Source organism: Aquimarina sp. KJ22-3, assembly GCF_055808215.1.
This window is the reverse complement of sequence record NZ_CM147859.1, coordinates 230686-288356: the sequence shown is the minus strand read 5'-3', so window position 1 is coordinate 288356 and position 57671 is coordinate 230686. Positions and strand designations below refer to the sequence as shown.

Below are 57671 nucleotides of genomic sequence, written 5' to 3'. Positions count from 1 at the left end.
GCTTGCTAGCTTGGATAACCGCATTTACCAAACGCTCCATAAAAGGATTAAGCATGTTATCTTTCTTGGATTGCTTAAAGCTTATTTTTATCTGACTGATAATTTCAAAATCTCCTAGGATTTGACTATCCAAACCTGTTCCTACCTTAAAAAGGTGGGAAACCGCCATGCTGTTTTTATGTACATAAGCTACCTTTTCAAACTCTTCGACGGTACCTTCGGTATGTTCACATAATAATTTAATCAATTGGAAAGGATGTTCTGCAAAACCGTAAAGCTCAGTTCGGTTGCAGGTAGAAATGACTACAAGAGAAGGTATCCCTTCTTCCTTAGCCTGAAGGAGGATGGTATTCTTGGCTTCGTCATTAATGCTAAAATGTCCTCTTACTTCTGCATCAGCTTTTTTATAACTGAGTCCAATAGCATAAAAATGTTTTCCTTTAGCGCTCAAATGGGGCTCCATGTACTGTCTTTTCCTTTTACCGCACAAAAATATTCTACAAACGGGTTATAAAATAACGCTAGAGGAACAATAAGTAACGAAATGCGGTATTATCGTTAGTTTTTAGGTCAATACTCGGCGGAAACCACTATTTTTGTAGGGAAAGTCAAGAATCTTTTTGCGACAGTTTAGACTCTTTCTAAATAAAATACGTTTCAAGGTATGAAAATTGAACTAAAAAATAACGCTCCAGGAATTTTGGAAGAAACCCAAATAGAGGATGGTTTTCGCATTCTCGCTTTCCAAAATGAAATCGATGATAATCAGAATGTTATCCGCGAAATCGACAGTAGTCTTATTCAATTTCACTTTTGTATCAAAGGCTCAGTCAAGTTCAATTTTAACAACGGAAGTTACTCCATTAACCTAGCTGAAGAAAATTCTTTGTTGCTCTATAACCCGCAACGTGACTTACCGATGAATATCGATATGGAAAAAGATTCCTGGTTGATTACCATATTGATTTCAATAAAAAAATTCCACTCCTTATTTTCAAAAGAAGCAGATTACATTCCGTTTTTGGGAGAAGGTAACAGAGATAAAAAATATTATACTGATGCGATTATCACACCATCAATGGCAGTGGTTCTCAATCAGATCATGAATTATGGACTACATCCTTCTATAAAACAATTGTATTATAAAGGAAAAGCTTATGAGCTGCTAAGTCTTTATTTTAATCGACCCGAAGATGCCAATATCGAACAGTGTCCTTTTTTGGTGGATGAAGAAAATGTTTTAAAGATCAGAAAAGCCAAAGAAATCATCATCGCTCGCATGGCAGAACCTCCCACGCTGCAAGAACTTTCTAAAGAAATTGGACTACCCCTAAAAAAGTTGAAAGACGGTTTCAAGCAGATCTATGGGGAACCGGTATATGCGTTCTTGTTTGATTACAAAATGGAAGTTGCCAGACAATTACTGGCTTCAGGAAGTCATAATGTAAATGAAGTAGGATTAAAAGTGGGCTACAGTACAGCTAGCCACTTTATTGCAGCATTTAAAAAGAAGTTTGGGACCACTCCCAAAAAATATGTAATGAGCCTGAATTAAAGGCAAACTAATCTAGAGATTCTACTCGTGGAATTCCCACACCCTTTTGCAGAGAAACAATTGAGTCATACATCCCTTGATCTTCTTCGGTTGGATCTGCCAAAACAGATACGAAGTCAAATTGCTCTAATAGTTCCAGGACAAAAGGTAGCTTATCTTTTTCGACATCTACGATAATACGTTTCATGTGTTCTAATAATGTTTGTTAACGTTCACATGCAACCTAGCACAATCAAATACTATTTTTGACCATACAAGGTTCATCTTTGCTTTTTCACTATTTAAAAATACTAAAATAAAACTACTCAACTTTCAGTTTGTCAGAATTTAACGTATTTCTAAGTTATGTTTTATTTATAACTATTTAATAATCTCTTTTTCAGTTCATTTTTTCAAATCTCGCTATCAAAAAGTCTTATGGTTTTTGTTAATGCAAACCGATATTTAGTTCGTATTTTTGCTTTGCAAAAAGAAAAATTATGAGCAAAGGCGTTCTTCTGGTAAATCTAGGATCTCCTGATAGTACCGATCCAAAAGATGTAAAAAAATATCTTGGTGAGTTTTTAATGGACCCACGTGTTATTGATCTCCCGCTGTGGGCAAGAACATTATTGGTTAAAGGAATTATTTTAAATACACGTCCAAAAAAATCTGCAGCTGCTTATCAAAAGATATGGTGGGAAGAAGGATCACCGCTAATCGTTATTTCAGAACGGTTACAAAATAAGGTTGCCGAAAAAACCAATATCCCCATTGGTCTGGCGATGCGATATGGTTCTATGACGATCAAAAAAGGGTTACAGGAACTACACGATCAAGGAGTTGATGAAGTGATGATCGTACCTTTGTATCCGCAATTTGCAATGGCTACTACCGAAACTATTTTGGTATTGGCAGAAGAACTACGAGCAGAACATTTTCCTGATATGAAAATTACCGATGTTCCTGCCTTTTACAACAAACCCGAATACATCGAAGTACTCTCGAATAGCATTGCAGAACATCTGGAAGGTGTGGATTATGAACATATTCTTTTCAGTTATCACGGCGTACCCGAAAGGCATATCCGAAAAAGTGATATCAGTAAAGGAAATTGTAAAATGGATGGGAAATGTTGTTTCAAAAAAGGATCTGTACAACACGAGTTCTGCTATCGTCATCAGTGCGAAATGACCACAGTACAAGTGGCCAAAAAGCTAGGGCTTAAGAATGGTACTTACTCTACTTCTTATCAATCCAGATTAGGTTTTGATCCATGGTTACAGCCCTATACAGATCGTACTATAGAGCGCATGGGAAAAGAAGGTACCAAAAAAATGGCTATCGTAACGCCGGCCTTTGTATCAGACTGTCTCGAAACCCTTGAAGAAATTGCCATGGAAGGAGAAGAAATATTCCACGAAGTTGGTGGTAAAGAATTTACTACCATTCCTTGTCTTAACGATAGAGATGATTGGGCTCAGGTATTGGCCAATTGGATCAATGAATGGTCTGCCGTTAAAACCGAAATGGTATAATGGCAAAAGTAAGCTCTGAAGCCCTTGGTATTGAGCCCATAGGTAAGTTATTGATAAAACAGGCAGTCCCCGCTTCGATAGGGATTCTTGTGATGTCTCTCAATATTCTTATCGACTCTATTTTTGTTGGTAATTGGATCGGTTCTATTGCTATTGCTGCAATCAATGTAGTATTACCGGTTTCTTTTTTTATTGCTGCTTTAGGGATGGCCATTGGCATTGGTGGTTCTAGCATCATATCAAGAGCGTTGGGCGCAGATAATAAGCAAAGGGCTTTACACACTTTTGGGAATCAGATCACCCTTACTTTACTTTGTACCGTTTCTTTAGTCATTCTTGGATTGGCTTTTGTTGATGATATTATCCCACGATTTGGTGGTAAAGGCGATATTTTTGACCCTGCCAAGATATATTATGTAATTGTACTGTATGGAGTTCCTATCCTTGGATTTGCGATGATGGGAAATACGGTGATTCGTGCCGAAGGGAAACCAAAGTTTGCCATGACCGCCATGATTATTCCTACGGTAGGAAACTTAGTAATGGATTACATTTTTATTAATGTGCTGGACATGGGTATGCACGGTGCCGCCTGGGCTACTACAGGATCCTATTTGGCATGCTTTTTATATATCTTTTGGTTTTTTACCTCAAAAAACTCTGAACTCAAAATTCGTTTTAAGCATCTCGTATTACAAAAGGATATCGTAACAGAAATAGGTTCTTTGGGGGGAGTAACATTGGCAAGACAAGCCGTTGTAAGTATCACCTATTTACTAATGAATAACATCCTATTTGATTTGGGTCAGGAAGGATTAGTAGCAGTCTATGCAATTATTGGTCGAATGTTGATGTTTGCATTGTTTCCAGTTTTTGGAGTCACACAAGGTTTTTTACCTATTGCGGGATACAATTATGGCGCAAAACAATACGATCGTGTTAGAGAATCGATAAATACAGCTATCAAATACGCGGCTATAGTTGCGTCTTTAGTATTTATTGGGTTAATGATTTTCCCTGCAGAAATTGCTTCTCTGTTTTTGAGTGATAATCCTGATATTCCTGCAAAAGAATTAGCCGTAAATCAATTTGTACTTTCTCATGCTACAGAACCGATGCGATGGGTATTTGCAGCTACTCCTATCATAGCATTGCAGCTTATAGGAGCAGCTTATTTTCAGGCTGTTGGCAAGGCTATCCCTGCTCTACTGCTTACCCTATCTCGACAAGGATTTTTCTTTATTCCTCTTGTTTTGATCTTGCCTAAATTTTATGGAGAGCTTGGTGTTTGGATATCGTTTCCTATCTCCGATGTATTGGCAACCATTGTTACTGGTTACTTTTTGAATCGGGAAGTACGAACACAACTCCTTGCTCCCAAAACTACTTAGTTCGTGTAGCCGCTTTACTGATGATCTGCCATGTTCCTTTTATTCTTTTCAGCAAAAAGAGATCAATGTATCTCGTCTCTTTTCCTTCGGAAAGTATCTCAACTTTGGCCGTAGCGATATCATTTTCCTGATCGATTGAAAGCACATTTCCTATTCTACCATTAAACTTTCCTTTCTCCTTTTTTTCAAACCAGGAAGCATACTCTGCTATGGGCACAATCCATAGTTCTTTTTCTTTATGAGAAAGGAACAAATTGGCTTCTTTATAAAACGCCTCTTTGATAACTTCAGGTTGGTTGTACGATGTTCCTTTGATATAGGTTTGTAAGGTAGATTTGATTTGATCCTCTTCAGACTGTGCAAATGTTACATTGAATGCAATGAATACTGCAATTGATAAAAAATAAGTTTTCATGTGTTTCTAGATTGTTTTGTTTTTGATTCTTACAATTTTTCCGTTGGGCTCGTCGGTAAGCATATATAATTTTCCTTCTGGGCTTTGCACAACTTTTCGAGATCGAACTCTATCATTCACAAAAAGTTCTTCAGCACTTTGTATGGTATCATTTGCTATCCGAAATCGCCAAAGACTCCCTCTCGACAACCCTGGAACCAACAAATCTCCTTTCCACTCGGGAAATTCATCTCCCGTGTAAAACATCAATCCAGTAGGCGCAACAGTATGTTGCCAGTACCATTTGGGATCGGTAAGCGTAGCTCCTTCTATTGTTGGGGGTACATAGTCTCTACTTCGATATCCTCCAGTGGTAATCACAGGCCATCCATAGTTTGCCCCGGCTTTTAATAAATTAACCTCATCCCCTTGTCGGGTACCGTGTTCACTAAACCATATATTACCACTTTTGGGATCCATCGCAATGCCTTGTGCCGCCCTAATACCAATTGCATAAATACCAGGCTGTGCATCAGGACCTAAATCTGGATTATCATCCGGGATACTACCATCGGGGTTTAATCGATAAATCTTCCCTCGTTTGTCCGTTAAGTCCTGTGCAATAGGCATTTCGGGCTCATCTATTTCTCTGAATAATCGTTCCCCAATGGTTATATATAATTTCTTGTCCGGCCCAAAAGTCATCCCTCCACCATAGTGATAGTACCCTCGTGTATATGGCCCGGCTTCGAGTATGGTTTTGATATCTTTCAAAGAGTCTTTTTCTAGCCTTGCTCGTATGACTTTTGTCGTCTTCCCCTCTCCTATTTTCTTGGCGGCATACGAAACATAAATAAATCTGTTATTCTGAAATTCGGGATGTAAACGCACTTCGAAAGTTCCAGAATTATCTCCTCGGTATACTACTCGGATACTATCGGTTAAATCTCTCGGAAAGCCTTTGATGATCGTTTTCTTTTTGGACTGCAAGTTGACTCGCAACAGGTCTCCATCTTTTTCTGAAACCAGCGCTTCTTCTTCAGATATAAATGCGATACTCCACGGATGCTTGAGACTATCAATTACTGCCTCCTTCACAGGTGTGGTTTGGGTGGGTTTTGCAATGGGTTGTTCTACTTGGGCACATCCCATAGCGATAAGAATCATCAATACAAATGTTTTTTTCATTACTGCAATTTTTGGTGTGATTTGGATTGCAAAATGAAAAGGTTTGTGTCAAAACCCTTTAAAAAACATGATTTTTAAAACGAAAAAAGAGGTTTACGTCAAGCCACTTTGTACTGATTTCGATATTGAGAGGGTGTAATTTGAGTTTCAGATTTAAAAGCCAGGTTAAATGAAGTAACATTACCAAACCCACAATCATAGGCAATGGTTGCTATTTTCTCATTTGCATATTGCACATCGGTCAACAAGGATTTGGCTTTTTTAATGCGATAGTGATTTATAAATTCTGAAAAATTTTTGTGTTCGTTCTCATTAATCACTTGTGATAATGCTCTTGGTGTGATTTCAAGTAGTTTGGCCACACTTTGTAATGAGGTTTCACTTTTTAAGAAGAGTTCTTCTTCTTCAAGCATATGTTTAAGTCGCTCCAAGGTATTTCTTGAAGTAGCTCTGTCCATTGTTGAGCTGCTATACTTTTCTAATGCAAAGACATGCTTTTTCAGCAACAAAAAAGTGAATAAATACATTAAAAATGAAAACGAAATTGCTCCCAAAATGTAAAAAGGAATCCACCGTAACAAAATACCAACATACAACGCCCAGGTAACACTCACTCCAATGGTAATGTTACGATACCATTTCAGGAGTTTTACCTCTGTTTCTTCCTTTATTTCAGAAATATATTTCCAACAGACCCCTAGATAAACCCCTAAATGCACAAAAACAAGGGAATATGCTATATAAGAAGCCACGTCTCCTCTATTGGGAATAATTGGGCTAAACACCAAAAACAGACCAAACGGAAGTAAGTGCCAATAGTGTTTTTTTGAAATAGGTTGTTTTTCAAAAAGTGCTTTTCCGTAGAACCATAGAAAAGGACCCACAGCCAAAATAGCTGCAATAGCCATGTTTCTTATTCTTGGATCAACCTCGATATAATTATGAAAAATTGATTTCCCTATCCGAATGGTTAATCCTAACAAAACAAAAGCCAGAAACTGATTCGCTTTTCTGTTTCCCTTTTTACGGTAAACAAATAAAAGCATAAAAACATTGCCTGGATTACCCCCAGACAACTTAATACCAATACTACTCCTTCTAATATCATGGTGTCAAAGTTAAAAAGGATCTTATTGTATACAAGGTTAAAATTACGTGAAAATCTTTCGCAACAATTTTTATTTATAGACTTTAGTAGGCCATCAATTCTATCGTTTGACCTTTACCTATTCTATTTTGGTCTTTACAACACAAAACTCAACATCCATGTACTCAAGATTTATCAAAGTAATTTCTATTCTTTTTGTTTTTATTATCAATCTCCCGCTTCAATCACAAACCTATGATCCAGCCTTATATGATGCGCTAGAATATCGACTAATTGGTCCTTTTCGAGGAGGACGTAGCGCAGCAGTAACCGGTGTACCCGGAAAGCCTAATTTATTTTATTTTGGAGCTACCGGAGGAGGTGTCTGGAAAACTGTGGATGGAGGAAGAACCTGGGAAAATATCTCTGATGGTTTTTTTGGAGGTTCTGTAGGTGCTATTTCAGTATCCAAAAGTGATCCTAATGTGATATATGTAGGAGGAGGTGAAAAAACACTACGAGGTAATGTATCTTCGGGATATGGTGTTTGGAAAAGTGTAGATGCTGGTAAAACATGGATCCAATCCGGTTTACCTAAGAGTAGACATATCCCGAGAATTGCCATTCACCCTACCAATCCCGACATTGTGTATGCGGGAGTACTAGGAAATATTTACAAATCAACACAAGATCGTGGGGTTTATAAAAGTACCGATGGAGGTAAAACCTGGAACAAAGTACTTTTTGCCAATGCAGATGCTGGAGCCGTAGATCTTACTCTGGATCCTAATAATCCCAGAATTATATATGCTTCTACCTGGAATGCCAGGAGAACTCCTTACAGTCTAAGTTCTGGTGGTAAAGGATCTGCAATTTGGAAAAGTACCGATAGTGGAAAAAGTTGGAAAGAAATTTCTACCAATAAAGGATTCCCAAAGGACACACTAGGAATAATAGGAGCTACCGTATCTCCAGTAGATAGCGAACGTGTTTGGGCTATAGTAGAAAATAAAGAAAAAGGAGGTGTTTACCGAAGTGATGATGGTGGCGAAACCTGGACTCTTCTAAATAGTGAAAGAAGTCTTCGACAAAGAGCTTGGTATTATACGCGTATTTATGCGGATACTAAAGATAAAGATGTAGTGTATGTGGTAAACGTATCCTACCATAAAAGCAAAGATGGAGGTAAAAACTTTACCAGTGCCAGAGCTCCTCATGGAGATCATCATGATCTATGGATCGCTCCCGAAAATCCAAAACGCATGATTATGGGAGATGACGGGGGTGCACAAATCACCTATGATGGTGGAGAAACCTGGAGTACCTACCATAACCAACCCACCTCACAGTTTTATAGAGTTACTACCGATAATCATTTCCCTTATCGCATCTATGTAGCGCAACAGGATAATTCTACGATTCGTATCAGTCATAGAAGTTCTGGAAGTTCCATATCCGAAGATGATTGGGAAAGAACTGCTGGTGGAGAATCTGCGCACATTGCTGTAGATCCAAAAAATAATGATATTGTTTATGGCGGAAGCTACGATGGTTTCTTAACCAGAGTGAATCACAAAACAGAAACCATTAGATCGATAAGTGTATGGCCTGATAACCCAATGGGACATGGTGCAGAAGATATGAAATACCGTTTTCAGTGGAATTTCCCTATTATATTTTCTAAGCATAATCCAAATCGACTGTACACCTTTTCTAACCATGTTCATGTCACCGAAAACGAAGGACAAAGTTGGGAGGTGATCAGTCCCGATCTTACCAGAAACGACCCTGAAAAGTTGAAATCATCAGGAGGTCCTATCACTCAGGATAATACGTCTGTAGAATATTATTGTACCATTTTTGCCGCTGCCGAAAGTCCTCTAAAAGAAGGCCTTTTGTGGGTGGGTAGTGATGATGGATTGGTGCATGTAAGTCAAGATGGAGGTGCTACCTGGAACAATGTTACTCCAAAAGGAATGCCGGAATGGATGATGATCAACAGCATAGAACCTAGTGCTTTTGATGCAGGTACCTGTTATATCGCTGGTACCAAATACAAATCTGGAGATTTTGCTCCTTATTTGTATAAAACTACTGATTATGGAAAGTCCTGGACAAAAATTACTACCGGTATCCCCTCAGAACATTTTACCAGAGTCCTTCGTGAAGATCCTAAAAGAAAAGGGCTTCTGTATGCGGGAACCGAAACTGGGATGTACGTTTCTTTTGATGATGGTAAAAGCTGGCAGTCTTTTCAACTTAATCTGCCTATTGTTCCTATCACTGATCTGACTATCAAAAACAACAACCTTATCGTAGCTACGCAAGGAAGAAGTCTTTGGATCATTGATGATCTTACCGTATTGCACCAGCTTAATAGCAGTCTAAAATCACAAAATTATATTTTGTACAAACCCAAAGATGCATATCGCATGCCAGGGACCCAGGCAAAAGATTCAAAAACAGAGGGTAAAAATCATCCGGCTGGAGTATCCACCTATTTTTACCTCAAAAATTTTGACAAGGAAAAAGATACGGTACAACTCACCTATTTCAATCAGAAAAACGATACCATCAAATCCTTCAGTACTGGGGCCAAAGAAAAAAAGGATCAATTAAAAGATCTAAAAGCCGGAGGAAATCAGTTTAATTGGAACTTGAGAGGCGATGGTGCCGAAAAACTAAAAGGTATGATCTTATGGTGGGCAAATCTGGATGGTCCTAAAGCTGTTCCTGGTTCGTATCAGGTAAGCTTGAACGTTAATGGAACTGATGTTGGTAAACAGTCCTTTACTATTGTTGCCGATCCAAGAGCTGAATCCACCCAACAGGATATGCAACAGCAATTTGATTTTATTACCGATGTGAATGCGATTGTAGACAGAGCACATCAATCGATTAAAAAGATTCGAAAAATCAATAAGCAACTCAAAGGTTTTGAAACTCAGTATAAAGACAATGAAAAAACCAAAGAGCTTGTACAAAAAGCAAAAGATTTACAAGAAAAGTTTAGCGATATAGAAAAAGCGCTCTATCAAACCAAAAATAAGAGTAATCAGGATCCTCTTAATTTCCCAATCAAACTTACCAATAAACTAGGGCACTTGAACTCTTTGGTAGGTATGGGAGATTTTGGACCAACAGCTCAAGATATTGCTGTAAAAAATGAATTGACCAAAAAGATCGAACAACAATTGAATACTTTTGATCAATTAATTTCTCAAGAAATTAAGGGCTTTAATACCGAATTCAATACCTTGCAGCTTAATTATCTTTTTGTCGAAGACTAATCTAATGCTAGAATATTATAATTACATAAAATCCCTGCATCTCATCTTTGTAATCACATGGTTTGCAGGGTTATTTTATATCCCCAGATTATTTGTCTATCAAATCGAAGCCAGCCAAAAACCTTCTCCCGAAAAAGAAATTTTGGGCGCACAATTAAAGCTTATGGCCAAGCGTCTTTGGTTTATCATTTCCTGGCCTTCGGCTATATTGGCCACCTTATTTGCGATATGGTTGCTTATCCTAATGCCTGGATGGTTAGAACAATCCTGGATGCATGTCAAACTCGGATTTGTAGTATTGTTATTTATGTATCACTTGAAATGCCACCAAATTTATAAGCAACTACAACAAGACATCGTCAAATGGTCATCAAACCAGATGAGAATGTGGAACGAAGGCTCTACGCTCATTTTATTTGCTGTTATATTTTTGGTCATCGTAAGAGATGCTGTAAATTGGATTTATGGAGTCATAGGGATTGTCTCCTTATCTGTGGCATTGATGTTCGGAATCAAATTATACAAGAGAATTAGAGATAAAAATCCTAATGCCTAAATTCATTGCATTTTTTACCAAAAACATATCAAACCAAATCCGATTATGGAGTAATCATTAGGGAAGCACATCCTGACGATGCCAAACAATTGCTTGAACTCAAGCTACAATATCTAAAAAATACGAATACCATTCCGTTGTTTGATTATGAGTACTCTAATAATATTACCGAAGAAAATCAACTCATCAAACGCTATCAAAAAGAAAACAATAGTCTCCTTTTAGTAGCCGAACATGACGGAAAGCTTATAGGCAACATTGATCTCACCGGAAGTTCGAGAGAAAAAATGGTTCATACGGCTATGATTGGGATGGGGATACATACAAGTTGGCAAAATCAAGGAGTAGGTACTTTTCTTATTCAAAATGTATTGGATTGGTCGAGAAAAAATAAGACACTAAAAATAATCTGGTTAGAAGTTTATGCAAGTAATAAAGCGGGTATCGCACTATATCGAAAAATGAATTTTCAAGAGTGTGGACGCATTAATAGTTTTTTCCTTGAAGACAAAAAGTACATTGATAAAATAACTATGTCCATTAATCTTAGAGAACACTCCCTCAAATAGTTTTATAGCAAAAAAAGACTGCCCAACATTTGTGAGCAGCCTCTATTATTTTAGATTGCTTGATCAGCTTTTATCTACCGCATAACCTATTATTTCTATCACTATACATACGTCTTACCGCTCTTGCATCATTTCTAGAAACTCTTCTCGCATTAAATACTACACCTGGATTTGATCCGGAAGTCATAATTGAATTTGGATCACTACCAACTGGTGTCCCAGGAACTGCTGTTCCCAAAAATTCTTGTTCAACATGAAGGAACCCTATATTATGTCCAATTTCATGGGCCAATATATTACCCCATTCTCTAGGCGTTACCGGGTCTCCATCAATACTAGATTCATTAAGGTTCAATATAATTAACCCCCTTCTACTCCATTAGTAGGAAATTCTCCTAGGCCCCAACCTCCAATTTCTCCAGGGGCAGCCAAACGAACTAGAATATCAGGATTAGAATTAACCTCAACTAATTGAAGGGTCGTACGATTTACCCTATTCCATAAATCGATCCCTCTTTGAAATCCATTTCCTGCAGCATTATTACCCAAGGCATTTTGAATACGAATATTTCCTGCCCTGTCACAATCGACAATACCAAAAAAAGCTTGTTTCTGAAAGTTATCTGCTTTAAGTGTTTCTTGAGTGATAAAAATATCACCATCTACAATATATCCTCCTTTAGAGGGGATAACTGATGTTTTATCCATGTCAAACCCCATCTGTTGTAATTTAGAAAGGATTTCGGAAGAAACATCTTGTTGAGTAATTGTTGACTCCTGTTGAATATCATTTTCAACATCGTTGGAACATCTTACCATGCCGATTGCTATAACAATCAGCATACCTAATTTGAAAGTTTTCATAATAAATATATGTTTTGAATTTGTGTATTGTAAATATAATAATTTACTGATTTTCAATACTGTTAGATAAGCAACATTTTAATAACCCTATTTTTATTTTTTAATGAAAAAAGAGAACTTATATAAACAAAATTATGATGACAATTGATGTTTCCTGATATCTAGTCATTTCAACTTTATACTTTTCCGTATCTTCGTGCCACTTATTAAATTGACTCTATGATCAAATCCATGACCGGCTTTGGGAAGTCTGTATTACAACTACCTACAAAAAAAGTCACTATCGAGGTAAAATCGCTCAATAGCAAGAACTTAGACATCAACGCTAGAATTCCATCTCAATACAGAGAAAAAGAGTTACCCATGCGAAATACCATTGCAAAATCATTGGTACGAGGAAAGGTAGATTTTGGGTTGTATGTTGAAATCACTGCAGAAGAGACTTCGACCAAAATCAACGACGCTGTGGTTAAGGATTATATGAAACAATTACAGGGCATACACAACAGCGGAGAAATTGGAGAATATCTGAAAATGGCAGTTCGTATGCCGGATGCTTTAAAAACAGTGAGAGAAGAAATTGATGAAGAAGAATTTAAAGCTATTAATGAGGGACTACGCAACGCTTTGAATGCTATTGATACCTATAGAGTGGATGAAGGAAAAGCACTGGAGAAAGACTTTGTTATTCGCATACAAAATATAGGAAAATTGCTAGCCGATGTGATCGAAATGGATCCAGAACGTATCGAAGGGGTTCGCGAGCGACTACAAAAGGCAGTATCAGATATTAAAGAAGAAGTGGATCAAAATCGATTTGAACAAGAGCTTATCTATTATCTGGAAAAATTCGATATCACTGAAGAAAAAGTTCGTCTTTCTAATCACCTTGAGTACTTTACCACTACACTCAACACTCCAGAATCTAACGGAAAGAAGCTTGGATTCATTACTCAGGAAATTGGTCGAGAAATCAACACTATAGGAAGCAAATCTAACTATGCTCCAATGCAAAAGTTAGTGGTGCAAATGAAAGATGAGCTTGAAAAAATAAAAGAGCAATTGCTAAACGTATTGTAAATGAAGCAAGGAAAGTTAATTGTACTTTCTGCCCCATCGGGTAGTGGAAAAACTACATTGGTAAAATATTTATTAGATCTCCAAGAACTCAATCTTGGTTTTTCTATTTCTGCAGCATCTCGAGAACCTAGAGGTGCCGAAGTACATGGTAAAGATTATTACTTTTTATCCTTACGCGAGTTTAAGGACAAAATCAAAAACGACGAGTTTTTGGAGTGGGAAGAAGTGTATAGAGATAATTTCTATGGTACTTTAAAAACCGAAGTACAACGTCTATGGGATAATGGAAAACACGTTATTTTTGATATTGATGTGGTAGGCGGGTTGGATATTAAACGAATTTACCCTGATCGTACCCTTGCGATCTTTGTAAAACCACCTAGTATAGAAGAGCTAAAGATTCGACTTAAAAAACGCAAAACCGAGTCTGAAGATAAAATCAATATGCGTGTCGCCAAAGCATCGACCGAAATGGCAACAGCCCCACAATTTGATGCTATAGTTACCAATGATGACCTGGAAAAGGCAAAAGCCCAGGTTTATCAACTAGTAAAGAAGTTTCTTTTAGGATAGTACAATGAAAAAAATTGGATTATACTTCGGGACATTTAATCCTATTCATGTTGGCCATTTGGCAATTGCCAATCATATGGCTGAGTTTTCTGATCTTGATGAAATATGGATGGTAGTCACCCCTCATAATCCTTTTAAAAAGAAAAGCTCGCTATTAGACAATCATCATCGTTATGAAATGGTCTACCGAGCCACAGAATCGTATCCTAAGCTGAAGCCCAGCGATATCGAATTCAAACTACCACAACCGAATTATACGGTACATACGTTAGCACACTTACAAGAACACTATCCCGAGCATCAATTTAATTTGATTATGGGAGAGGACAACTTGAAAAGCTTTCATAAATGGAAAAACTATGAAGTGATTCTCGAAAATCACCATATCTATGTGTACCCACGTATTTCTGAGGGGAATATAGAACATCAGTTTAAGGATCATCCAAAAATTAAACAGGTTAGCGCACCGATTATGGAGATCTCTTCAACCTTTATTCGAAATACTATTAATGAAGGCAAAAATGTACGCCCTTTACTCTCTCAAGAAGTATGGGAATATATCGATCAAATGAATTTTTATCGATAAAAGAATTAGTATTCATTATAACTATTCTCAGGTTGAAAAGCTTCTTTCACCCTTTTTATTAGCCTGTGCATACGATCACTTCCTCCTGCAATAATACCAGCGGTAAGGATAATATCTATCGATTGAATAATGGTAGATTGTATCTCGGATAGGTTATCACTGGTTTCATTAAACAGTATACCAGACATCAATCTAAAACCCGAAAAAGATAAAATAAGTCCAATAATAAAGGCAATTACAATGGTTCGCTGTTTACGTTTCATACCTTCTTTGGTTAGGGTATTTTCCAACCTTCTTTTCTCCTTCATCATATTGGCCACTTCTGGAACCGAAACTTCTTCGGTTTCTGGTGCAACTTCCTCCTCAATTGGGCTATTCATACTCTCTAACTTGCGATTAATCTCGTCTATACGCTCTTTACATTCCTTCTTAAGTCTCTGATTGTAATCATGAACAAAAATTTCTATAAACTGCTCTACCACAAACATAATTACAGAGGTATATCCCAATACAGCCACTACATTTCCCGGAGTAAGGTGTGAAAGATTTATAGCTGGCAATTGCCCTTCTAGCAATACAAAACCCACCACCGCAAAAACAATGAGAATAATGGCTATAGGGTTTTTGTACAGAGCTTTCATGAAGTAAGGAATAAGAGTGTTTAGTAAAAATACAAAACTATTATGGATTACTCCTATTCTTGAGATAAGAAGCAAATAAAAATCCCAAAAGCTATTGGCCCTTGGGATCTTCTATCTGTATATACTTATTTTATTTTCCAGGGAAATCTGCCTTGCGTTTTTCTAAAAACGCAGTAGTTCCTTCTTTAAAATCTTCGGTACCGAAACAATTACCAAATTGTTCTATTTCTACCTTAAATCCGTTTACTCCATCTTCAAAAGCAGCATTAACAGATTTTATAGCTGCTGCGATTGCTACAGAAGAGTTTCTCATGATCTTTCCTGCCAATTTTTCGGCCAATGGTAATAGTTCCTCTTGTGTAGTCACATGATTTACCAAGCCATATTGCATCGCCTGATTAGCGTCTATCATTCCTGCAGTCATAATCATTTCCATGGCTCTTCCTTTTCCTACCAATTGTGGCAAACGTTGAGTCCCTCCATATCCGGGAATCACTCCTAGAGATACCTCAGGTAGTCCCATTTTGGCATTATCGCTGGCGATTCTAAAATGAGCTGCCATTGCCAATTCTAGTCCTCCTCCTAAGGCAAAACCGTTTACAGCAGCAATTACTGGAGTTGATAGATTCGCAACAAAATCAAAAAGCAGTTCTTGACCTTTTTCAGCTAGTTTTCCTCCTTCAGAAACTGAAAAATCAGCAAACTCGCTAATGTCTGCTCCTGCTACAAAAGCTTTCTCTCCACTACCGGTAACAATAATTGCTTTGGTTGCAGCATCCAAATCCGCTACTCTAAAAGCCGCATGAAGTTCTTGAATCGTCTCTTTATTGAGTGCATTTAATTTTGAAGGACGATTGATCGTTATTTTGGTTATTCCACCTTCTTGAGATGTAAGAATGTTATTATACATTATGTTGGTATTATTTTATGTGAGCTATTAATTTTTATCTCTTTCAAAATATAAATAGAAGTACATTCCCAGTCCAAAATCTTCAACATCTGTAGAAACCAAACGCCAGCCTTCACTAGAGTATTCATCTAATTTAGCTTGAATGTCTTTGGAAGAAGATTTTAAGATATGTTCTTTGTCCAACGTTAGTTTGGAGTAATAGACCAGAGATTCTAGTTTGTATTCTTTCATCTGTTTTTACATTAAGTACTTTTCAACTGTCGGATTGTATTCACCAATAATCATGGCTCATTTCACGCAGTAGTTTCTATTTTTGATTCTCTGGGAAAAGAAACTTTAAAGATGGTTCCTTTTCCTTCTTGCGAGGTAAAGGTAATACTTCCTTTATAGGTTTCCACTATATTTTTTACCATTCCTAAACCAAGCCCCATTCCACTCGACTTAGTAGTAAATTTAGGTTCAAAAATCTTCTTTTTATTTTCTTCAGTAATACCTATACCATTATCTGCAACTGTAATGACTACGTTTCCATCCTCGGTAAATACATTTACAATCACTTTTGGAGTACGATCTGTTGGGATAGCCTGTATTGCATTTTTGACCAGATTGGTAACCACCCGTATCAACTGTGTTCTATCAAACTTGGCAATAATCTCTCCTTTTTCTGAAGGGGAAATAATGTAGTCTTCGTTAAAAATATCCAACGCCAATCCTACAATTTTCACCACATCCAAAGTTTCACTTTTTTGTGCTGGCATTTGTGCAAAATTTGAAAATGCAGAAGCGATCGAACTCATGGTATCGATTTGTTGGATAAGAGTATTACTGTACTCCTGTACTTTTTGTTGAATTTTAGGATCTTCGGGATCAAACTTTCTTTGAAAACTTTGTACCGTAAGTCGCATAGGTGTCAAAGGATTTTTGATCTCGTGCGCTACCTGTTTTGCCATTTCTCGCCAAGCGGCTTCCCGTTCACTTTTGGCAAGCATAGCAGCACTTTCTTCAAGCTCGTCGATCATACTGTTATACGCACTCACTAACGAATATATCTCTTCACTCGCATCAATAATACCTATTCGCTTATTACGCTTGTCCAGTCGGGTTTGATCAATGGTTTCTGAAATCGTTTTTAAAGATCGTGTAATGTACTTGGATAAAAAATACGCCAAGGCAATAGCAATCAGCAACATTAACAAATACACTTGCCCCAATCGCTGTAAAAATTCAAACAACTCTCTGGTAATCAAATCATCGTCCTCCAGATATGGTAAATTTAAAATTCCCAGAGGTTTGGACTTAAAATCAGTAATAAACGTATAAGATGACAGAATACGAATTCCATTTTTTTCGGATTTCACCAAATACTTCTTGTCATACAAAGAAGCCAGGGTATCCAATATTTTAGGGCTTAGCTGTTTGTCGGTTGTATCTTTGGCAAAAATTCCTTCAGACTTGATTAATAGTTCTCCAGACAATCCATAGATGTTAATAGGCAAAGAATGTTCTTCAGAAATTTGATAGATCTTTTGCTTATACCCAAAGATTTTGGAGAGGTGTTCCTCATCTACCGGATAGGTTGTGCTGCGCAATGCATTATTGATCGCAATCTGGATTCGAGTTTCTTTTCGCTCTAAACGCTCTCTGTGATAATCTTCGGCTTCCTCTTTATATTGATATATAGTAACTGCTGCGATTAAAATCGAAGCCAATAACACCAAAACGGTCATCGAAATAAAAATCCGTGTACGGAGAGAGAGTTTGTGTAGCTTCATATCCTATTTTGATAGGTAAATATAACAAATATCGCACCAAAAAATAGTGCTAAAAACAAATCCCAAGGCACAGACCATTCCCTAATTTTATTTAGCTTTACAAAATGAGTCAAGAAATTTTACTTTCTGTACAAGACCTTTGTGTTTCCTTCTTTTCAAAAAAAGAAGAAAATAAGGTACTTCATAACATTTCGTTCGACATCTATAGCAATGAGATATTAGGTGTTGTTGGGGAATCCGGAAGTGGAAAATCGGTTGCTTCGCTAGCCATACTAGGACTCTTGCCTCAAAAAATTGCCAGAATATCTCAAGGGAATATTCTTTACAACGGCACTTCTCTATCGTCACTTTCTGAAAAAGCATACCGTAAGATTCGTGGAAACGAGATTGCAATGATCTTTCAGGAACCTATGAGCTCTCTTAATCCCTCTATGAAGTGTGGAAAACAAGTCGCAGAAATATTAGCACTTCATACCTCGCTTTCAAATAATGAAATTAAAACCGAAGTACTTTCCCTTTTTGAAAAAGTTAAGTTACCCGATCCAGAAAGAGCCTATACATCCTATCCACATCAATTGAGTGGTGGGCAAAAACAACGTATTATGATTGCCATGGCAATTGCTTGTAAACCCAAACTTTTGATTGCCGACGAGCCCACAACGGCTTTGGATGTTACTGTACAAAAAGAGATCATCAGCCTATTAAAAGCACTGCAACAAGAATACAAAATGAGTGTGTTGTTCATTTCTCATGACCTATCTCTTGTTTCGGAAATCGCAGATCATGTGCTAGTGATGTATCAGGGACGAATGATTGAATATGGAGAAACCAATGCCATTTTTAATAATCCTCAAGAAGATTACACCAAAGCACTCATCAATGCAAGACCAACGCTAGATGTACGATTCAAGACTTTACCTACCATATCAGATTATTTGAAAGACACCCATGGCGATCGAGAAGTGATTACAACAGCACAACGTGAGCAACAGCATAAGGAGTTATATAGCAAGCCCCCATTGCTAGAAGTTGTAAACGTCGAGAAAACGTACTTCTCTAATGTCGGTTGGTTTGGGAAAACTGAATTTAAAGCGGTAAATGATGTGAGTTTTCAATTATTTGAAGGAGAGACTCTAGGGTTGGTAGGAGAATCAGGATGTGGTAAATCGACCTTGGGAAACACCATTCTTAGACTTGATCAAGCCAGCAAAGGACAGATTTTATACAAAGGGCAAGATTTGACCCAATTATCTGATACTGAAATCAGGTCGCTTCGAAAAGAGATACAGCTTATTTTCCAAGATCCTTTTGCTTCGTTAAATCCACGCCTAACTGTAGGCAAAGCGATTATGGAGCCAATGAAGGTACACCGGTTGTACACATCAGATACAGAGCGCAAAGAAAAGGTGATCGAATTATTAGAACGTGTAGGCTTAGAAGCCAGTCATTTTGATCGGTACCCTCACGAATTTAGTGGTGGTCAACGCCAACGTATTGGGATTGCCAGAACCATCGCACTACAACCTAAGTTGATTATTTGTGATGAATCGGTAAGCGCCCTTGATATTTCTGTACAAGCACAAGTATTAAATCTTCTGAATGAGCTTAAAGAGAATTTTGGATTTACTTATATTTTCATATCACATGATCTAGCGGTAGTAAAGTACATGTCTGATCAATTGCTAGTAATGAATGAAGGTAAAATTGAAGAAAGCGGAGATGCAGACCAGATTTATAACCATCCTGAAAAAGCATATACCAAAAAACTGATCCAGGCTATACCAAAAGGAATCTAACACACTCTTATTTTAAATTAGGAATCTTTACTGAGAATATTGTTTCCTATCCGTATAAAGCAATAAAAAAACCTGTTAAGCTTAGTAGATTAACAGGTTTAATTCATCGCGACTTGGGGAGGTTGCGATTGATTAACAACAAAAAATCACATCAACAAAAATACTTTTTTCGCTAAATACACACAGTTAGAAAGTAATTCCATAGTTGGTTTAACTGACTTCTGTAAGCGATTTATACGTTTTTTCATAATAGGGACAATATGTGTGGGTTAATACTTTGTTTAATCTTAAAAAATAATGTGTAAAGGGGACACGATTTTCTAAGGGGACACTAATATGCAAAATATTTTCAATAATTACGTTTAAATGCCTAATAAATCGACAAAAAACACAAAACTTTAACATTTAACTTTTGAAAGCTTGTTTTTACAGGTTAAAGCAAAGGTTTAAGACAATAAAAATTCTGAAGAAATTGTAGTATTTTTCTTTCAAAATTGAGTTTGCGAGATGTATATCACTATAACGATGCACTTTTAAAATTATTATTCGTAGTACCTCAATTATTATTCGTAAACCTGTATAAAGAATTAGTCAAGTATCATTTCGGGGATTTCTCCCTCAACGATCAAATTTCCTTCGGTTGCTTTCTGGATATCTTCAATGCTTACCCCAGGAGCTCTTTCTAATAACTTAAAACCTCCGTCTACAACTTCCATGAGTGCAAGGTTAGTAACGATCTTCTTTACGCAATTCACTCCAGTAAGCGGTAAGCTGCAAGCCTTCAGTAATTTGGACTTCCCTGCCTTATTGGTATGCATCATTGCCACAATAATATTTTCTGCGCTAGCCACTAGATCCATAGCTCCACCCATTCCTTTGACCATTCTTCCTGGTATTTTCCAATTGGCGATATCTCCATTTTCCGAAACTTCCATAGCCCCTAGTATGGTTAAATCTACATGTTGCCCTCTAATCATCCCGAAACTCATTGCAGAATCAAAAAAAGACGCTCCAGGCATCGTTGTTATGGTTTGTTTCCCTGCATTGATAATATCAGCATCTTCTTCTCCTTCAAAAGGAAATGGACCCATACCCAAAACTCCATTCTCACTTTGGAACTCTACTTCTATTCCCTGAGGGATATAATTAGCCACCAAGGTGGGTATTCCTATCCCAAGATTTACAAAATACCCGTCCTGTAGTTCTTTGGCAATGCGCCTTGCTATTCCGTTTTTATCTAGCATATATTAACTTCTTAATTCAAATTTGGTTGTGGTGTAGTTCTTAAATATGGTTTAATCACTTTATGTCCCTTTGGAAACAAGTTTGGAATTTCTTCTGTAGCTACAGACGGCACCACTACGCAATCGTCTCCTTGGTTCCAGTTAGCAGGTGTAGCAACTTTGTGATATGCCGTTAACTGAAGTGAGTCAATTACACGTATCAACTCATCAAAATTTCTTCCTGTAGAAGCTGGATACGTTATGGTTAATTTTATTTTCTTATCAGGACCAATAACAAAAACAGAACGAACCGTAAGTTGGCTATCTGCATTAGGATGAATCATATCATATAACTCTGATACCTTTCTGTCCTCGTCTGCTATAATAGGAAAGTTTACTGTAGTTTCCTGGGTTTCATTAATATCTTTGATCCAACCATGATGAGATTCTAATCCATCTACACTCAACGCAGCTACTTTTACATTTCGTGAATTAAATGCATCGGTATATTTTGCTACAGTTCCTAATTCTGTAGTACATACAGGGGTGTAATCTGCAGGGTGCGAAAAAAGTACTCCCCAGCTATCCCCTAGCCAATCATGAAAATTTATTTCTCCTTCTGTAGTTTGCGCTGTAAAGTTTGGTGCTTCGTCTCCTAATCGTAATGCTGACATGATTTATGTGTTTTTAAGGTATTAAAAGTATCTTTTTATGCTTTTTGGCGTACAGTTCGTTGTTCTATTCGTTTTTCATATTTTTCTCCCTGAAAAATACGCTGTACAAATATTCCAGGAATATGAATCTGATTCGGATCCAAGGTACCTGCAGGAACTAGTTCTTCTACTTCGGCAACGGTAATTTTTGCTGCTCCGCACATACAAGGATTAAAATTTCTTGCAGTTCCTTTGAAAATCAGATTTCCAGCTTCATCTCCTTTCCAGGCTTTTACAAAAGCAAAATCCGCTTGAAACGCATGTTCTAACACATACATTTTACCATTAAATTCTCTTGTTTCTTTTCCTTCGGCTACTTCGGTACCGTAACCTGCTGGAGTATAAAAAGCAGGAAAACCACCCTGAGCAGCTCTACAACGCTCTGCAAGGGTTCCTTGAGGAATCAATTCGACATCCAATTCGCCACTCAACATCTGGCGTTCGAACTCATCATTTTCTCCCACATATGAGGAGATCATTTTTTTGATTTGTTTCTTCTGAAGTAAAAGCCCTAATCCAAAGTCGTCAACTCCGGCATTGTTAGAAATACAGGTTACATCGGTAACGTTTAATTTAACCAGTTCGGCAATTGCATTTTCGGGAATACCGCACAATCCAAATCCTCCAAGCATAAAGGTCATTCCGTCCTTTACACCCGATAAAGCTTCGGCAACATTGGGTACCGTTTTACGAATCATATTGTTCAAATTTTAGCGAACTAAAAGTACTAAAAAAATAGTACTAAATCGTTTGAACAATGAGAGTTTTATGAATAATTTAAAGGTCTGAAAATACAGTTACAGGGAGAATTCGTCGTCGATATTTTCCTCTGGAGTAATGCTCTTTTTAAATTCTTCGCAATCCACCTCGATCGTAAGTCCTTCGGGTTTTGGAAATGCATCTTTTGACACATTCAAATCCTTGTCTTCGTAACATTTTCTCATATACAGTGCCCATATTGGCAAAGCCATAGTAGCACCCTGCCCAAAGGTCGTAGTTTCGAAGTGTGTAGCACGATCGTCTGCACCTACCCAAACCCCTGTACAAAGATTAGGGACAATCCCCATAAACCAACCATCACTTTGGTTCTGTGTAGTTCCTGTTTTTCCTGCAATTGGGTTATTAAACTCGTATGGATGCCCTGTTACTACATTCTTAATGTCGTATCTCGTAGAAGGTCCCGTTCTAAGTCGAACCCCGGATCCGGATTGGGTTACCCCTTCCATCAAATTGATGGTAACATAAGCTGCTTCTTTACTGATCACATCTCTGGTTTCTGGCACAAATTGATAGAGTAGCGTTCCGTTTTTATCTTCGATACTGGTAATCATTACAGGCTTGGTATAGATTCCCTGATTAGCAAAAGTACTGTAAGCTCCTACCATTTCAGACAATTTTAAATCTACAGATCCTAAACATATAGATGCTACCGGAAGTATTTCTGATTTAACTCCTGTATTTTGAGCAAGACGAACAATAGGGTCTGGGCCAATTCTATCCATCAAACGTGCAGAAATGGTATTTACCGACTTTGCTAACGCATCTTTTAGACTCAGATAGCCACTATATTCTCCGTCACTATTTTTAGGAGTCCAGTCTTTATCTACTACTCCATGAGAATCCACCGGAATAGTAATTTGCGATCTTGGCAAAGTATCACAAGGTGATAGTTTTAATTGATCAATTGCCGTAGCATACACAAAGGGCTTAAACGTTGATCCTACCTGTCGCGCTCCCTGATCTACATGATCGTATTGAAAATGTTTATAGTTGATACCTCCCACCCAGGCTTTTACATGACCTGTTTGTGGTTCCATAGACATCAAACCAGAGCGCAAGAACTTCTTATAATACAAGATGGAATCTTTGGGAGTCATAATGGTATCTATTTCTCCCTTCCAGCTGAAGATCTTCATCTCTGTTTTTTCCTCAAACGACTTACGAATTTCCTTATCGCTTTTTCCATTAGCTGCCATGGATTTCCATCGGGCAGAACTTTTCATCGCTCTATTAATGATACCTTGTGTTTCAGCCTTGGTAATATCTCTAAATGGAGTGGTTTTATTCTTTGTTTCTTGTTTATCAAATTCTTTTTGAAGATTTGCCATGTGCTCACGAGTAGCTTCTTCGGCATATTTTTGCATTCTAGAATCGATAGTTACATTAATCTTTAGACCATCTCTATAGATATTAAAATATACTTCCTCTCCTTCTTCGTTTATCCCTTTTGGATTTTTCTTTACCCAATCACCCATCCAACTTCTTACATATTCTCTAAAATAAGTAGCCGTTCCATCAGAGTGACCCTCTGGTGCATAATCTAACTTAAGCGGTAATTGTTGTAAGCTATCTTTTTGTGTAGTGCTGATGTATCCGTACTTCGCCATCTGGCTCAAAACCGTATTTCTTCTGTTTTGAACTAATTCTAATCGTCGTAATGGATTGTATAAAGAAGAGTTTTTAAGCATCCCCACCAAAACCGCTGCCTCTTCGATCTTGAGATCTTTTGGAGTATCTCTGTTAAAATAAATTCTGGACGCAGAACTAATCCCAATCGCCTGATTCAAGAAATCATATTTGTTGAGATACATGGTCATGATTTCATCCTTGGTATATTGTCTTTCTAATCTGGTAGCAATCACCCATTCTTTAATTTTCTGTTGGATTCGCTCCCATATATTTTTAGACCCACCGGTAAATAACTGCTTAGCTAACTGTTGCGAAATGGTACTTGCTCCACCTTTACTACCAAAAAACATGAATGCACGTATGGTACCTCTGGCGTCAATCCCCGAATGATCGTAATATCTGGCGTCTTCGGTAGCAATCAATGCATCGACTAGATGCTGTGGCAAATTATCATAACTCACCGGAGTACGATTTTCCTTGAAAAATGTACCGATCTGCGCACCGTCCGACGAAATGATTTGCGTAGCAAGATCGTTTTGCGGGTTTTCTAACTCCTCAAAAGTGGGCATTTCTCCAAATGCGCCCCAACTTGCTAATAAGAATAATAATACCACCAAAAGGATCCCGGTTCCAAATGCGATCCAGAACGCTTTGATAAACTTTAGTGTACTAGTTCCTGCCTTTTTTTTGGTGTTCTTTTTTTGATTTGGGTGTTGCCTTTGCCATTTATTTAAGGTTTTGAGCGTCTTCTATTCTAAATCCAATATCGGTAATTCCTTCCAAAGCGTAAATACCGTTTACAGTTCCATTTTTACGCATTGCATGCTGTAAGGTAATCTCATACGTCCCATCTTCAATGAACTTTACTTTCTCTTTATACCAAAGTTTATTCTCCTTTACATCCGAAAAACCAGTTCCCAACCACTCTCCATTGGGTGCTGCCATATCATATTCTAAGGTATCGGTAACCACTTTCCCGTTAGGAAATCTCATTTCGCTGATCAAGAACAAATTGCTGTACTTATAATCGTTAGTATTACGCACATTGATAAACAAATTGTATTCTTTTTCGGGATCAAGTGAAGGCAGTGAAAAGTTTACTTTTTCATCCTGCTCCCATGATTCTGCCACCGTTTGGTATTGATCAAATATTTGTTGATCATCACATGAAAACAACAGCAGCATCACGCAAATCCAACCTATACCTTTAAGATTTATCATTGTTTTTATTACGCGAACGATGTCTTTTGTTACGTTGGTTCTTTGACTTATTGGTGTTTTTCTTTTCAGGGTTCCCTCCTTTTGATGCATTCGATGTAGCCACTTGCTTTTGCGAAGAAGCGTTTCCAGCGTTTTTCTTTCTATTTCGATTTTTTCTCCTTCTCTTGCTTCGTTTTGGCTGATCGAATCTGGTTAAACTATCTTGTCCTACAACGTTTTCAAAATCGGTTTTAGTGTTTTCCATCAATTCTGAAGCGAACTCTTCTAGGCTAGCTACCTTTTCATCGTTGTTATTTGCTGCAATAATTTCTCTCGCATCTTCAGCAGATATTTTATGCCAGTTCATCCATTCACCTTCATACGCATACCACAATAGTCCTTTAAAAATATCTATTTTTTGGCATACTGCAGTTCCCTTTTCTGTTTTCAGTTTTGTTTCTGGTTTTGGGAAACTGTTTAACGCTTCGATATAAGCATCTAACTCATAATTCAAACAGCACTTCAACTTACCACATTGCCCCGCAAGTTTTTGAGGATTTAATGACAATTGCTGATATCTAGCCGCACTGGTATTTACCGATCTAAAATCCGTAAGCCAGGTAGAACAACACAATTCTCTACCACAAGACCCTACTCCTCCTAATCGAGCGGCCTCCTGTCTAAAACCAACCTGACGCATTTCGATACGGGTGTTGAATTCGTGTGCAAATTCTTTGATCAACTGTCTGAAATCCACACGTTCTTCTGCGGTGTAGTAAAAAGTAGCTTTAGATCCGTCTCCCTGAAATTCGATATCCGAAATTTTCATTTGTAACTCCAATCGTATCGCAATTTCCCGAGCTCTCACCTTCATTTTTTCCTCGCGATCCCGAGACTTTTGCCAGATATCTATATCTTTCTGAGAGGCTTTACGGTATACTTTTTTGATATCATCCCCTTCTTCTTCTACCTTCTTCTTTTTCATTTGGATACGCACCAATTCTCCTGTTAGGGAGACCATACCCACATCATGACCAGGAGAAGCTTCGGTAGCAACAATATCTCCGATACTTAAGGAAAGATTTTCTGTATTTTTGAAATAGCCTTTTCTACCGTTTTTGAATCGTATTTCGGCAAAAGGAAATTGTGCTGCTCCGTTGGGAAGCGACATATTTGACAACCAGTCAAAAACTGTTAATTTATTACATCCATCGGCACCGCAGGTACCATTATTCTTACATCCTTTCGGTTGTCCGTCTTTTCCGGAAGAACAACTACTACACCCCATATGTTCCTACTATATTGAAATTTGTACATGATGATTTACATCACTACAAATATGGTTCTTACTAAAGCCAGAAAACACTGGATTTCCGGCATCTCAATCGTTAAAGATACTATGAAAAAAATTATCAACCATAGTATCTTTTGTATTTTAGCATTACTTCTTGTAAATCAGCGCTTCAGAACGACCTTTTTTGAAGATTTGGTTACTATTCCCTTTTCCTCTTCTCAAAGCTTTTTGTTCTTCGTATGGCAAACGATTTACCTCTTTACAAGCATCAGAGCAACAGTTTTCCATAGCTGCCGCACAATCCTCGCACTGGATAAACAACAAATGACACGCTTCATTTGCACAGTTTATATGGGTATCACAAGGTTTACCACATTGATGACAATTGGCAATAACATCGTCTGAAATACGTTCTGCTCGACGGTGATCAAAAACAAAGTTTTTACCCAAAAACTTGTTTTCTAATCCTTTTTCTTCGACTTGTCGGGCATATTCGATAATACCACCTTCTAACTGATATACATTTTTGAATCCTTTGTGTTTGTAATAAGCACTTGCTTTTTCGCAACGAATCCCACCCGTACAATACATCACAAGATTTTTATCTTCTTTATGCTCTTTCAGATCTTCTTCGATAATATCCAAAGAATCTCTAAACGTATCCACATCTGGTGTCACGGCACCTTTGAAATGACCGATTTCACTTTCATAATGGTTACGCATGTCTACCAACACCGTATCCGGGTTTTCGATGAGCTCATTAAATTGCTGGGCATCAACATGCACTCCTTTGTTGGTAACATCAAAGGTATCATCATTCAAGCCATCGGCTACAATTTTATGTCTCACTTTCACCTTCAATTTCAAGAAAGATTTCGAATCTTGTTCGCGAGCAATATTCAAACGAACATTTTCAAGAAAAGAAATACTATCCAGATGCTCTTTGAAAGTCAAAAAATTAGGAGCTGGTACAGAAAGTTGTCCGTTGATCCCTTCTTTGGCTACATAGATACGTCCAAGTACATCGAGTTCGTTCCAACGAATAAAAAGGTGGTTTCTGAAAATTTCCGGATTTCCGATATGTGCATATTGGTAGAAAGAAAGCGTAAGCCGATCCGTACCGGCCTCGTCGATAAGAGCTGCTCTTTCTTTTGCACTTAATTTATTGTACAGTTGCATGCTATACTAATGTTTTAAGTTAAAAAGATATTTTGTGCAAAAGTACAAATCCTATCAGGAAAACAAAAAAAGCCTTAAAGATATCTTCAAGGCTTTTTTTGGCTAATTCGTTATTGATTCTTTCTAATCTATTAACGATAAAATAATTCAATAACGAAGCTAGCCACCTTCTACTATGCAATTACTAATTTTTGTAATCACATAGCCCGCATGGTTATGTCTTGTGACCTTTTTAAGAAATTTCATCTACTATTAAGTCGTTCTACGGTTTTGTTCTCTTTGCTTTTATATGATAGATGCAACATGTATTGAAGGGTTGCGTAGGGATAAAAAATAATTTATTGAGTTTCATTTTTTGGTACTCTCATTCTCTAATTTTGTTGTTAATAACCATTTGGAAATCTATAGACCAACTACAAAAAGAAATAGTACTTTAGCAAAAAGTTAATTCCAATGTCAAATCCCGATATATTTGAACAACAAATGAGTACAGAGAAAGATGCAAAATTAAAAGCCCTCAAATTAACCTTAGATAAATTAGACAAAGCCTACGGAAAAGGAACTGTAATGAAAATGAGTGACAGTTCTGTTCAGGAAGTAGATGTCATCCCAACCGGATCTCTTGGTTTGGATTTGGCACTAGGTGTTGGAGGGTATCCACGAGGGCGAATTGTAGAGATTTACGGACCAGAATCTTCGGGTAAAACAACGCTTACATTACATGCGATTGCACAAGCACAAAAGGCAGGAGGGATTGCTGCTTTTATTGATGCGGAGCATGCTTTTGATCGTTTTTATGCAGAAAAATTAGGTGTTGATATTGATGATCTTATCATATCACAACCAGATCACGGAGAACAAGCACTAGAAATTGCTGATAACCTGATCAGATCTGGAGCTATTGATATCATCGTTATAGACTCGGTAGCGGCATTAACTCCAAAAAGTGAAATTGAAGGTGAAATGGGAGACTCCAAAATGGGGCTTCATGCACGATTAATGTCTCAAGCATTAAGAAAGTTAACCAGTTCTATCAGCAAAACCAATTGTACGGTGATTTTTATTAATCAGCTTCGTGAAAAAATTGGTGTTATGTTCGGAAATCCTGAAACTACAACCGGAGGTAATGCACTGAAATTTTATGCTTCAGTACGATTGGATATTCGTCGTTCTACGCAGATTAAAGATAGTAACAGTGAAGTACAAGGAAATAAAACTCGTGTGAAAGTTGTAAAAAACAAAGTAGCACCTCCTTTTAGAACAGCAGAATTTGATATCATGTATGGTGAAGGTATCTCAAAAACAGGAGAGATCATCGATATCGGTGTTGACTATGAGATCGTAAAGAAAAGCGGATCATGGTTTAGCTACGCAGATACTAAACTTGGCCAGGGTCGAGATGCTGTAAAAGCATTACTAAATGACAATCCAGAACTAATGGAAGAGCTGGAAGAAAAGATTAAAGAGGCGATAAAGATTATTAAAGAGCAATAAATATTTTTAATCATCATATTAAAATCCTGTTGTGATCATGATCGCGACAGGATTTTTTTATACCTTAAAGCAACCTTATCTGTTTACGTTCATCTATATATTAGATTATATATGTTTATTATTCTAACCCCATAATGTTTATGAAGACGATTAAGATCATTTTGGCTTTTTTTATCATCGCAATGACTTCGGGATGTGGTGTTGATGACAATACTGGTTTTTTCTATGAGTTAGTCCCTATAGAAACGGCTACGGTCCCGGATACCTTTGTAAGAGGAGAAACGTACACCATAAGTGTTACTTTTTTCAGACCTACTTCTTGTCATGCTTTTGCTGGATTTGATTACACACCTAGTGACAATGAACGTACAGTAGCTGTTGTTAATCTAGTGGTAAATCCAGATAACTGTAGAGATCTGGAAGATACCGCCAGTGTAGAAGAATCCCTAGAGTTTTTTGTAGGAAATGAAGAATCTTATGTTTTCAGGTTCTGGCAAGGAAGAGATAGCCAAGGAAACAATCAATATCTTACAATAGAAGTACCCGTAGAGAATTAAACGCAAAATCAAAAAGGTAGTTAGTGGGGTTGGATCAACTCATAAAAAAATGCAAGAAAAAAACGCTGCGGCTCAGGAGCAATTATATCGATTGTACAGTAGTAAATTATTCTCTATTTGCTTGAAGTACTCTACCGATTACTCTAGTGCCGAAGATACTTTGCAAGATGCTTTTATAACTATTTTTGATAAAATCACACAATACAAAAGCAAAGGCTCTTTTGAAGGTTGGATGAAACGAATTACGATTAATACCGCCTTACAGAAGTATAGAAAACAGAAAGTTTTTGATATTGTTAACGAAGAACAAATTGAAGAAGTTGAAGTAGAAATAGAAAATGAAGAGGTATCATTAGATTACCTTTTGAGTATTATCCAGCAGCTACCCGACCGATACCGGTTAGTGTTTAATCTTTATGTTTTGGATGGATATGCTCATAAGGAAATTGCCGAAATGCTTAGCATATCTGTAGGTACCTCAAAATCGAATCTGGCAAGAGCCAGGAACATTTTAAAAACAAAAATAGAAACCAATCAAGAACCGTATGTGCGGGCAATTGACGATAGATAATGAACGATAAAAAGAATATAGACCGTTTATTTCAGGAGAAATTCAAGGATTTTGACGTTACTCCGGATGAATCGGTATGGGAAAAAATAAAAGCCAGAAAAGACAATGATCGTAGGCGGGCATTTATACTTCCTCTTTGGTATAAAGTTGGAGGCGTAGCGGCAGTAGCTGCTATTTTGATTGCTATTGGGTACTTTTCTTTAACAAAAAGTACTGGTACCCAAAACCCTACTCTTGTAGAATCCGAAACCAAGGAAACCCCTTCAAATCCTATAGACTCTACAACAAATTATAGTATCCCAAACACTACAGTAGTTTCTACAGAACAAACCGACGAAAATTCGTCCGAGTCAAAAACACCACAAGAAGATGAGGCACTCACTTCTTCTCCAAATACAATAGCTACTCCTCAAAAAAGAAAAGCAGTAGATGCTAAACTCCCCAAAGAAAATAGATATACAACACCTAAAGGATCATCCTACTCACAAACCCAAAATGCAATTGTAGAACAAACTTCTGATCAGAAAACAAATACTGCGATTTCAGAAAAAGAAGAAAGCTCATTAATTACTCCACAAGATCCTTCAAAAGCGACCACTGGTTTAGCCGAAAATCAGAATACAGATCCTAAGACTACAAACCAGGATTCCAATGCAAAACCATTGGATACTGACTCTGGTCAGGATGCGAAACGCATTGCAGATCATATCGCCATGGATAACGGTGAGGATAGTACTGAGAAATCCATAACTGAAGACATCAAGACTACTACTGAAGAATCTGTTAAAAAATCCATTTTTGATGCTATCGCAGAAAATGAAGAAGAAGATACAGAAGCAACTGAAGAATCCGGTAAAAAATGGACTGTAGCTCCTAATGTAGCTCCTGTATATTATAACTCTGTTGGTAATGGCTCTTCTATTGATAGGCAATTTGCAGACAATGAAAAGAGTGGCCAGGTGAATTTAAGTTATGGGGTACAAGTAGCCTATGAGATCAATAAGCGATTTAGTATCCGCTCTGGTGTACACAAAGTAGATTTAAGCTACAATACACTTGATGTGGGGTTTTCTCCCTCTGCAACAGGTCAAAATATTTCAAGCATTGATTATGCACCTAGTGCACAAGCTATTTTGGTATCAGATATTGGAACTCAAGATGTCCCTGGTTTTAATGCTTCGGAGGTGAATCGTGATGCCATTAATCAACGACAAAACGCTGGTTTATTAAATCAGCGAATTGGATATATCGAAGTGCCTTTGGAAATGAAGTATGCTATTGTGGACAAGAAAGTTGGAGTAAATATGATTGGTGGAATAAGTACTCTTTTTCTGGAAGACAATGAAATTTCGTTGGAAGCCGGAGATTTTGAAACTGAAATCGGGCAAGCCAATAATCTGAACGATGTAAGCTTCAGTGGTAATATTGGTATTGGAATTGATTATGAATTGTCAGATCAATTCCAGATCAATCTAGAACCTATTTTTAAATATCAGTTTAATGCCTTTAATGATGCCGGAGATTTTAGACCGTTCTATTTTGGAGTCTACACTGGGATGAGCATAAAATTTTAAATAAGAAATCAAATGGTTTAGTTGGTTAGGTAGTTATTGCTTTAAATGGCAATGATGAACAAAGCCGTTCTTATATAGGAGCGGCTTTTGTATTTAATCTTTCAAATCTGCTTCCAGCTTTTCAAGAATGATGCCACGTACTTTTTCTTTCAGTTCTTTTTTGTCGGATTGCGTCAATCCCTGGGTTGGGATTTCTTTATGAATAAACCCTCTCATTTCTCCTGGGCTACCACTAAAAAAAGTATACGAAAAACGCTTTTTGTTATCAAAAAAGGTCAATGGTAAAATAGGGATTTGATGATCTATTGCCAGTCGAAAAGCTCCATCCTTAAATTCGTCAAGTATTATAGTTTGATCATCTGGAACACCTCCCTCGGGAAAAATACAGATACTGGTTCCGTTATGTAATCTCGCATGAGCTTTATCAAAAACCTCTTTTCTACTTTTTTGACTGTTGCGATCCACCAAAATACAAGTGCGTTTATAGAAAAATCCAAAAATCGGGATCTTTGCCAGCTCCTTTTTCCCTACAAACACAAATGGGTTTTTTACGCAGTAGAGCATAAACATAATATCTGTCATCGAACCATGATTAGCCACAAACATGTAACTTTTTTTGCGATCTACTTCGGTTTCCTTGGTAACTTTGGGAATAAATCCGCTACCATATAAAACAATTTTTGCCCAAAATCGAGCCACTACAAAAAATTGAGGATACCATTCTTCTCTAGAGGTGAATATCAATAAAATCGGAAACATAATGATGATAGGAACGCCCACAAGTATGTAAAACCAAATACGCCAAAGCAGTATGAGTATGTTTCGAATCAAAGTCATTTCTCAAAAATACATAATTGCTTCGAGCTAGTATAATACTTTTTGCAGACCACCATACTTTGATGATAAAAAATATCTCTTTAGCCAACAAAAAACGATATTCGGTTCACAAAAAAAATTACCTTTGCCACAAACTAAAAAATACTATGTCTAGAATTCTAACTGGCGTTCAAAGTACCGGAACTCCACATTTAGGAAACTTATTAGGAGCGATACTCCCTGCTATAGAAATGGCCAATCAGCCAGAAAATGAGTCTTTTCTGTTTATTGCGGATATGCATTCTTTGACACAAATTAAAGATGCTAAAACGCTAAGAGAAAACACCTACTCTACTGCTGCCACATGGCTGGCTTGTGGTCTGGACATAGAAAAAAGTGTTTTTTATAGACAAAGCGATATTCCTCAAGTAACAGAACTTGCTTGGTACCTAAATTGCTTTTTTCCGTATCAACGATTAAAATTAGCTCATTCTTTTAAGGATAAAGCCGATCGATTAGATGACGTAAATGCCGGGATTTTTACATACCCAATGCTTATGGCCGCAGATATACTGTTGTATGATGCCGAAATAGTTCCTGTAGGAAAGGATCAGGAACAACATTTGGAATTTACCAGAGATGTAGCCAGTAGGGTTCATAATAAAGTTGGTGAAGTGTTTGTATTACCTCAAATACAACTTAAAAAAGATACGATGTATGTACCTGGTACCGATGGCACCAAAATGAGTAAGTCTAAAGGAAACATTATCAACTTGTTTTTACCCGACAAAAAACTCAGAAAACAAATCATGTCTATAGAAACCGATAGTACTCCTCTTGAAGATCCAAAAGATCCGGATACTTGTAATGTTTTTGGTTTGTATAAATTAATTGCATCTCCTGGCCAACAGGAAGAAATGCGACAAAACTACTTGGGAGGAAATTATGGGTATGGTCATGCCAAGCAAGCCTTATTCGAATTACTGATCGAGAAGTTTGCCAAAGAGCGTGAACGCTATACGTATTATATGGAAAACTTGAACGAGGTTGATGAAGCTTTAGCTATAGGAGCCAAAAAAGCAACTGCTATTGCCAATGAAGTTCTTGCCAGAGTACGTGAAAAAATTGGATACTAATTTCTTTTAACCTTTAGCGTTCATAATGCGGTGGAAGCTCTGTTCAAAGTAGTTTATGATTTTTTAAAATTCCTTGAGAAACTAACAGGGTTCACTTATGAAGAAATTAATATCATTATTTGGTATATCCTTATTCCATTTACATGGATATTTTTGCTCGATAAGATTTTAGACAACCATTACCTCAAAATAGCATTTTTACTGCTATTAACTCTGTTTCTGATATTCATCCCAGATTTTGAGTTATTTGCTTTATGGTTATTTAACTCTTCGGTAGATTTCTTAAATCTGTTTAACGACATAGGTAGTAGCTACAAAACTTCTTCGGTAATTGTATGTATATTTATTCCGATCTGTATCTATTTTGCCCTAATTAGAAAGGCATATTTCAGTAAAAGATAAACTTTGGTTAATTAATAAAAGACCCGAATACAGCCTAATGTTCTTATTTATTGACTGTATCCGGGATAACAAATCACAGTTGACACACTAATTACTGTACTTTTAGAAGCACATTGTAAGTGTTGTTTTTTGGATTAAGAACTACTGGGTATTCACCAGGTTTGATGATATTACTCTGTAAGCCCAGTTCTTGAGACAATTTTGGGTCTAGCTTTATTGTATTTTTCAAATGATAGATACTTGGTTGCGGAGAAGGGTCTCCCAAACCTACGGCATTTATACTCATCAAATTGTTGGGTTGATAAAACTGCAAGCCCAGAACTTCTTTGTTCATTACAAATGGAAAGGCGGTTGCACTAGGTTGTTGAACTTCAACTTGCAAATAATCCCTAATCGATCCAAATTTCCGAGGGTCGATCTTGTCATAAATAATCCATGGGTCATTATAATTCCACCCACAAGGAATGATCTTACAAGGGTCCCAAACTACAGGAGGGAGATTAATTCCAATTGTTGGATCTGGATAACACTCCATGCTGATTTTACATAGCAATCCGTTGGTACCGTCACAACGACAGTTGTTCCCGCTGGGATCGCACATCAGATTACCATACTCAAAAATAAATCTGCATAATCTTCCAGAAGGTCCTTTTGAAATAGATTCACCTCCCGAATAGGCGACAAATACTTCCTTACTAGTTTCCTGAACGATTGGATCATTCTCATTTTGACATGACCAACAAAAAATAATGATCAGCCCCAATACTACTTTTTTCATAATTAAAACGGTTTTAAGTTAATACTGTATGAATCACACTTTGTGCAAAAAGAGCAAAGTGATCTGGTAGGTTAATGTGTGATTTTGAAAAAGGTTAACACAAATTCAAAAAAAGTTGTTTTTTATTCGGCTGAAATCCTGAGACTTAGAAATTATTGAAGCTATTAATTACTTTATTTTCTGGGTATTGCGGAAAGCCGTAAGAATTTTCTGTTTTTTTATAATAGCTTGGCCTCCAAATTTTAAAAGACACTGACTCAATTTGAGAATTAGCAGCCCTAAAATCTAGCTCAACTTATGTTTATCACGCCCACTTTTTATAGATTCAGAAATAGTGAGTTTATAGAATACCTTTCAGAAATACAACACATTATTACCATAAACGACCCCAAAACATTGCAAGTTGTACCTCAACTTATTGGATTACATGATCATTTAGTTCGCTTAGAAGAAGTGTACAAAAAGCAACTCGGAAGCTCGGTTACCGCTACACATGAATTTTTGGACAAACGCAGAGACCTTGCTATTATAGGAATACGCATAGTGACCGAAGGATTTACCAATCACTTTGAACCAGCAAAACGTGCTGCTGCCCGGGTATTATTGCAAAGTATAGATCAGTATGTCGATGTGATCCATCAACAAAATTATTATGATAAAACGAACCTCATTCACAAACTCACCGAGGATTGGGAAAAAATAACGGTACTACGAGAGGGATTAGACACTTTGCAAATCACTGTATGGGCACAGGAGCTAAAACAAAGCAATATTTCTTTTGAAGATTTATATATCGCACATAACACTCAGTTTACAAATACGAGTAAGATAAATACCATTGCATTGATTCATACCGCTAAAGAAAGCTTTACGGAACTGATTAATCATCTTACAGCGCAATCCATTCTTGAACCTCAAAAGATCTTTAGTAAAATAATTCATGAAATAAATATGCTGACCAAAAAATACAATGCTTTGGTAGAAAAACGAGTCAAAGTTCTTTTGGACGTAGTCGATATACCTGAAAAAACCAATCCAAATTAGTTTCCCCAAACTAAGATATTTTTAGTAGTGGTTGCGTCTTTATTTGATTTGTACATGAGCCCTACTCATTTTTTATTAGTGTAAAAGCAAATCATTGAAAAGACGAAAAAGCCTGTGTAACGTGCACAGGCTTTTAAATTAAACACTAAAAACAATTAAAAATTAAACTTTTGAATAAATAAATTTAAGCTTCGTTCTAGGTCCCATATCCCGATCTGTATATACTGCCGAGATAATCAGTTCTCCATTTTCTAGGGTTACTTTAGAACCTACAAGCGAAAGTGCATTATCTTTATCATAAACAAAAAGAAACATTCCTCCTGGTCCTTTTTTCCAGTCGCCTCTGGTATCACTACTGTTTTTTGCGCATTCGCCAGCGATACTGGAATTTTCGTAGTAACTTTTCTCTACAAACCTTCCACTTTTCATGATCTCCAAAGTCGTTGCCTTGTCACATGTCGACAAAGGAAACTCCTTCAAAGGGGTATCTCCTCCTTCATTACTATACTCTTGCTTTAGTTTCCATGTTCCTACAATAGTAATGTTTTGTGTTTTAGTACCACCACTACCACAGGAAAAGAACAATACGCCTAGCATAGTTAATCTCGCTACATAAGAGAGTAAAAGTTTTTGCATCTATTCTATTTCCAGTTACCATGCAAAAATCAGAAAAAAAATTCAAATTAACAAAAAATTAACGTCAAAATGTGTATTTCATCGTTTATTTTTGCATTTTGTCGTATTGAATTCAAAATGAATTACTTTCATTAATCCTATTAAAATCCTATCATATTGTTATATTTTAGAATAAAAAAAAGTATAAAAAGCACTTCCTTTTTTGAATCATTATTAATTTGAAAAACTTGTTTTATACTTTTTTTAGACACGTCAAGTTGTAAAGCAAAAAAGGAACTTTACAATACGTTTAAATTTCAATCAATATATTTGCTATAAGCAACAAGTTTGACAAATTAATCTAAATTGAAACAAACAACGGTCACGTCATTCATAATTTCCTTAGTTTACATCTCGCTAGGTACTTATGATTATTTCACAGATTTAAAATTGTCAAAATACGTCGATTCCATTTCGGATGGTTTGGATTTAATTTTGATACTTCCTTCAAACCTTTTTGGAATTCTATTTCGGAATTTAGGAATGCTCATTGCTGATTCTGAGTTGTTTTTCTTTTTTGGACAAATCATTGGACTGATTATCTATACATCAGCATTATACGGGATGATTACCGTAATGAAATTAGTACTAAACAAAAACCCCTAGATATGGTAATTTTTTATGGCAAATACTCAATACGAACAAAGACATATACTCATGAAGAACTCAATTTACCAGCCGAGTATAGTCATCTTAAGTTTCAGTTATATCAGAACTTTTTCTTTTTATTTTTTATTCCGGTATTCCCTATTACCAAATTCTGGAAAGTAAAAAACAATACTACCGACAAGGAAGTAGGCACTGATGCTCAATTAAGAACCTTGCTTAACAAGGCTGAAGCCCGAATCAAAACTCCGTATTGGGCGTATACAGGTTTTATTATTCTTATGATCCCAGTCCTACTGCTAATTGGTCTATTGGTAACTAACATGACCAAAGAAGTTTCGAGATCGGTAGGTAGAGGCTTTGAATCGGTTGAAAAAAGAAAAGAAAATGACAAACTCAATGAAGAAACCGTTGCATTAATCAAGTCTGCAGCAAACAAAGATATCTATCATATCAAAATGATCGAAATGATTCCTAAGATCAATGTTGCAGGAAGAAGAGAAGGGTTTAAACGGGGAGAAAGAGCAGAGTTAACCTATACTTTATCTGGTTCTTCAGAAGATAGTGTAGTACTTCAACTATCTAAACACGACTACCATTGGGATAAAGTTGTTCTAAAAAAGGAGGTAACGGTTGCCAAACAAGATCTAATCAATATTGCTGGAAGCTATAAAACCTTATACCTTTATGAGAGGGTCAAAATCAATGACCAGCTTATAAAAGCCGAAGCTGTTTTTGCTATCGATAGAATTGAAAGTGTTGACCCTTATTAAGGAATTATTTTACCAAAACCCCATGCTGATCCATTACCGGAAGCTCCTGGAAAGCATTTTCGTTGATGGTATTTTTTCTGAAGACATATTTTTTGTCATACAATTTACCATCTGCAAAAAAGGTAACTGTAAATTCATTATTCATACTGAGTAATTCTTCCTGAATCATCTCAATTTTTGCAGAAGATTTTGCTGCGATGGTGCCAATACCATGTCTGAGTAATGATGTTTTGCGATCACCATCATATCCTTTGGTCACCACCAATACCATTTCTATAGCCGTATCTCTGTCATTAATAATATACGAATTCCAGTCCTGAGCAAGAAACTCTTCGTTCCATTCCTTCACCACGGCAACGTATACATGTTCTACAACAGGTATTTCGATATCTTTCTTCATTCTTGGGTATCTTGATTAAGATAAGATTTATAAAGTAGGTTTGAATTGCTCCAAAAATCGAACGTCATTTTCGCTCAGCATTCTGATATCAGAAATTCCATAGAGTAATAAGGCGATTCGATCAATTCCCATTCCAAAAGCAAAACCACTGTACTCATCGGGATCGATATTGCAATTCTTAAGTACATTAGGATCTACCATACCACAACCCATAATTTCTAACCAACCTGTTCCTTTGGTCATTTTGTAATCGGTTTCGGTTTCTAGTCCCCAATATACATCTACCTCTGCACTAGGTTCTGTAAAAGGGAAATAAGATGGACGTAATCTAATCTTAGATTTTCCGAACATCTCTGTAGTGAAATATTGTAACGTCTGCTTTAAATCTGCAAAGGATACATTCTTATCAATGTATAAGCCTTCTACCTGATGAAAGAAACAATGCGACCTTGCAGAAATCGCTTCATTTCTATATACTCTTCCTGGAGAAATCGTACGTATCGGTGGTTGATTGTTTTCCATATAACGTACTTGTACAGAGGATGTATGTGTACGCAATAAAATATCAGGGTCAGTCTGAATAAAAAACGTATCCTGCATATCTCTTGCCGGGTGGTACTCTGGTAAATTTAATGCGGTAAAGTTATGCCAATCGTCCTCAATTTCAGGCCCCTCACTTACATTAAACCCAATACGAGAGAAAATTTCAATAATTTGGTTTTTTACCAAAGATATAGGATGTCTGGATCCTAGCTGAATAGGTTCTGCTGGTCTAGAAAGATCTCCATAAATTCCTTTTTCTTCTTCTTGGGACTCTAACTCATCCTTTAAAGACTTTACTTTACTTTCTGCAGCTGTTTTAAGTGCATTGATCGCCTGACCAAATTCTTTCTTTTGATCATTGGCTATATTTTTAAATTCTGAAAAAAGATCATTAACCAATCCTTTTTTACCAGAAAATTTAATTCTGAATGCTTCTACTTCTTCTTTGGTTTTGGCCTTGAAACCTTCAACCTCAGCGATGTATTCTTTAATCTTGTCAATCATCGATTATCCTCTTAGTAAGAAGGCAAATTTATAGCTTTTAGCCTAAATTATAAACGTTTTTAAAAGGATATTCATCAGATGTAAAGTTAGTAGGTATAATTTATCACTAAATTCCTACCAAAGAGCCCTTTCAAAAAATTACTATCTTTTTTGTAGCATTGCTACACTTTTTGTAGCTTTGCTATGTTTTTAATAGCAAATAAAAATCATATGTCATTCCCAACACCAGGAAAACCCGTAAGAGGATCCAAATCTGGTAACCATTTGATGGCGCTCTTCGATCTGTTAGGACGCAGCTGGGCCATGGGTATCATTTGGAGGTTGAATGAGGGTCCTTGCACTTTCAGGGCGCTTCAGGAAAGATGCGAGTCCATATCTCCCTCTACTCTTAATAAAAGATTAAAAGAATTAACCACAGCCTCTCTTATCGAAAGAACTGTAGAAGGGTATGGCTTAACAGACAAAGGAGAAGAAATTTTTCAATTGTTGCATCCTCTGGAAACATGGGCCAGAACATGGGCAAAAGAGTTTAATCCATAAAAATAATGTTATGAACAAAGTAAATTTAGTAATCGTTGGGACTATTAATCCCAACGAAAAGGAAGCCTTATCCTATTATGTAGAAAAAGTAGGCGAGCTATATCAAGAGGTAAGTGCCAAAAATGTAGGAAAATACAAAGTTTCCAAATCACTTATTGGCGAAAACACACCTAGTTTGGTTTCAGTAATGGAATTTAATGATATGGATTCGTTGCAAGCGGTCTTTGAAGGGGCTGCCTACCAGGAATTATTACCCTATCGCGAAAAAGCGTTCTCCAAGTTAGAAGCGTACATAAGCTAAACATCCATTGCAAAACATGTAGGGGTCTATTATTCTTTATGGTGAAGAATATTAGGCCCTTTTTATTTGGATGGGTAAACCGCCTTTCTGTATAAACCGTCTTTATATACATATAGCATCAAAAAGAAAACGGATATTCCTCCAAACAAATGCCATAACCAATGGGTTCCCATATACAACCAATCGATTTGTAAAAGCTTATCTGCACTTCTGAAACTTACTGCAATCACAAAACTGACGACAGCTATAATGACCAGTTCTTTATATCGACCCCTTGTTTTTGCAAGATACAAGACAATTGGAAGAAGTACAGTAATCGCTGTAATGACATATCCCAAAGATATTCTTATCAAATCAGGCATTGGCAACCTCCTTATCACAAATGACACAGTAAAAATGAGTACAATTGCAATCAACCGCTTCCACCAGTGTGTGAATAGTTTGAATATAAAATAAAATACGGCCGACATGCATAACACCATAATCGGAACCCAATCCATCAATAACCAAATATCATGACTACGAGTGCCATGAAATACAGTTCCACCAATAAACCCTATGGTTAATACAGGCATACAGAATGCTAAAAAAGCATGTCTTTTCAAATCCTTATAAATACGAATTGAAAAATAAATGATGATGAAAAGAAAGACAAGATTGCTAAACGTATTGAAAGGCTCTACCGGTAACCTTCCCATCAAAGTTTCCCTATAAATAGGTCCGGAATCATTAGGAATATCAGAAAAAAGTAAACCTAATATCATAGTTTATTTTACTATAAATTTAGACAAACTAAACTGAATCTACCAGCATTTTTATAGGTTGACGTCTAATCTATGGCCTACAATGCTAAAGGAGTGATTAGTTCTTTATCAAGATATCCCTTTGCAATATCTCTTCTCCCTGAAATTCAAATTGAGTCTCAATAGTAAAAACAGCTCTATTTTCACTGATTACACATGTATAGGGTTCTTCTCCATTTTCGACCATGGTATACTCATTATTCCCTAAATTTTTCCAGGTACCTTCTGCAGTATGAGACACTTCGCAAGTGCTCCCTGTAAGTTTATGAAAAGTAGATGTTAGTGTTCCATTTTCCAGAAAAATCACCTCATCAGATTTAAAACAGTTGTCTAAGGCAAATACTTCTCCATTGTGGAATCTTTCGGACAACGTCCATTTTCCAATAATAGGATCAGCAGTATTATCGTCGTCTGAGCTACATGAAGTAAAAAATAAAACATTGAAGATTACATACAGTAGAATAGTTTTTTTCATTGGTTATGATATTGGTTTGATTAGTGTGGTTGTAGGTATGAGTAAAAATCATCCATCACAAAAATATCAACACCATTTACAATACTACATTCTAAGTTGTTAATTAAAATCTAAAAAATAACTCTTTACTAGTTGTGATAATTTAATCGATATATTGACTTACCAGAAAATAATTTACGATCGCCTCTTTCATCAATACTGATTGTTCTCCTGCTTTAAGGTGCGGTAATTGTTCTTTTACCTTATAATGTGGCCATCCATCATCATCATAGTAATCAAACTCATAATATCCATAAGGTTCTAGTAGTCTGCATATGGCAATATGCATCAGATCAAGCTTCTCATCCTTTTTAAACCTACGATGCAGCTGCCCTAGTTCCTGAACTCCGATCAAATATATAATACCATCCAGATCCAAATCCTCTCCATCAGCAAATTGAGTAGAAAGTTTGTTTACCAAATGTTCCCAACGTTCTTTAAGTTTTTCGTCTCTCGCCATAATTCATTGCTATAAAAGCTAAGCGCTACAAAAGTAACGCTTAGCCTAAAAAAACAAACTATAAAAATCCGGGAAAAATCACAATTCCCATAAAATCCCAATCCCGGCGTACTGATTTCTATAATTCCTAAAAGAACGTGCATCAATATCTGTATAATTTGTACTTCGTATTCTGGAAAATACAGTCCCAGATATAGAAAATCCATTGCCAATTTTATGTGTAATGTCTAACCCAAAATTCGCATACTCATACTTCAACTTTTCGCCTATTAGTTCTTCGGTATTTCTTGCTTCGATCACATCGTAGTTTCTGGTTATGAAGGAAAAAGAAGAACGAATTCTAGTTAATTTACTTTTGAATACCATGGTAACTCCTGGACCATACTGATTAAATCCAGATCTATCTGTAGAATTATCTATACGTTTATAGTACATCAGGTCAGGGCTTATTTTAAAACGATTTCCAATAGGTAGCTCATAAAAAAGGGTTGCTTTTACATAATCCCAATCTCTCTCTCCATCGGTATCGATCTCGCTGGCATTAAAAGTGTCATACTTTCGTTTTTTAACATAGGCGGTCAATCCTATTTGATGTTCTTGTCTATCTACGATAAAAGATTGTACGGTCGAGAACTGTATTCCGAATTCATTAAATTGTAAATCCCGAACTCCAAAAGCATCAAAGTCTTTGAAATTATAAAACCCTTTTATGGTCATCTCGTTGGCAGTAAAAGGCACAAATTCTAACCCCCCAGATGCTCCATAATTGGTATACCCCAATGGATTAATCAATACATTTTGATCTCCTCCTAACCCTTCTCGATTCATTCTTTTAAATCGTGCTTCGGCCAATAAAATCAAACTTTTACTAATTTTATGATCATACTTCACCGTAGTGTTGAGACTCCAGTAACTGTCATCAATATTCTCATAAAAAATTCGGGAAAATGGATTGGCCAGAAATCGCAACCTGTTCTTCCCCCACTTATAACGATATCTGAAGATACCGGAAACATCTTGGTACGTACTACTGGAAATAAGGTCTTCTTTGGTGAGGAGTTGTCCATCAGATCTTATTTCTTCGGGGCTTCTAAAATAATTATATTCATAACCTCCTTGTGTTTCCAATTTTAATGAGGTTTTACTCTGGGCCATTCCCATTGTGGTTATAAATAGTATGAAGAGTTTCGTGATTACTTTTCGTATTTGCATAGCGTATTATTTTTCTCTTAAATGGTTTGTTTTCTCTATTGTTTCCTTTAATCCTTGTTGATTTACTAGTTGGATACCTAGTCCTGGACGCACATTGATTTCCATGATCTGAGGTCCTTTGTTCTTATCAATTACAATATCGACTCCCAGATAGTTGAGTGGAAAAGCATTGGCGGTATCCACAGATATTTTGATGATCTCTTCCCAATAGGGTATTGGGAGATCTTTTATTACAAATTTGCTATCGGGATGATAATTGTAATACGAAGTACCATCATAGACCTGAGTCAATGTTCCTTTTTCCATGTCTATCCCTATTCCTACTCCATTTTGATGCAAATTGGCTTTTCCATCAGAACGATCTGTTGGCATTCGTAACATCCCCATTAGTGGAGTTTGATTAAGGGTGATGATTCTAAAATCAGGCACTCCGGATGGATAAATTTTATCAAAAAAAGGATCCGGTTCTATACATTCTTCGATCAACACTCTATCGTGAGATCCCAATGAATAAAACCCCATAATGGTTGCCGCCATATGCTGAAAAACTTGACGCTCGGTAACAATTTTACCACTGCTTGTCCAGTTTCCTTCGGCATCCTTTTTAAGGATTTTAATTCCTCCTCCACCTCTGCCCCGTGCCGGTTTGATCGCCAACGCATCATAGGTTTTACATTGCTCCCAAGCAGATTTGATATCACTGTTGTATTCGATAACCGCATAGGTTTCGGCACAGGGGATATTATATTGATGCAAAATTTCTTTGGTAAGCACCTTATCATCCGCCAGAGGGTAATACCTTTTTGGATTATTAGGATAAATCAGCTTAATATTTCTTTCGTTCAGGCCGACGACCTTTTTTGTTTTTTTGTGTGATTTCATGGGTATAATGGTAGAAAGCATAGTTTGTTTATTTGTTTTTTTATCTGAGCAATGGTTTGAATCGATAGAACTCTACCCATCGAATTCCGATGTATCGTCCTAACAGCATCGCCATTGCGATAATTAGCAGTATACATTCTGGGAAGATGATTAGAATTGCGGGTAGCGCTTGCCATGACAAAAGACCATAACATACTGTTGTTGCCAAAAGTGTTTGGAATAGTTTGTCCAAAGCCAGTTTGTACCCATCTTCGATGGTAGCTCTAGAAAATCGTTCTGCCGCAATGGTTAATATGATCGTTGGGAAGAATGTGAGTGTCGTTAACCAAGTGATGTTATATCGTATCCCTATCATCGTGGCCAGAATCATAATCCCCACCATAATGCTTAGAGAAATCACCAGTTTTGGCGTATAGAGCAATCCTATTTTGTCAAATGGATAGGACACCAGCCCTACCAGTAAAATCAGACCGATAAAAAGTAGTAATCCAGATACAAAACCTGTATGCAATAGTGAAAAGGCAATCAATACCGGCAAGAACACTCCAAAAGTCTTTACCCCAACCACGTTTCGTAAAAAGGCAATCAGCAATCCTCCTACTGGCAACAATAAAAGAAGGTTTAGTGCTCCTTGCGGAATCACATTTCCTTCTACCAATCGCCATAATGAAACGCTGGATAATCCACGGATTTCTTCAGAATTTAATTTCAGAAATGGGATATGATTCAACGCATCAATCTGATAAGCATAATCGAATTGTATCCCCGAAGAATGCGTAATCAAGAACTCATCTCCCTGGTAGATTTCCAAATAGTTGGATGGGATATATGCGTAATGATTGTTGAGTGCATCAAATGGAACCCAAGTGGTGTCCATCAATACCTCTGCCCAAACATGAGAGGTTCTTTTGTTGATATTCTCCAAAATTATTCCTCCCTTTATTCTTGCTGGATATCCCAAGTTTCGGCACAAAGCTACAAACAATCTGCTTTTACCATTACAAGAAGCCCGATTTTGTTCCAAAGTGGTTACCGCATCCGTAAGTGTTATAATTGGCGCAGACGGGATGCTTACCACATGATCAAAAAGTCTTTTGATACGTTCTTTATCATTTTGTGTTCCCTGGGCTAATTGCCTAGCCAGAGTACTTATCCTATCATCTTCAACCTGAATGTTTTTTGAAGGCATGAGATACTTTTTATCCACTTGAGGTTGCTTTTTAAAATCTATGGGAATCTGGTATCGCTTTTCCTTTCCTTCAAAGATGAACTCGTAGTTCGAAGCATGGTAGGTATTTGCTTTTTTGGTATTCCAAATTGCCTTTTTATTACCGTTTATCAGGGTACGTTCTTCAAAATACAAGGTGCTATCACTTACATTTTTGTTTTTTGAAATCCGTTGTCGATCATTACTCTTAGGAATAAAGGTTTTTACTGTAGTACTTTGATCTTCACTTTTAAAAAAGTAGTTGTAATTGACCTTAAAAGCAGTTTGAGCATTGAAGGTGTCATAGTTATCAAATACTGGTTTCACCTTGATAGCTATAGACAGTAATGCCATTGCTGTAATAAGAATCAGTACAATTTTGAGATTTGTTTGGGAATTCATAATCCGTTATTTTTGGGTTAATAACAGGTGAATTCAAAATCACCCTACCTGAAATCGAAAAAAAATTTTTATGGAGCAATCCTCAAAGTCTGTATGTGATCGTCCGGTTTTTACATCGCTGTTCGAAACCCATGCAGAAACTGTTCGAAATTTTATCTACTACAAATGCGGAAATAAAGAACAAGCAGAGGATGTGATGCAAGAAGCTTTTATCAAACTATGGCATAACTGCAAAAAGGTCATCTACGAAAAAGCAAAAGGTTTTTTATGTACTGTAGCCAACAATTTATTTTTAAATCAGGTAGCTCACCAAAAGGTTCGATTAGAATATTCAAAACTACCTCATAGAAACAAGAATATTGAAGCCCCGGATTTTGTGATGGAAGAAAAGGAGTTTATGGACAAACTACAGCAAGCTTTGGCAGAACTTCCTGAAGGACAACGAGAAGTTTTTTTACTAAATCGTATCGATAAAAAAACATATGCTCAAATTGCAGAAATGCTTGATATCTCTGTGAAAGCGGTAGAAAAGCGGATGCACAACGCACTAAAACATTTAAGAAAATTGGTAAAAAACATCTAAGCTAGGTAGGGTATTTTTTTACTTAACTGTTATGATGGTGATATGAGAGAAAAATTATGCTCAAGGACAATGAAAATACATACTTAGCAAAATGGCTGAATAATGAGCTGAATGCGGAAGATCTGGAGGAGTTAAAAAACCTTCCAGAGTATGCGGATTATGACAAAATCATAACTGGATTGACCTATTTTAAAGCTCCGGATTTTGATCTGAAACAGTCTTTAAATACGACTTTGGAAGGGCTCGATACCCCAACCCCAGAATCAAAAACCAAAGTAATACCGCTCAAACCATTGTGGTATGCACTGGCAGTAGCAGCCTCGATCGCATTAATCATAGGGATTTTCTTCAATAAAGTTACTTATACTGCTTTGCCAGGTGAGCAGCTCGCGGTTGTTTTACCCGATGGAAGCTCGGTGGAGCTTAATGCTGCCTCTACATTATCGCATTCTCGTTTTTTCTGGTCTCAGGATAGAAAAGTTAAACTTACCGGAGAAGCCTTTTTTAAGGTGACTTCGGGTACTAATTTTACGGTTGAAACGGAAACCGGGAAAATAGAGGTGTTAGGAACTCAATTTAATGTAAGAAGCAGAAACACACAATTTCTGGTAGGTTGTTATGAAGGAAAAGTTCGTGTTTCAGCACAGGGCAACCAACAAAAGGTACTGCAAAAAGGACAAGGTGTTGTTTTGGAAAACAAAAAACTGGTGGATATTCAGGTTACCCAAAACCAACCCCTATGGACCAAAGGAGAAAGTCTTTTTGACAGCGTTCCTCTTTCGGAAGTGTTGGATGAACTCGAACGGCAATTTGATATCACAATCACTCGTACCGCTATTGATCAAGAGCAATTGTTTACGGGTGGATTTGTGTACGATGATCTTACTATTGCCTTAGAATCTGTGTTGGTGCCTATGGGCATCGAATACGTCATTAATGGCAAAACCATTTCGCTATCCACAAAATAAATTATCACAATATCAGATGACCAAAAATTTAAAAATAGTCCAAAATTGCCTACTATGAGAAAAATACTATTTCTGTTTTTGGTAATCAGCTACACTACACAGGCACAAATCGTTAAAGAATACAAACAGACTCCACTACAACAAGTTCTATCGGAGTTGTCTGAATCCTATGATCTTATTTTTTCATTTAGTGATGATATCGTTAAAAACAAGATCATAACTGTAGCCATACAAGACACACCAATTGATGAACTGCTTGTTATCCTTAAATCCTTAACCGATCTTAATTTCAAAAAAATATCGGATCGACAAGTGATTGTTAGTGCTCCAGATAACAAGGTCGAAGTATGCGGATATCTTTTTGATGAAAGTACTAATGAACCGTTATCCTTTGCCTCTATTAGTATTGAAAGCTCAAAAACTGGAACTATAGCAGCAGATGATGGTTTTTTTCAACTGGGAATGATTTCTCAGGATGAAATGATACAAATCGAATATGTTGGCTATCTAGATAAACGTATAAAAGCATCAGATTTTAAGACAGGAAGTTGCCCAAGAATACCCATGTTTGTTACCACTACTACTCTAGAAGAAGTACTGATTGTAGAATATCTTACTACAGGAATTGATAAAAGCATTGATGGTTCTTTCTTGGTCACCAACGAAAATTTAGGGATCTTACCTGGTCAAAGTGAACCTGATATTTTACAAAGCATACAACTTATACCTGGAATTAGTAGCCCCAGTGAAACTGTGACCGGAATCCAGATACGAGGGGGATCTCCAGATCAAAACCTCATCCTTTGGGACGATATTAAAATGTACAATACGGGGCATTTATTCGGGATGCTATCTGCATTTAATCCCTATATCGTTCAAGATGCAAAAATTTTTAAAGGCGGTGCAGATCCCAAATACGGGGATCGAGTGTCTGGGGTCATTTCTATTTCTAGTGATCGGGAAGTTCCTGAAAAATTCAACGGCGGTGTAGGGATTAACGGCACTCATGCTGATCTTTTTCTAAAGGCTCCTCTAGGAAACAAAGTAGGATTAGTAGTTTCTGGTCGACGTTCTTATACTGATTTGGTTGAAACGCCTACCTACGATGCTTTTTCTGAAAAAGTATTTCAAAACACTAAAATTGTTGATACTGCAGGTCCTGTTGATGAAGAAGAGGACGAAGAAATTGAAGAAGACATTGGATTCAACGACTTCTTCTTTTATGATACCAGCGCAAAACTAATCATTGCACCTTCAAAAAAAGATAAGATTATGGTAAGTGGTATTTATACCAAAAATGATCTCACTTTTGAAATCGACAACGAAGAAGATCTGATTACCGATGATTTGGAAATCAGCAATGAGGGCGCTAGTTTTTCTTGGGTAGGATCTCGATCCAAACGTTTGGATCATGAGTTAAAAGCATACTACTCAAAATTTGATTCTGATTATTTGTTTACCATTCGAGAAGAAAACATCTTGGAAGAACAATCGATAAGACAAAATCGTGTAGAGGATGTCGGTATAGATGCAAATATCACTTATCATTTTGATCCTAAGCACCTATTAACCTTAGGGTATCAATTTTCTAACAATGAAGTTTTTTATGCCATTACCATCGATGGTGAATTTGAGAACCCAGTGAATGAAACAGACCTGGTTAAAAACACAGCGAATACGATTTATGCTAACTATAAGTTTTTACCCAAAAATAAAGGACTCATTAATCTGGGAGTACGAGCCTCTCATTATTCGGTGGTGAATGATTTCTATATCGAACCAAGAGTGAATATAGAATATCCTATTGCTAAACACCTGCGTTTAAAAGCAACGGGAGAACTTAGGTACCAGCCCATAAGTCAACTTGTAGAATTTGAAGACACTCAGCTTCGCTTAAACAATGACCTGTGGGTTCATGCGAATAATGAAGAAATTCCTGTAGTAGAGAGCACGCAGTTTTCTGGAGGATTCCTGTTTTCCAATAATGGTTGGAATATTGAACTAGATGGGTACTATAAAAACATAGAAGGATTGACTTCTGCCACCAATGGCTTTAATGCCATAGCAACAGATCTATCTACTGGAGAAAGTAGGGTTTTTGGATTGGATGTATTGATTAAGAAGCGATTTAAGAATTTTAGAACCTGGCTGGGATACACCTTTAATGATATCGAATATACATTCCCAGAAATTCAGGTCAATCCTTTTCCTGGGAACAATGATATTACCCACAATTTTCAAATTTCGAATACCTTAAAAGTGAATGATTGGGAGTTTTCTTTAGGGTGGTTATGGCGTTCTGGAGCACCATTTACCGACGCCGACCTTGTGGGAGATGAAATTGTATTTGGAGCTGCCAACGCTTTACGCCTTCCTGCCTATCACAGAATGGATGTATCTGCTATATATCGATTTAATTTTAATACCATAGGAAATTGGAGAGGACAATTAGGAGCATCTATCCAAAACCTGTATAGAAGACAGGTACCTATAGCTGTGAGTTATCAGGTTGACGAAAACCCAAACACCGGAGATATTGAACTGGAGGTACTACGACAAGAATCTCTAGGGTTTACACCTAATCTCATTTTTAGAATGTACTTTTAACGGGCCTACTTATTTTGATTTGTAACTGCAATAACCCTATCACGATGTAAAAATCGAATCAATGTGATTTCATTTTCTTTGGTGATGGATCCTAAAACGAAATAAAACCCAACACCCATTTTATAAGCTTTTGTCGTACCTGTGACTTTTCTAAACTTAGGCAGCTCAGCGATAGTATTCGCACTTTTAATGGCAGTAAAAACACTCTTTAGTTTTTCCTGCAAAGAAGGGTCTTGAGTCTGCTTGTAGTCGGCTGCAAATTGTGAGGATATCAAAAGTTTCATAAGCTGCTATTCTGTAAACAAATCCTTTTCTGAGATCGTGGTATCCATATTGGCCTGCTGTAAAAGTAATAACAAACCAAGATCTTCTTTTTGAGCTGCAGACATCTTTTTTAACTGCTCATTTTGCTTATGATCAATATACCAGGAAATCGCATCTTCCATTACTTTCTTTACACTAGAATCCTCTAAAGCCGCTAATAGTTTGAGTTTAGGAATTATTTGATCATCGATATCAACTATTTTTCTCATTGTATATATTATATATATTATATGCTAAATATACATATATTTTCACTTCAAAGGAAGAAATCCATCATCCAGTTTTTCGAATTATACAGGTAACAGAATAAGGGAAGGGATAAAATCAACTATATTTGAATGCATAATTGAGCATGAATGAATTACATAGATATTATTTTGGGGATTCTTTTGTTATGGGGATTGATAAAAGGCCTTAGCAAGGGTTTATTTGCTTCACTGGCTTCTCTGGTAGCTTTGATTGTAGGGATCTATATAGCAGTCCATTTTTCTGATATTGTTGGAGGGTATTTGCAGGAATATGTAGACTGGTCTGAAGGGGCTATGAAATTGGTTGCTTTTGCACTTACGTTTATATTGGTTGTTATCCTTGTCTCTTTGGCAGGAAAATTATTGACCAAGATTGCAGATTATGCAGCACTCGGTATACTAAACAAAATATTGGGAGGTGCTTTTGGTGTATTAAAAATGGCTTTCATCGCCAGTGTTATCCTGATCTTTGTAGATGCTATAAATCGAAATATTACATTGATCAAACAAGAGACTTTAAATTCGTCCATACTGTATGAACCGGTACGTAAAATTGCACCTGCAGTTCTCCCTAATTTATTGAGAAAAGATACAGAAGAACAAAAGGCCTAAAAAGGCCTTTTTGCATATCTTATTTCATCATATTGATTAGGAAATTTATCCCTTTCCTATCTTTTCGATTACAATTTGACGCACCGCACCAATACAAGAATCAAAATCTTTGAATACAAAATGCTCAGGCACTAAATCTGGGATAATATTCATCTTTTTGGTGAGATACAAAGGTTGTTGCTGTATCCCTACAATAGAAGAATCTATACCTTTTTGATCCAGACCTAGTAAAATCTCCTCAAGAACATATACCCCGGATTGATCCATATAAGGCACTTTATCCATTCGTATGATCACATGGGCTGCTGTTTCAGGGATCTGGCTGGCAAGCTCCTGTAATTCGCTTGTAGCTCCAAAAAACACAGGTCCACTAAGGTGCTTGATAAAAATCTCTTCTTGTAGCTCTTTTGGGAAATTAGTTTCATCCTTCCATAGTTTTTCAATTTTTGGAGTATGTTCTACCCCATCCAGAGATACTAACTTTGATTGTCGAGCAGTAACATCTCCCATTTTTTTCATAAAGATCAAAGATGCGATGATCAATCCAATCCCAACGGCATAGATCAAATTCCAGGTAACGGATAATACCAATACGATAAGCATGATCACCACCTCTATTTTTGGCATATGTGGGATGGCTCTTAATCCTTTATAATCCATTACTCCGATTCCTACGGTAATTAGAATTCCAGCTAGTACAGCGGCCGGAATTTGCGAAGCAACAGGACCCAGAGCTAGTAAAACAATCAACAACAGTACTCCTGCAATCATACCAGATAGTTTTGATTTCCCTCCTGCATTAATATTTACCACAGTACGAATAGTGGCTCCCGCACCAGGTATTCCTCCAAATAGTGCAGCAATACTATTCCCTATTCCCTGCCCCACTAATTCTCTATTGGGATTGTGTTTAGTCTTGGTCATATTATCGGCTACCACCGAAGTCAAAAGAGAGTCAATAGCTCCCAATATAGAAAGTGTTAGTGCCGAAAAAATATAGGGCGCCACAGAGCCTAAACTAAAATCCGAAAATATAGAAAGGTTGAATTTTGGGAACCCACTTGGTATTTCCTGTATAGGTCGATAATCCAAATTAAACCCATAAGCGATACCAGACACCAACAGTAAAGCAACCAAAGTGCTTGGTATTGCCTTTGTTATTCGTTTAAAACCATATATAACCAGTATGGTGGCAAGACATAGTATGAGTTCTAAGTAGTTGATGTTTCCTAATGCGTTTGGCAAACTTTTTAAAGAACCTACCACTCCAGAAGAGTAGTTTCCTGCCAAAGCAGTAGCTTCTAATTCAACTTCTCCTGGAGTAATTTTTTCTGCTCTTTTGATCGTTTCCTTAAAATCCTCTAATACCAAAATCCCTTCACCAGCTACATCCTTAAGGATCTTATTCAAAATTACTTCTTCTGCCTCAGGCATAAACTTGCTTACAAAAGCTTTATCCTCCTTTGGGTAGTACCCCAAGGCTGGCAAGAACTGCGTAATAAGAATCATTACCCCAATGGCTGTCATAAATCCAGAAACCACCGGATAAGGGATGTATCGAATATACTTTCCTACACCAACAGCACCCAGTCCAATTTGGATGATACCTGCAAGTAAAAAAACGGTTAATATGGCTGGCAATGCAGCATTAACATCGCCGTTGTGTGCACCAATTAAACCTGCAATGATTAACATACTTACTGCAGTCATTGGTGCAGTAGGACCAGAAATCTGAGTATTCGTACCTCCAAAAAGCGCGGCAAAAAAGCTAATGAAGATAGCTCCATATAAACCTGCGCTAGGTCCTAATCCAGAAGATACTCCAAATGCAAGTGCTAATGGTAATGCAACGATACCGGCGGTTAACCCACCAAAGGCGTCCCCTTTTAAATGTTTGAAAAAACCCTTCATATTGGTTATAGTTTGTGTTTGTTTTCCTTATTTCAAAATCAAAAATACCAATAAAAAAAGAGCTGTCGCACACACGCAACAGCTCTTTTTCTAAAAAATTATAAATGTCTTATGCTTCAAAGAAGGTCACTTTTCCGTCATTAATATCATACATTCCTCCTAGAATCAGGATCTCCCCATTGTCTTCCATCTCTTTGAGCACGGCACTTTGGGTTCTAATATTATCGATAGTCATGTGTACATTCTTAACAGCAACTTCGTTTACAAAATCAATATTTTTTGAAGTACGTTCTGCAGCGTCAGCAGGTTCGGTAACCGCTGCTACAGCTGGTTTTATTTTACTGATCAATGCAGTAAGGTTTCCTAATTTTGCATCATCACAAGCTCCTTTTACAGCTCCACAACTCGTGTGTCCTAATACCAATACCAACTTGGTACCTGCCAATTTGCAAGCAAATTCCATGCTTCCCAGGATATCTTCATTTACGAAATTACCAGCTACTCTTGCGCTAAAAATATCTCCTATCCCCTGATCAAAAATCAATTCTGAAGATACTCGAGAATCTATACAACTCAATATCGTAGCAAAAGGATACTGACCAGATTTTGTATCTGTTACTTGTTCCAAAAGATCTCTATCCGCTTTTAAGCTTTTTTGAAATCTTTCGTTTCCTTCTTTAAGCAACTCTACTGCCTTTTGTGGAGTAATTGCTGCTTGTGTTTCTTTTGTAAGTGCTTTCATGTGTGTAGTTACTAATATTATTAATTTTATGTGGTTCGAGGTCTTAATTTAAAAAACTGGATATAACTATCAGGATTTTCAATCTCACCTCTTTCAGAAATCAATTTGATATCTATTCTTCTATTCTTTGCCTTTTCAGAGAAGTCTTCTAAAATTTCTATGATATCATTATCCAGATATCTAGTCTTTCTAACATCCAAGGTTAAATAAGTTTCTTCTGGTAATCGATCCAATTCTTTAAGAATTGCTCCTTTATTGAAAAAAGTTACTTCTTCGGCCAATGTCATATTTACGCGATGCTTACCATTACTAACATCTTCTATATGCAGGAAGTGCGAATTTTGATAACTCTTGATAAGGATAACAACAATTCCTACCATTAATCCTAAACCAATACCCCATAAAAGATCTATAAATACAATACCTAACACAGTAACTACAAACGGAATAAACTGTTTCCAGCCTAAGTTATACATGGTTTTAAACAATGACGGTTTTGCCAATTTATATCCTACAATAAATAAGATTGCAGCAAGTACAGATAATGGAATTTTTGTCAAGAGCGTTGGGATTAAGATAACTGAAATCAACAAAAAGAAACCATGAATAATAGCAGACATTTTGCTGCGTCCTCCAGATTGAATATTTGCAGAACTACGAACAATTACCTGTGTAATCGGTAGTCCACCAATAAATCCTGAAATCATATTTCCTGCTCCTTGAGCCAATAATTCTCGGTTGGTAGGTGTAACTCTTTTTTCAGGATCTAGCTTATCGGTTGCTTCAACACATAATAGTGTTTCTAAACTTGCGACTAATGCAATAGTAAATGCAGTGATCCAAATATCTGTATTTGTAATTACAGCAAAATTAGGAAAGCTAAATTGCCCTAGAAAACTATCAATACCATCCGGAATAGGAACGGCTACCAAATGATCTTTAGTAATATTTAACGCACCATCCTTGGTAAAAACATAAAACAATATACCAACAACAACAGCTACCAAAGGACCTTGAATAAGTTGGAAAATTTTACCCTTTTTTGATAAAACCTTATTCCAAAGGATTAATATCCCCAATGCGATCAAAGCAATCACTGTTGCTCCTACACTCACATTTCCGCTAATTACGGCATTTATAGTCTTTAATAGTTCTGTTAAAGTGTTTTCTCCATCCAATTGTAAAAAGGCAAAATTACCTTCTGGATTTTTGTCCAAACCAAAAAAGTAGGGTATTTGTTTTAGAATGATAATAATTCCAATACCTGTTAGCATTCCTTTGATTACTGATGACGGAAAATAATATCCAATAATTCCGGCTTTAAGAAGTCCAAAAGCTATTTGAATTGCCCCTCCTAGTACTACAGCTACCAAGAAATTTTCGAAACCTCCCAGTGCACCAATAGCGGATAATACAATAGCCGCAAGACCCGCTGCCGGACCACTTACTCCGATTTGAGAACCACTAAGAATACCTACAACTATACCTCCTACTATCCCTGCTATCAATCCAGAAAATAATGGAGCTCCACTGGCAAGTGCAATACCCAAACATAATGGTAATGCTACAAAAAACACGACAATACTTGCCGGTAAATCATTTTTTAATGTTTTAAAAACGCTCATAATATAAATCTATTTGGTTGTTTGTGCTTTTATCTGAGTTTTAAAAAGTACAATCGAATAAAAAAATGTTTTGTTTCGGTAAAAAAACAATATCAACCGCTACCTAAGCGTATATGCTCAAGTAGACATCATTGATTGGTTACGGTAAAAACTAGGCGAATTCTGGAGGAGGCGTCTTATGTTCCAGATATACCGAAATATTTGAGGTAAACAGGTCAGGATACGTATTGATACTATTATCCACCCATCTTGTAAGTCTTTGATCGAAGTCTTGTGAAATTTTATCTTTCTCTTTTACGTCTTCTTTTTCTGAATTTTCTTTTTCCTGCTGTTCAGAACTCTCTGTTTCCTCTAAGACGATAGAGGATTTATCTTCACAAACGTAAAAATCAATTAATCCAGCCCCATAGTAGGATAAATGTAGAAGGAATCCTAACATGATTAACAAACGAGCTATTTGAGGCTTGAACATGGACTATACTAAATTTTGAGAAGCTAAAATAACAGTATTACTTTCAAATTCTGTTAAATCAATCGTAAATTTGCCCGAATATTACAATTCTTTCAGGTCTTCAGAAGGAATCCAGCCTATTTTTCCGTCGGTAAGTTTTATCTTTTTCCAATTATTTACAGTCTCGGTAACTTCTACTTTTGTTCCTTCATGCAATTGAAAAATATCTTCACTTCGAAGATTTGGTTCACTCTTGATGGTTGTTTCCTGTGCAAAAATGATCGCAAACTGATTGTTTTGTGCGTTATCAAACTGTCTGAAAGCAAAAAATATCGAGAATAATCCAATCAAAACGATTGCCCAACTAGCTACAAAAAATAAACGCTTTTTTGAGGAAGTTCTAGCCACGTAGTACAAAATAAACAACACTACAAAGCTTATAATACACAATACAGAAGCCCATGCCCAGCCATCAAACGAAAACAATGAGGTAAATCGATTTAAGGTACCCGAGATGAATCCTTCTGGTATCGCATCAATGGCATCTATTGTAGCATTTTGAGCAAAAACCAAGTTGTTTTGGATATCTTCGTCGTTTGGAGCCAATTCTAACCCCTTTTCGAAGTAATAAATACTAGGCCCTACATTACTGAGCTTATAATGCGCGTTTCCAAGATTATAATATAATGCTGCTGACTCCTGGCCAGCATCCAAAATAGATTTATAGGCGTCTATAGCCTCCTGGTACTTTTCCTGATTATATAATGCATTAGCTCTTTGAAACTTTTCCGTATGCTGCGAAAAACCAGAGAAGCATGCTATAAAAACTAGTATGTTAACTATTTGTTTCACGGTATATTTTTATAATTGTTTATCGATACTAGCAATCACTCTAGAAGCTTTATCATAATCTTGCTGCATCGCCGAAGTAGATGAAGGAGTATATCTGGCAAACTCACAACTTTCTAACAATCCTATAAATTCTATTGCAGTAGTATCATCAACATCTCTTTCTTTGAGCAATCGTTGTATTCGATCTTTGCTCATCTCACTGGTTTGGATTTGCAACTTCGCTTTAAGATAGTTATGAAGTGCTCTCTCCATAGCGATATAAAACTCTTTCTGATTTCCTAAATTTTTCTTGGCCTCAGAAAGGTATTTACGCGCTAGTTTATCTGCTTTTCTAACTCTATTCCCACTGACATCATTAAGACGTTCTTCTCTTTTCTTACCAAAGAATAAGAATAGAGGAATTGCTAACAAAGGTGCCGTTAGTGCTACCCAATATGCAGTAGACTTGAAGAAATGTTCTTTTTGGATGGGTTCGAGATTAGCATCCAGCTTCAAAAATCTGAATTGCGTACCTGTTTGTGTTACCAGCTTTTTGCCACTATTGGTAGCTTCTGTTGTGCTTACCACATCACCACCATCTGGTCCTGTTTTTACATTAATTATGATCTCATCAGAAGTAATGCGCTTGTAACTCTCTGTTTTCAGATCAAAATAAGAGAAAGAAATCGATGGTAAAGGATATTTACCCTTATACTGCGGTACCAAGGTATAGGTGTCCCCAATATTTCCTGCCATTCCGGTAAGGTTAGTTCTTACACGCTCATTAT

At 36.8% G+C, this 57671-nt stretch carries 60 protein-coding genes and 1 pseudogene (2 of these 61 only partly in view); 24 read left to right on the top strand and 37 right to left on the bottom strand.

The annotated features are described in order from the left end of the window. Positions 1 to 463, bottom strand: partial view of a glutamyl-tRNA reductase gene (gene hemA, locus AC0L3Q_RS01250; RefSeq protein WP_473284390.1) — the start only. It extends 788 nt beyond the left edge of the window; only the first 463 of its 1251 coding nucleotides appear in the window; its start codon is at positions 461 to 463; the stop codon falls past the left edge of the window. 201 nt (positions 464 to 664) lie between these two features. Here hemA and AC0L3Q_RS01245 point away from each other — a divergent pair, with 201 nt between their 5' ends. Next, the gene (locus AC0L3Q_RS01245) at positions 665 to 1555 is read left to right on the top strand and encodes a helix-turn-helix domain-containing protein (protein ID WP_473284389.1); all 891 of its coding nucleotides are present in this window, start codon (positions 665 to 667) and stop codon (positions 1553 to 1555) included. Positions 1556 to 1562: 7 nt separating this feature from the next. Here AC0L3Q_RS01245 and AC0L3Q_RS01240 read toward each other — a convergent pair whose 3' ends face one another. Next, the gene (locus AC0L3Q_RS01240; RefSeq protein ID WP_073315868.1) at positions 1563 to 1742 is read right to left on the bottom strand and encodes a hypothetical protein; all 180 of its coding nucleotides are present in this window, start codon (positions 1740 to 1742) and stop codon (positions 1563 to 1565) included. 292 nt (positions 1743 to 2034) lie between these two features. Between AC0L3Q_RS01240 and hemH the strand changes: the two genes are divergently transcribed. Beyond that, positions 2035 to 3072: a ferrochelatase gene (hemH, locus tag AC0L3Q_RS01235; RefSeq protein WP_473284387.1), complete on the top strand. Its 1038-nt coding sequence runs from the start codon at positions 2035 to 2037 to the stop codon at positions 3070 to 3072. Then, a complete protein-coding gene (locus AC0L3Q_RS01230; protein WP_473284385.1) occupies positions 3072 to 4463 on the top strand; it encodes an MATE family efflux transporter in 1392 nt (463 codons plus the stop codon). The genes hemH and AC0L3Q_RS01230 overlap by 1 nt, the downstream gene beginning before the upstream one ends. Here AC0L3Q_RS01230 and AC0L3Q_RS01225 read toward each other — a convergent pair. The 3 genes from AC0L3Q_RS01225 to AC0L3Q_RS01215 form a co-directional block, all read right to left on the bottom strand. Continuing rightward, positions 4456 to 4878, bottom strand: a complete 423-nt coding sequence (locus AC0L3Q_RS01225) for a nuclear transport factor 2 family protein (RefSeq protein ID WP_473284383.1) — start codon at positions 4876 to 4878, stop codon at positions 4456 to 4458. The genes AC0L3Q_RS01230 and AC0L3Q_RS01225 overlap by 8 nt on opposite strands. Positions 4879 to 4884: 6 nt before the next feature. Further along, entirely contained in the window at positions 4885 to 6045 is a 1161-nt protein-coding gene (locus AC0L3Q_RS01220) for a PQQ-dependent sugar dehydrogenase (protein WP_473284381.1), read from the bottom strand. A gap of 98 nt (positions 6046 to 6143) precedes the next feature. Next, positions 6144 to 7091 (bottom strand): helix-turn-helix domain-containing protein, encoded by a 948-nt coding sequence (locus tag AC0L3Q_RS01215; RefSeq protein WP_473284380.1) that lies wholly within the window; start codon positions 7089 to 7091, stop codon positions 6144 to 6146. A gap of 220 nt (positions 7092 to 7311) precedes the next feature. Here AC0L3Q_RS01215 and AC0L3Q_RS01210 point away from each other — a divergent pair, with 220 nt between their 5' ends. Genes AC0L3Q_RS01210 through AC0L3Q_RS01200 form a run of 3 tightly spaced genes read left to right on the top strand, consistent with a single transcriptional unit; the run spans position 7312 to position 11547 of the window. Continuing rightward, positions 7312 to 10422, top strand: coding sequence for a WD40/YVTN/BNR-like repeat-containing protein (locus AC0L3Q_RS01210; protein WP_473284378.1), 3111 nt, complete (start codon positions 7312 to 7314; stop codon positions 10420 to 10422). A 4-nt stretch (positions 10423 to 10426) separates the two neighbouring features. After that, positions 10427 to 10978, top strand: coding sequence for a CopD family protein (locus tag AC0L3Q_RS01205; RefSeq protein ID WP_473284376.1), 552 nt, complete (start codon positions 10427 to 10429; stop codon positions 10976 to 10978). 5 nt (positions 10979 to 10983) lie between these two features. After that, positions 10984 to 11547: a GNAT family N-acetyltransferase gene (locus AC0L3Q_RS01200; protein ID WP_473284375.1), complete on the top strand. Its 564-nt coding sequence runs from the start codon at positions 10984 to 10986 to the stop codon at positions 11545 to 11547. Between the two features lie 70 nt (positions 11548 to 11617). Here the strand turns inward: AC0L3Q_RS01200 and AC0L3Q_RS01195 are convergent, their stop codons facing one another. Continuing rightward, positions 11618 to 11902, bottom strand: a complete 285-nt coding sequence (locus AC0L3Q_RS01195) for a zinc metalloprotease (protein WP_473284373.1) — start codon at positions 11900 to 11902, stop codon at positions 11618 to 11620. A 5-nt stretch (positions 11903 to 11907) separates the two neighbouring features. Next, positions 11908 to 12411 carry a hypothetical protein gene (locus AC0L3Q_RS01190; RefSeq protein ID WP_473284371.1) on the bottom strand — a complete coding sequence of 168 codons (504 nt, stop codon included), beginning with the start codon at positions 12409 to 12411 and terminating at the stop codon, positions 11908 to 11910. Between the two features lie 219 nt (positions 12412 to 12630). On the opposite strand from AC0L3Q_RS01190, the gene AC0L3Q_RS01185 reads away from it, so the two are divergent. From AC0L3Q_RS01185 to nadD, 3 genes are read left to right on the top strand one after another with little or no spacing between them, the layout of a single operon-like run. Then, positions 12631 to 13491 carry a YicC/YloC family endoribonuclease gene (locus tag AC0L3Q_RS01185; protein WP_073315877.1) on the top strand — a complete coding sequence of 287 codons (861 nt, stop codon included), beginning with the start codon at positions 12631 to 12633 and terminating at the stop codon, positions 13489 to 13491. Then, on the top strand, positions 13492 to 14064 hold the full coding sequence (gene gmk, locus AC0L3Q_RS01180; RefSeq protein WP_473284369.1) for a guanylate kinase: 573 nt from the start codon (positions 13492 to 13494) through the stop codon (positions 14062 to 14064). Positions 14065 to 14068: 4 nt separating this feature from the next. Continuing rightward, positions 14069 to 14650: a nicotinate (nicotinamide) nucleotide adenylyltransferase gene (gene nadD, locus AC0L3Q_RS01175; RefSeq protein WP_473284367.1), complete on the top strand. Its 582-nt coding sequence runs from the start codon at positions 14069 to 14071 to the stop codon at positions 14648 to 14650. A 5-nt stretch (positions 14651 to 14655) separates the two neighbouring features. Here the strand turns inward: nadD and AC0L3Q_RS01170 are convergent, their stop codons facing one another. The 4 genes from AC0L3Q_RS01170 to AC0L3Q_RS01155 all read right to left on the bottom strand — a co-directional run bounded on the left by AC0L3Q_RS01170 (position 14656) and on the right by AC0L3Q_RS01155 (position 17973). Further along, complete coding sequence (locus tag AC0L3Q_RS01170; RefSeq protein ID WP_473284365.1) at positions 14656 to 15291, bottom strand: hypothetical protein; 636 nt, start codon at positions 15289 to 15291, stop codon at positions 14656 to 14658. A 130-nt stretch (positions 15292 to 15421) separates the two neighbouring features. Next, a complete protein-coding gene (locus AC0L3Q_RS01165) occupies positions 15422 to 16204 on the bottom strand; it encodes an enoyl-CoA hydratase/isomerase family protein (RefSeq protein WP_473287035.1) in 783 nt (260 codons plus the stop codon). Between the two features lie 24 nt (positions 16205 to 16228). After that, complete coding sequence (locus AC0L3Q_RS01160; protein WP_073315882.1) at positions 16229 to 16432, bottom strand: DUF4177 domain-containing protein; 204 nt, start codon at positions 16430 to 16432, stop codon at positions 16229 to 16231. Positions 16433 to 16494: 62 nt separating this feature from the next. Next, positions 16495 to 17973: a sensor histidine kinase gene (locus AC0L3Q_RS01155; protein ID WP_473284363.1), complete on the bottom strand. Its 1479-nt coding sequence runs from the start codon at positions 17971 to 17973 to the stop codon at positions 16495 to 16497. A gap of 104 nt (positions 17974 to 18077) precedes the next feature. Here AC0L3Q_RS01155 and AC0L3Q_RS01150 point away from each other — a divergent pair, with 104 nt between their 5' ends. Then, a complete protein-coding gene (locus AC0L3Q_RS01150) occupies positions 18078 to 19769 on the top strand; it encodes an ABC transporter ATP-binding protein (RefSeq protein WP_473284361.1) in 1692 nt (563 codons plus the stop codon). 587 nt (positions 19770 to 20356) lie between these two features. Here the strand turns inward: AC0L3Q_RS01150 and AC0L3Q_RS01145 are convergent. The 7 genes from AC0L3Q_RS01145 to trhO form a co-directional block, all read right to left on the bottom strand. Continuing rightward, positions 20357 to 21013 carry a CoA transferase subunit B gene (locus AC0L3Q_RS01145; RefSeq protein ID WP_473284359.1) on the bottom strand — a complete coding sequence of 219 codons (657 nt, stop codon included), beginning with the start codon at positions 21011 to 21013 and terminating at the stop codon, positions 20357 to 20359. 11 nt (positions 21014 to 21024) lie between these two features. After that, complete coding sequence (locus tag AC0L3Q_RS01140; protein WP_473284357.1) at positions 21025 to 21666, bottom strand: peroxiredoxin; 642 nt, start codon at positions 21664 to 21666, stop codon at positions 21025 to 21027. Between the two features lie 35 nt (positions 21667 to 21701). Continuing rightward, entirely contained in the window at positions 21702 to 22403 is a 702-nt protein-coding gene (locus AC0L3Q_RS01135; RefSeq protein ID WP_073315888.1) for a CoA transferase subunit A, read from the bottom strand. A 99-nt stretch (positions 22404 to 22502) separates the two neighbouring features. Next, positions 22503 to 24728 (bottom strand): penicillin-binding protein 1A, encoded by a 2226-nt coding sequence (locus AC0L3Q_RS01130; protein WP_473287034.1) that lies wholly within the window; start codon positions 24726 to 24728, stop codon positions 22503 to 22505. Between the two features lie 112 nt (positions 24729 to 24840). Beyond that, positions 24841 to 25335: a gliding motility lipoprotein GldH gene (locus AC0L3Q_RS01125; protein WP_473284355.1), complete on the bottom strand. Its 495-nt coding sequence runs from the start codon at positions 25333 to 25335 to the stop codon at positions 24841 to 24843. Further along, entirely contained in the window at positions 25322 to 26602 is a 1281-nt protein-coding gene (locus tag AC0L3Q_RS01120) for a PSP1 domain-containing protein (protein ID WP_473284353.1), read from the bottom strand. The genes AC0L3Q_RS01125 and AC0L3Q_RS01120 overlap by 14 nt, the downstream gene beginning before the upstream one ends. A gap of 153 nt (positions 26603 to 26755) precedes the next feature. After that, entirely contained in the window at positions 26756 to 27787 is a 1032-nt protein-coding gene (gene trhO / locus AC0L3Q_RS01115) for an oxygen-dependent tRNA uridine(34) hydroxylase TrhO (RefSeq protein ID WP_473284351.1), read from the bottom strand. 483 nt (positions 27788 to 28270) lie between these two features. On the opposite strand from trhO, the gene recA reads away from it, so the two are divergent. From recA to AC0L3Q_RS01095, 4 genes and pseudogenes are all read left to right on the top strand, one after another. Next, the gene (gene recA / locus AC0L3Q_RS01110; RefSeq protein ID WP_473287032.1) at positions 28271 to 29281 is read left to right on the top strand and encodes a recombinase RecA; all 1011 of its coding nucleotides are present in this window, start codon (positions 28271 to 28273) and stop codon (positions 29279 to 29281) included. Between the two features lie 140 nt (positions 29282 to 29421). Next, positions 29422 to 29838 (top strand): hypothetical protein, encoded by a 417-nt coding sequence (locus AC0L3Q_RS01105; protein ID WP_473284349.1) that lies wholly within the window; start codon positions 29422 to 29424, stop codon positions 29836 to 29838. A 23-nt stretch (positions 29839 to 29861) separates the two neighbouring features. After that, positions 29862 to 30409: pseudogene (locus AC0L3Q_RS01100) on the top strand (RNA polymerase sigma factor). Further along, complete coding sequence (locus AC0L3Q_RS01095) at positions 30409 to 31983, top strand: outer membrane beta-barrel protein (RefSeq protein ID WP_473284347.1); 1575 nt, start codon at positions 30409 to 30411, stop codon at positions 31981 to 31983. Before AC0L3Q_RS01100 ends, AC0L3Q_RS01095 begins: the two are co-directional and overlap by 1 nt. A 93-nt stretch (positions 31984 to 32076) precedes the next feature. Here AC0L3Q_RS01095 and AC0L3Q_RS01090 read toward each other — a convergent pair whose 3' ends face one another. Then, entirely contained in the window at positions 32077 to 32820 is a 744-nt protein-coding gene (locus AC0L3Q_RS01090) for a lysophospholipid acyltransferase family protein (protein ID WP_473284345.1), read from the bottom strand. Between the two features lie 146 nt (positions 32821 to 32966). Between AC0L3Q_RS01090 and trpS the strand changes: the two genes are divergently transcribed. After that, a complete protein-coding gene (gene trpS / locus AC0L3Q_RS01085; protein WP_473284343.1) occupies positions 32967 to 33935 on the top strand; it encodes a tryptophan--tRNA ligase in 969 nt (322 codons plus the stop codon). Positions 33936 to 34428: 493 nt separating this feature from the next. Here the strand turns inward: trpS and AC0L3Q_RS01080 are convergent, their stop codons facing one another. Next, entirely contained in the window at positions 34429 to 35115 is a 687-nt protein-coding gene (locus AC0L3Q_RS01080; RefSeq protein ID WP_473284341.1) for a hypothetical protein, read from the bottom strand. A gap of 297 nt (positions 35116 to 35412) precedes the next feature. Here AC0L3Q_RS01080 and AC0L3Q_RS01075 point away from each other — a divergent pair, with 297 nt between their 5' ends. Continuing rightward, positions 35413 to 36159, top strand: a complete 747-nt coding sequence (locus AC0L3Q_RS01075; protein WP_473284339.1) for a DUF6261 family protein — start codon at positions 35413 to 35415, stop codon at positions 36157 to 36159. Between the two features lie 162 nt (positions 36160 to 36321). On the opposite strand, the gene AC0L3Q_RS01070 is transcribed toward AC0L3Q_RS01075, so the two are convergent. After that, positions 36322 to 36795, bottom strand: coding sequence for a hypothetical protein (locus tag AC0L3Q_RS01070; protein ID WP_473284337.1), 474 nt, complete (start codon positions 36793 to 36795; stop codon positions 36322 to 36324). A gap of 345 nt (positions 36796 to 37140) precedes the next feature. Here AC0L3Q_RS01070 and AC0L3Q_RS01065 point away from each other — a divergent pair, with 345 nt between their 5' ends. After that, the gene (locus tag AC0L3Q_RS01065) at positions 37141 to 37440 is read left to right on the top strand and encodes a hypothetical protein (protein WP_473284335.1); all 300 of its coding nucleotides are present in this window, start codon (positions 37141 to 37143) and stop codon (positions 37438 to 37440) included. Positions 37441 to 37442: 2 nt separating this feature from the next. Further along, a complete protein-coding gene (locus AC0L3Q_RS01060) occupies positions 37443 to 38213 on the top strand; it encodes a hypothetical protein (protein ID WP_473284333.1) in 771 nt (256 codons plus the stop codon). 4 nt (positions 38214 to 38217) lie between these two features. Here the strand turns inward: AC0L3Q_RS01060 and AC0L3Q_RS01055 are convergent, their stop codons facing one another. Together AC0L3Q_RS01055 and pheS are read right to left on the bottom strand one after the other, a co-directional pair. Then, entirely contained in the window at positions 38218 to 38613 is a 396-nt protein-coding gene (locus AC0L3Q_RS01055; RefSeq protein WP_473284331.1) for a hypothetical protein, read from the bottom strand. A 27-nt stretch (positions 38614 to 38640) separates the two neighbouring features. Continuing rightward, positions 38641 to 39660 (bottom strand): phenylalanine--tRNA ligase subunit alpha, encoded by a 1020-nt coding sequence (pheS, locus tag AC0L3Q_RS01050; protein ID WP_073315906.1) that lies wholly within the window; start codon positions 39658 to 39660, stop codon positions 38641 to 38643. A gap of 210 nt (positions 39661 to 39870) precedes the next feature. Here pheS and AC0L3Q_RS01045 point away from each other — a divergent pair, with 210 nt between their 5' ends. Then, complete coding sequence (locus AC0L3Q_RS01045; RefSeq protein WP_473284329.1) at positions 39871 to 40200, top strand: winged helix-turn-helix transcriptional regulator; 330 nt, start codon at positions 39871 to 39873, stop codon at positions 40198 to 40200. Between the two features lie 10 nt (positions 40201 to 40210). Further along, entirely contained in the window at positions 40211 to 40501 is a 291-nt protein-coding gene (locus tag AC0L3Q_RS01040) for a DUF1330 domain-containing protein (RefSeq protein ID WP_073315908.1), read from the top strand. A 62-nt stretch (positions 40502 to 40563) separates the two neighbouring features. Here AC0L3Q_RS01040 and AC0L3Q_RS01035 read toward each other — a convergent pair whose 3' ends face one another. The 6 genes from AC0L3Q_RS01035 to AC0L3Q_RS01010 form a co-directional block, all read right to left on the bottom strand. Then, the gene (locus AC0L3Q_RS01035) at positions 40564 to 41265 is read right to left on the bottom strand and encodes a ceramidase domain-containing protein (protein WP_473284326.1); all 702 of its coding nucleotides are present in this window, start codon (positions 41263 to 41265) and stop codon (positions 40564 to 40566) included. A 97-nt stretch (positions 41266 to 41362) separates the two neighbouring features. Further along, complete coding sequence (locus AC0L3Q_RS01030; protein WP_473284324.1) at positions 41363 to 41779, bottom strand: lipocalin-like domain-containing protein; 417 nt, start codon at positions 41777 to 41779, stop codon at positions 41363 to 41365. 142 nt (positions 41780 to 41921) lie between these two features. Next, on the bottom strand, positions 41922 to 42278 hold the full coding sequence (locus AC0L3Q_RS01025; protein ID WP_473284322.1) for a hypothetical protein: 357 nt from the start codon (positions 42276 to 42278) through the stop codon (positions 41922 to 41924). A 78-nt stretch (positions 42279 to 42356) separates the two neighbouring features. Then, a complete protein-coding gene (locus AC0L3Q_RS01020; RefSeq protein ID WP_473284321.1) occupies positions 42357 to 43490 on the bottom strand; it encodes a hypothetical protein in 1134 nt (377 codons plus the stop codon). A 6-nt stretch (positions 43491 to 43496) separates the two neighbouring features. Continuing rightward, entirely contained in the window at positions 43497 to 44372 is an 876-nt protein-coding gene (locus AC0L3Q_RS01015; protein ID WP_473284320.1) for a sugar-transfer associated ATP-grasp domain-containing protein, read from the bottom strand. Between the two features lie 40 nt (positions 44373 to 44412). Next, a complete protein-coding gene (locus tag AC0L3Q_RS01010; protein ID WP_473284318.1) occupies positions 44413 to 45981 on the bottom strand; it encodes a 7TM domain-containing protein in 1569 nt (522 codons plus the stop codon). Positions 45982 to 46051: 70 nt separating this feature from the next. Between AC0L3Q_RS01010 and AC0L3Q_RS01005 the strand changes: the two genes are divergently transcribed. From AC0L3Q_RS01005 to AC0L3Q_RS00995, 3 genes are read left to right on the top strand one after another with little or no spacing between them, the layout of a single operon-like run. Beyond that, complete coding sequence (locus AC0L3Q_RS01005; RefSeq protein ID WP_073315913.1) at positions 46052 to 46564, top strand: RNA polymerase sigma factor; 513 nt, start codon at positions 46052 to 46054, stop codon at positions 46562 to 46564. 56 nt (positions 46565 to 46620) lie between these two features. Beyond that, positions 46621 to 47532 carry a FecR family protein gene (locus AC0L3Q_RS01000; protein ID WP_473284316.1) on the top strand — a complete coding sequence of 304 codons (912 nt, stop codon included), beginning with the start codon at positions 46621 to 46623 and terminating at the stop codon, positions 47530 to 47532. Positions 47533 to 47586: 54 nt separating this feature from the next. Then, entirely contained in the window at positions 47587 to 50139 is a 2553-nt protein-coding gene (locus tag AC0L3Q_RS00995; RefSeq protein WP_473284314.1) for a TonB-dependent receptor domain-containing protein, read from the top strand. A gap of 5 nt (positions 50140 to 50144) precedes the next feature. On the opposite strand, the gene AC0L3Q_RS00990 is transcribed toward AC0L3Q_RS00995, so the two are convergent. Together AC0L3Q_RS00990 and AC0L3Q_RS00985 are read right to left on the bottom strand one after the other, a co-directional pair. Beyond that, positions 50145 to 50423 (bottom strand): hypothetical protein, encoded by a 279-nt coding sequence (locus AC0L3Q_RS00990; RefSeq protein WP_473284312.1) that lies wholly within the window; start codon positions 50421 to 50423, stop codon positions 50145 to 50147. A 6-nt stretch (positions 50424 to 50429) separates the two neighbouring features. Further along, on the bottom strand, positions 50430 to 50672 hold the full coding sequence (locus AC0L3Q_RS00985; protein ID WP_473284310.1) for a hypothetical protein: 243 nt from the start codon (positions 50670 to 50672) through the stop codon (positions 50430 to 50432). A gap of 147 nt (positions 50673 to 50819) precedes the next feature. Between AC0L3Q_RS00985 and AC0L3Q_RS00980 the strand changes: the two genes are divergently transcribed. Then, complete coding sequence (locus AC0L3Q_RS00980) at positions 50820 to 51323, top strand: CvpA family protein (RefSeq protein WP_473284308.1); 504 nt, start codon at positions 50820 to 50822, stop codon at positions 51321 to 51323. Positions 51324 to 51368: 45 nt separating this feature from the next. Here AC0L3Q_RS00980 and AC0L3Q_RS00975 read toward each other — a convergent pair whose 3' ends face one another. From AC0L3Q_RS00975 to AC0L3Q_RS00950, 6 genes are all read right to left on the bottom strand, one after another. Then, positions 51369 to 53234 (bottom strand): SulP family inorganic anion transporter, encoded by a 1866-nt coding sequence (locus AC0L3Q_RS00975; RefSeq protein ID WP_473284306.1) that lies wholly within the window; start codon positions 53232 to 53234, stop codon positions 51369 to 51371. Between the two features lie 109 nt (positions 53235 to 53343). After that, entirely contained in the window at positions 53344 to 53976 is a 633-nt protein-coding gene (locus tag AC0L3Q_RS00970; protein ID WP_073315920.1) for a carbonic anhydrase family protein, read from the bottom strand. A 26-nt stretch (positions 53977 to 54002) separates the two neighbouring features. After that, complete coding sequence (locus AC0L3Q_RS00965) at positions 54003 to 55601, bottom strand: SulP family inorganic anion transporter (RefSeq protein ID WP_473284304.1); 1599 nt, start codon at positions 55599 to 55601, stop codon at positions 54003 to 54005. Positions 55602 to 55752: 151 nt separating this feature from the next. Further along, a complete protein-coding gene (locus AC0L3Q_RS00960) occupies positions 55753 to 56073 on the bottom strand; it encodes a hypothetical protein (RefSeq protein ID WP_073315922.1) in 321 nt (106 codons plus the stop codon). Positions 56074 to 56154: 81 nt separating this feature from the next. After that, positions 56155 to 56904: a tetratricopeptide repeat protein gene (locus AC0L3Q_RS00955; protein ID WP_473284302.1), complete on the bottom strand. Its 750-nt coding sequence runs from the start codon at positions 56902 to 56904 to the stop codon at positions 56155 to 56157. A 9-nt stretch (positions 56905 to 56913) separates the two neighbouring features. Continuing rightward, positions 56914 to 57671 carry the 3' portion of a BatD family protein gene (locus AC0L3Q_RS00950; RefSeq protein ID WP_473284300.1) on the bottom strand. It continues 1009 nt past the right edge of the window, so 758 of the gene's 1767 nt are visible here — the last part of the coding sequence; its start codon lies off the right edge, out of view; it ends in the stop codon at positions 56914 to 56916.

Coding starts and splice junctions, on each gene's coding strand:
- AC0L3Q_RS01245 (WP_473284389.1), top strand. CDS start 665: ATGAAAATTGAACTAAAAAATAACGCTCCAGGAATTTTGGAAGAAACC.
- AC0L3Q_RS01240 (WP_073315868.1), bottom strand. CDS start 1,742: ATGAAACGTATTATCGTAGATGTCGAAAAAGATAAGCTACCTTTTGTC.
- hemH (WP_473284387.1), top strand. CDS start 2,035: ATGAGCAAAGGCGTTCTTCTGGTAAATCTAGGATCTCCTGATAGTACC.
- AC0L3Q_RS01230 (WP_473284385.1), top strand. CDS start 3,072: ATGGCAAAAGTAAGCTCTGAAGCCCTTGGTATTGAGCCCATAGGTAAG.
- AC0L3Q_RS01225 (WP_473284383.1), bottom strand. CDS start 4,878: ATGAAAACTTATTTTTTATCAATTGCAGTATTCATTGCATTCAATGTA.
- AC0L3Q_RS01220 (WP_473284381.1), bottom strand. CDS start 6,045: ATGAAAAAAACATTTGTATTGATGATTCTTATCGCTATGGGATGTGCC.
- AC0L3Q_RS01215 (WP_473284380.1), bottom strand. CDS start 7,091: ATGCTTTTATTTGTTTACCGTAAAAAGGGAAACAGAAAAGCGAATCAG.
- AC0L3Q_RS01210 (WP_473284378.1), top strand. CDS start 7,312: ATGTACTCAAGATTTATCAAAGTAATTTCTATTCTTTTTGTTTTTATT.
- AC0L3Q_RS01205 (WP_473284376.1), top strand. CDS start 10,427: ATGCTAGAATATTATAATTACATAAAATCCCTGCATCTCATCTTTGTA.
- AC0L3Q_RS01190 (WP_473284371.1), bottom strand. CDS start 12,411: ATGAAAACTTTCAAATTAGGTATGCTGATTGTTATAGCAATCGGCATG.
- AC0L3Q_RS01185 (WP_073315877.1), top strand. CDS start 12,631: ATGATCAAATCCATGACCGGCTTTGGGAAGTCTGTATTACAACTACCT.
- gmk (WP_473284369.1), top strand. CDS start 13,492: ATGAAGCAAGGAAAGTTAATTGTACTTTCTGCCCCATCGGGTAGTGGA.
- nadD (WP_473284367.1), top strand. CDS start 14,069: ATGAAAAAAATTGGATTATACTTCGGGACATTTAATCCTATTCATGTT.
- AC0L3Q_RS01170 (WP_473284365.1), bottom strand. CDS start 15,291: ATGAAAGCTCTGTACAAAAACCCTATAGCCATTATTCTCATTGTTTTT.
- AC0L3Q_RS01160 (WP_073315882.1), bottom strand. CDS start 16,432: ATGAAAGAATACAAACTAGAATCTCTGGTCTATTACTCCAAACTAACG.
- AC0L3Q_RS01155 (WP_473284363.1), bottom strand. CDS start 17,973: ATGAAGCTACACAAACTCTCTCTCCGTACACGGATTTTTATTTCGATG.
- AC0L3Q_RS01150 (WP_473284361.1), top strand. CDS start 18,078: ATGAGTCAAGAAATTTTACTTTCTGTACAAGACCTTTGTGTTTCCTTC.
- AC0L3Q_RS01145 (WP_473284359.1), bottom strand. CDS start 21,013: ATGCTAGATAAAAACGGAATAGCAAGGCGCATTGCCAAAGAACTACAG.
- AC0L3Q_RS01140 (WP_473284357.1), bottom strand. CDS start 21,666: ATGTCAGCATTACGATTAGGAGACGAAGCACCAAACTTTACAGCGCAA.
- AC0L3Q_RS01135 (WP_073315888.1), bottom strand. CDS start 22,403: ATGATTCGTAAAACGGTACCCAATGTTGCCGAAGCTTTATCGGGTGTA.
- AC0L3Q_RS01125 (WP_473284355.1), bottom strand. CDS start 25,335: ATGATAAATCTTAAAGGTATAGGTTGGATTTGCGTGATGCTGCTGTTG.
- AC0L3Q_RS01120 (WP_473284353.1), bottom strand. CDS start 26,602: ATGGGGTGTAGTAGTTGTTCTTCCGGAAAAGACGGACAACCGAAAGGA.
- trhO (WP_473284351.1), bottom strand. CDS start 27,787: ATGCAACTGTACAATAAATTAAGTGCAAAAGAAAGAGCAGCTCTTATC.
- recA (WP_473287032.1), top strand. CDS start 28,271: ATGAGTACAGAGAAAGATGCAAAATTAAAAGCCCTCAAATTAACCTTA.
- AC0L3Q_RS01105 (WP_473284349.1), top strand. CDS start 29,422: ATGAAGACGATTAAGATCATTTTGGCTTTTTTTATCATCGCAATGACT.
- AC0L3Q_RS01095 (WP_473284347.1), top strand. CDS start 30,409: ATGAACGATAAAAAGAATATAGACCGTTTATTTCAGGAGAAATTCAAG.
- AC0L3Q_RS01090 (WP_473284345.1), bottom strand. CDS start 32,820: ATGACTTTGATTCGAAACATACTCATACTGCTTTGGCGTATTTGGTTT.
- trpS (WP_473284343.1), top strand. CDS start 32,967: ATGTCTAGAATTCTAACTGGCGTTCAAAGTACCGGAACTCCACATTTA.
- AC0L3Q_RS01080 (WP_473284341.1), bottom strand. CDS start 35,115: ATGAAAAAAGTAGTATTGGGGCTGATCATTATTTTTTGTTGGTCATGT.
- AC0L3Q_RS01075 (WP_473284339.1), top strand. CDS start 35,413: ATGTTTATCACGCCCACTTTTTATAGATTCAGAAATAGTGAGTTTATA.
- AC0L3Q_RS01070 (WP_473284337.1), bottom strand. CDS start 36,795: ATGCAAAAACTTTTACTCTCTTATGTAGCGAGATTAACTATGCTAGGC.
- AC0L3Q_RS01060 (WP_473284333.1), top strand. CDS start 37,443: ATGGTAATTTTTTATGGCAAATACTCAATACGAACAAAGACATATACT.
- AC0L3Q_RS01055 (WP_473284331.1), bottom strand. CDS start 38,613: ATGAAGAAAGATATCGAAATACCTGTTGTAGAACATGTATACGTTGCC.
- pheS (WP_073315906.1), bottom strand. CDS start 39,660: ATGATTGACAAGATTAAAGAATACATCGCTGAGGTTGAAGGTTTCAAG.
- AC0L3Q_RS01045 (WP_473284329.1), top strand. CDS start 39,871: ATGTCATTCCCAACACCAGGAAAACCCGTAAGAGGATCCAAATCTGGT.
- AC0L3Q_RS01040 (WP_073315908.1), top strand. CDS start 40,211: ATGAACAAAGTAAATTTAGTAATCGTTGGGACTATTAATCCCAACGAA.
- AC0L3Q_RS01035 (WP_473284326.1), bottom strand. CDS start 41,265: ATGATATTAGGTTTACTTTTTTCTGATATTCCTAATGATTCCGGACCT.
- AC0L3Q_RS01030 (WP_473284324.1), bottom strand. CDS start 41,779: ATGAAAAAAACTATTCTACTGTATGTAATCTTCAATGTTTTATTTTTT.
- AC0L3Q_RS01025 (WP_473284322.1), bottom strand. CDS start 42,278: ATGGCGAGAGACGAAAAACTTAAAGAACGTTGGGAACATTTGGTAAAC.
- AC0L3Q_RS01020 (WP_473284321.1), bottom strand. CDS start 43,490: ATGCAAATACGAAAAGTAATCACGAAACTCTTCATACTATTTATAACC.
- AC0L3Q_RS01015 (WP_473284320.1), bottom strand. CDS start 44,372: ATGAAATCACACAAAAAAACAAAAAAGGTCGTCGGCCTGAACGAAAGA.
- AC0L3Q_RS01010 (WP_473284318.1), bottom strand. CDS start 45,981: ATGAATTCCCAAACAAATCTCAAAATTGTACTGATTCTTATTACAGCA.
- AC0L3Q_RS01005 (WP_073315913.1), top strand. CDS start 46,052: ATGGAGCAATCCTCAAAGTCTGTATGTGATCGTCCGGTTTTTACATCG.
- AC0L3Q_RS01000 (WP_473284316.1), top strand. CDS start 46,621: ATGCTCAAGGACAATGAAAATACATACTTAGCAAAATGGCTGAATAAT.
- AC0L3Q_RS00995 (WP_473284314.1), top strand. CDS start 47,587: ATGAGAAAAATACTATTTCTGTTTTTGGTAATCAGCTACACTACACAG.
- AC0L3Q_RS00990 (WP_473284312.1), bottom strand. CDS start 50,423: ATGAAACTTTTGATATCCTCACAATTTGCAGCCGACTACAAGCAGACT.
- AC0L3Q_RS00985 (WP_473284310.1), bottom strand. CDS start 50,672: ATGAGAAAAATAGTTGATATCGATGATCAAATAATTCCTAAACTCAAA.
- AC0L3Q_RS00980 (WP_473284308.1), top strand. CDS start 50,820: ATGAATTACATAGATATTATTTTGGGGATTCTTTTGTTATGGGGATTG.
- AC0L3Q_RS00975 (WP_473284306.1), bottom strand. CDS start 53,234: ATGAAGGGTTTTTTCAAACATTTAAAAGGGGACGCCTTTGGTGGGTTA.
- AC0L3Q_RS00970 (WP_073315920.1), bottom strand. CDS start 53,976: ATGAAAGCACTTACAAAAGAAACACAAGCAGCAATTACTCCACAAAAG.
- AC0L3Q_RS00965 (WP_473284304.1), bottom strand. CDS start 55,601: ATGAGCGTTTTTAAAACATTAAAAAATGATTTACCGGCAAGTATTGTC.
- AC0L3Q_RS00960 (WP_073315922.1), bottom strand. CDS start 56,073: ATGTTCAAGCCTCAAATAGCTCGTTTGTTAATCATGTTAGGATTCCTT.